Source organism: Vibrio sp. QJM3NY_26 (assembly GCF_057786005.1).
This window is the reverse complement of sequence record NZ_CM173515.1, coordinates 1,730,146-1,787,816: the sequence shown is the minus strand read 5'-3', so window position 1 is coordinate 1,787,816 and position 57,671 is coordinate 1,730,146. Positions and strand designations below refer to the sequence as shown.

52 protein-coding genes (2 of these 52 only partly in view) are annotated in these 57,671 nt (G+C 43.9%); 28 read left to right on the top strand and 24 right to left on the bottom strand.

The window, feature by feature from the left end:
• The 7 genes from ccoP to uspE form a co-directional block, all read left to right on the top strand.
• Positions 1 to 480 carry the end of a cytochrome-c oxidase, cbb3-type subunit III gene (gene ccoP, locus AC3CH4_RS08125; protein ID WP_004733681.1) on the top strand. It extends 495 nt beyond the left edge of the window, so 480 of the gene's 975 nt are visible here — the last part of the coding sequence; its start codon lies beyond the left edge, outside the window; its stop codon occupies positions 478 to 480.
• Positions 481 to 588: 108 nt separating this feature from the next.
• Positions 589 to 1,068 (top strand): FixH family protein, encoded by a 480-nt coding sequence (locus AC3CH4_RS08120; protein WP_488542785.1) that lies wholly within the window; start codon positions 589 to 591, stop codon positions 1,066 to 1,068.
• Between the two features lie 5 nt (positions 1,069 to 1,073).
• Positions 1,074 to 3,446, top strand: coding sequence for a heavy metal translocating P-type ATPase (locus AC3CH4_RS08115; RefSeq protein ID WP_488542784.1), 2,373 nt, complete (start codon positions 1,074 to 1,076; stop codon positions 3,444 to 3,446).
• Positions 3,446 to 3,682: a cbb3-type cytochrome oxidase assembly protein CcoS gene (gene ccoS / locus AC3CH4_RS08110; RefSeq protein ID WP_004733686.1), complete on the top strand. Its 237-nt coding sequence runs from the start codon at positions 3,446 to 3,448 to the stop codon at positions 3,680 to 3,682. The genes AC3CH4_RS08115 and ccoS overlap by 1 nt, the downstream gene beginning before the upstream one ends.
• Positions 3,672 to 4,346 carry a sulfite exporter TauE/SafE family protein gene (locus tag AC3CH4_RS08105; protein ID WP_488542783.1) on the top strand — a complete coding sequence of 225 codons (675 nt, stop codon included), beginning with the start codon at positions 3,672 to 3,674 and terminating at the stop codon, positions 4,344 to 4,346. The genes ccoS and AC3CH4_RS08105 overlap by 11 nt, the downstream gene beginning before the upstream one ends.
• 86 nt (positions 4,347 to 4,432) lie before the next feature.
• The gene (gene fnr, locus AC3CH4_RS08100) at positions 4,433 to 5,179 is read left to right on the top strand and encodes a fumarate/nitrate reduction transcriptional regulator Fnr (protein ID WP_004733691.1); all 747 of its coding nucleotides are present in this window, start codon (positions 4,433 to 4,435) and stop codon (positions 5,177 to 5,179) included.
• A 132-nt stretch (positions 5,180 to 5,311) separates the two neighbouring features.
• A complete protein-coding gene (gene uspE / locus AC3CH4_RS08095) occupies positions 5,312 to 6,259 on the top strand; it encodes a universal stress protein UspE (RefSeq protein ID WP_004733693.1) in 948 nt (315 codons plus the stop codon).
• A gap of 100 nt (positions 6,260 to 6,359) precedes the next feature.
• Here uspE and ttcA read toward each other — a convergent pair whose 3' ends face one another.
• The 4 genes from ttcA to AC3CH4_RS08075 form a co-directional block, all read right to left on the bottom strand.
• The gene (gene ttcA / locus AC3CH4_RS08090; RefSeq protein WP_004733695.1) at positions 6,360 to 7,253 is read right to left on the bottom strand and encodes a tRNA 2-thiocytidine(32) synthetase TtcA; all 894 of its coding nucleotides are present in this window, start codon (positions 7,251 to 7,253) and stop codon (positions 6,360 to 6,362) included.
• Positions 7,254 to 7,601: 348 nt separating this feature from the next.
• On the bottom strand, positions 7,602 to 8,252 hold the full coding sequence (locus tag AC3CH4_RS08085) for a DUF2987 domain-containing protein (protein ID WP_004733696.1): 651 nt from the start codon (positions 8,250 to 8,252) through the stop codon (positions 7,602 to 7,604).
• 123 nt (positions 8,253 to 8,375) lie between these two features.
• Entirely contained in the window at positions 8,376 to 9,224 is an 849-nt protein-coding gene (locus AC3CH4_RS08080; RefSeq protein WP_488542782.1) for a glucosaminidase domain-containing protein, read from the bottom strand.
• Complete coding sequence (locus AC3CH4_RS08075) at positions 9,217 to 10,053, bottom strand: DUF2189 domain-containing protein (protein ID WP_488542781.1); 837 nt, start codon at positions 10,051 to 10,053, stop codon at positions 9,217 to 9,219. The genes AC3CH4_RS08080 and AC3CH4_RS08075 overlap by 8 nt, the downstream gene beginning before the upstream one ends.
• A gap of 329 nt (positions 10,054 to 10,382) precedes the next feature.
• On the opposite strand from AC3CH4_RS08075, the gene potA reads away from it, so the two are divergent.
• The 6 genes from potA (at position 10,383) to AC3CH4_RS08045 (ending at position 16,429) form a co-directional block, all read left to right on the top strand.
• The gene (potA, locus tag AC3CH4_RS08070; RefSeq protein ID WP_017077234.1) at positions 10,383 to 11,498 is read left to right on the top strand and encodes a spermidine/putrescine ABC transporter ATP-binding protein PotA; all 1,116 of its coding nucleotides are present in this window, start codon (positions 10,383 to 10,385) and stop codon (positions 11,496 to 11,498) included.
• On the top strand, positions 11,482 to 12,339 hold the full coding sequence (gene potB / locus AC3CH4_RS08065; protein ID WP_017107109.1) for a spermidine/putrescine ABC transporter permease PotB: 858 nt from the start codon (positions 11,482 to 11,484) through the stop codon (positions 12,337 to 12,339). Before potA ends, potB begins: the two co-directional genes overlap by 17 nt.
• Positions 12,339 to 13,109 (top strand): spermidine/putrescine ABC transporter permease PotC, encoded by a 771-nt coding sequence (gene potC / locus AC3CH4_RS08060; RefSeq protein WP_009846722.1) that lies wholly within the window; start codon positions 12,339 to 12,341, stop codon positions 13,107 to 13,109. Before potB ends, potC begins: the two co-directional genes overlap by 1 nt.
• A gap of 137 nt (positions 13,110 to 13,246) precedes the next feature.
• Positions 13,247 to 14,281, top strand: coding sequence for an extracellular solute-binding protein (locus AC3CH4_RS08055; RefSeq protein WP_372244424.1), 1,035 nt, complete (start codon positions 13,247 to 13,249; stop codon positions 14,279 to 14,281).
• A gap of 228 nt (positions 14,282 to 14,509) precedes the next feature.
• Entirely contained in the window at positions 14,510 to 15,547 is a 1,038-nt protein-coding gene (locus AC3CH4_RS08050; protein ID WP_029223699.1) for an extracellular solute-binding protein, read from the top strand.
• A 96-nt stretch (positions 15,548 to 15,643) separates the two neighbouring features.
• Positions 15,644 to 16,429 carry a GGDEF domain-containing protein gene (locus AC3CH4_RS08045; protein WP_488542780.1) on the top strand — a complete coding sequence of 262 codons (786 nt, stop codon included), beginning with the start codon at positions 15,644 to 15,646 and terminating at the stop codon, positions 16,427 to 16,429.
• Positions 16,430 to 16,561: 132 nt separating this feature from the next.
• On the opposite strand, the gene cobB is transcribed toward AC3CH4_RS08045, so the two are convergent.
• The 11 genes from cobB to AC3CH4_RS07990 form a co-directional block, all read right to left on the bottom strand.
• The gene (gene cobB / locus AC3CH4_RS08040) at positions 16,562 to 17,296 is read right to left on the bottom strand and encodes a Sir2 family NAD+-dependent deacetylase (RefSeq protein ID WP_171316393.1); all 735 of its coding nucleotides are present in this window, start codon (positions 17,294 to 17,296) and stop codon (positions 16,562 to 16,564) included.
• Between the two features lie 273 nt (positions 17,297 to 17,569).
• Positions 17,570 to 18,790: an ammonium transporter gene (locus tag AC3CH4_RS08035; protein ID WP_171316391.1), complete on the bottom strand. Its 1,221-nt coding sequence runs from the start codon at positions 18,788 to 18,790 to the stop codon at positions 17,570 to 17,572.
• A gap of 412 nt (positions 18,791 to 19,202) precedes the next feature.
• Positions 19,203 to 19,619, bottom strand: coding sequence for a hypothetical protein (locus AC3CH4_RS08030; protein WP_017059624.1), 417 nt, complete (start codon positions 19,617 to 19,619; stop codon positions 19,203 to 19,205).
• Complete coding sequence (locus AC3CH4_RS08025; protein ID WP_488542779.1) at positions 19,603 to 20,676, bottom strand: formate dehydrogenase subunit gamma; 1,074 nt, start codon at positions 20,674 to 20,676, stop codon at positions 19,603 to 19,605. Before AC3CH4_RS08025 ends, AC3CH4_RS08030 begins: the two co-directional genes overlap by 17 nt.
• Before the next feature lie 13 nt (positions 20,677 to 20,689).
• On the bottom strand, positions 20,690 to 21,298 hold the full coding sequence (gene fdh3B / locus AC3CH4_RS08020; RefSeq protein WP_004733723.1) for a formate dehydrogenase FDH3 subunit beta: 609 nt from the start codon (positions 21,296 to 21,298) through the stop codon (positions 20,690 to 20,692).
• A gap of 11 nt (positions 21,299 to 21,309) precedes the next feature.
• A complete protein-coding gene (locus AC3CH4_RS08015) occupies positions 21,310 to 24,165 on the bottom strand; it encodes a formate dehydrogenase subunit alpha (protein ID WP_146454297.1) in 2,856 nt (951 codons plus the stop codon).
• 10 nt (positions 24,166 to 24,175) lie between these two features.
• Entirely contained in the window at positions 24,176 to 24,376 is a 201-nt protein-coding gene (locus AC3CH4_RS08010; protein WP_004733728.1) for a twin-arginine translocation signal domain-containing protein, read from the bottom strand.
• A 76-nt stretch (positions 24,377 to 24,452) separates the two neighbouring features.
• Positions 24,453 to 25,121 (bottom strand): TorD/DmsD family molecular chaperone, encoded by a 669-nt coding sequence (locus AC3CH4_RS08005; protein ID WP_428785676.1) that lies wholly within the window; start codon positions 25,119 to 25,121, stop codon positions 24,453 to 24,455.
• A gap of 9 nt (positions 25,122 to 25,130) precedes the next feature.
• Positions 25,131 to 26,792 (bottom strand): 4Fe-4S dicluster domain-containing protein, encoded by a 1,662-nt coding sequence (locus AC3CH4_RS08000; protein WP_171329806.1) that lies wholly within the window; start codon positions 26,790 to 26,792, stop codon positions 25,131 to 25,133.
• A gap of 299 nt (positions 26,793 to 27,091) precedes the next feature.
• Positions 27,092 to 27,781 (bottom strand): DUF3306 domain-containing protein, encoded by a 690-nt coding sequence (locus tag AC3CH4_RS07995; protein WP_016795574.1) that lies wholly within the window; start codon positions 27,779 to 27,781, stop codon positions 27,092 to 27,094.
• The gene (locus AC3CH4_RS07990) at positions 27,771 to 28,235 is read right to left on the bottom strand and encodes a DUF3305 domain-containing protein (protein ID WP_488542778.1); all 465 of its coding nucleotides are present in this window, start codon (positions 28,233 to 28,235) and stop codon (positions 27,771 to 27,773) included. Before AC3CH4_RS07990 ends, AC3CH4_RS07995 begins: the two co-directional genes overlap by 11 nt.
• A 354-nt stretch (positions 28,236 to 28,589) precedes the next feature.
• Between AC3CH4_RS07990 and fdhD the strand changes: the two genes are divergently transcribed.
• Positions 28,590 to 29,429 carry a formate dehydrogenase accessory sulfurtransferase FdhD gene (gene fdhD / locus AC3CH4_RS07985; protein ID WP_171313051.1) on the top strand — a complete coding sequence of 280 codons (840 nt, stop codon included), beginning with the start codon at positions 28,590 to 28,592 and terminating at the stop codon, positions 29,427 to 29,429.
• A gap of 336 nt (positions 29,430 to 29,765) precedes the next feature.
• Positions 29,766 to 31,655: a methyl-accepting chemotaxis protein gene (locus AC3CH4_RS07980; RefSeq protein WP_488542777.1), complete on the top strand. Its 1,890-nt coding sequence runs from the start codon at positions 29,766 to 29,768 to the stop codon at positions 31,653 to 31,655.
• Between the two features lie 186 nt (positions 31,656 to 31,841).
• Here AC3CH4_RS07980 and AC3CH4_RS07975 read toward each other — a convergent pair whose 3' ends face one another.
• Positions 31,842 to 33,425 carry an ABC-F family ATPase gene (locus AC3CH4_RS07975; RefSeq protein WP_017077249.1) on the bottom strand — a complete coding sequence of 528 codons (1,584 nt, stop codon included), beginning with the start codon at positions 33,423 to 33,425 and terminating at the stop codon, positions 31,842 to 31,844.
• A 451-nt stretch (positions 33,426 to 33,876) separates the two neighbouring features.
• Here AC3CH4_RS07975 and AC3CH4_RS07970 point away from each other — a divergent pair, with 451 nt between their 5' ends.
• On the top strand, positions 33,877 to 36,222 hold the full coding sequence (locus tag AC3CH4_RS07970) for an ATP-binding protein (RefSeq protein WP_488542776.1): 2,346 nt from the start codon (positions 33,877 to 33,879) through the stop codon (positions 36,220 to 36,222).
• Between the two features lies 1 nt (position 36,223).
• Positions 36,224 to 37,111, top strand: a complete 888-nt coding sequence (locus AC3CH4_RS07965; protein WP_146454281.1) for a mechanosensitive ion channel family protein — start codon at positions 36,224 to 36,226, stop codon at positions 37,109 to 37,111.
• 196 nt (positions 37,112 to 37,307) lie between these two features.
• On the opposite strand, the gene AC3CH4_RS07960 is transcribed toward AC3CH4_RS07965, so the two are convergent.
• From AC3CH4_RS07960 to AC3CH4_RS07950, 3 genes are all read right to left on the bottom strand, one after another.
• Entirely contained in the window at positions 37,308 to 38,927 is a 1,620-nt protein-coding gene (locus tag AC3CH4_RS07960) for a methyl-accepting chemotaxis protein (RefSeq protein ID WP_146454279.1), read from the bottom strand.
• 280 nt (positions 38,928 to 39,207) lie between these two features.
• Entirely contained in the window at positions 39,208 to 41,235 is a 2,028-nt protein-coding gene (locus tag AC3CH4_RS07955; RefSeq protein WP_488542775.1) for a sensor histidine kinase, read from the bottom strand.
• Complete coding sequence (locus AC3CH4_RS07950) at positions 41,225 to 42,688, bottom strand: sigma-54-dependent transcriptional regulator (RefSeq protein ID WP_237290425.1); 1,464 nt, start codon at positions 42,686 to 42,688, stop codon at positions 41,225 to 41,227. The genes AC3CH4_RS07955 and AC3CH4_RS07950 overlap by 11 nt, the downstream gene beginning before the upstream one ends.
• A gap of 303 nt (positions 42,689 to 42,991) precedes the next feature.
• Between AC3CH4_RS07950 and AC3CH4_RS07945 the strand changes: the two genes are divergently transcribed.
• The 6 genes from AC3CH4_RS07945 to AC3CH4_RS07920 all read left to right on the top strand — a co-directional run bounded on the left by AC3CH4_RS07945 (position 42,992) and on the right by AC3CH4_RS07920 (position 48,393).
• The gene (locus AC3CH4_RS07945; RefSeq protein ID WP_017077255.1) at positions 42,992 to 43,798 is read left to right on the top strand and encodes an ABC transporter substrate-binding protein; all 807 of its coding nucleotides are present in this window, start codon (positions 42,992 to 42,994) and stop codon (positions 43,796 to 43,798) included.
• A 231-nt stretch (positions 43,799 to 44,029) separates the two neighbouring features.
• On the top strand, positions 44,030 to 44,728 hold the full coding sequence (locus AC3CH4_RS07940; protein ID WP_004733772.1) for an ABC transporter permease: 699 nt from the start codon (positions 44,030 to 44,032) through the stop codon (positions 44,726 to 44,728).
• Between the two features lie 10 nt (positions 44,729 to 44,738).
• The gene (locus tag AC3CH4_RS07935) at positions 44,739 to 45,458 is read left to right on the top strand and encodes an energy-coupling factor ABC transporter ATP-binding protein (RefSeq protein WP_488542774.1); all 720 of its coding nucleotides are present in this window, start codon (positions 44,739 to 44,741) and stop codon (positions 45,456 to 45,458) included.
• The gene (gene mobA, locus AC3CH4_RS07930; protein WP_004733776.1) at positions 45,436 to 46,020 is read left to right on the top strand and encodes a molybdenum cofactor guanylyltransferase MobA; all 585 of its coding nucleotides are present in this window, start codon (positions 45,436 to 45,438) and stop codon (positions 46,018 to 46,020) included. The genes AC3CH4_RS07935 and mobA overlap by 23 nt, the downstream gene beginning before the upstream one ends.
• Positions 46,020 to 47,837, top strand: a complete 1,818-nt coding sequence (locus AC3CH4_RS07925; protein WP_488542773.1) for a bifunctional molybdopterin-guanine dinucleotide biosynthesis adaptor protein MobB/molybdopterin molybdotransferase MoeA — start codon at positions 46,020 to 46,022, stop codon at positions 47,835 to 47,837. The genes mobA and AC3CH4_RS07925 overlap by 1 nt, the downstream gene beginning before the upstream one ends.
• A 289-nt stretch (positions 47,838 to 48,126) precedes the next feature.
• Positions 48,127 to 48,393 (top strand): DUF2960 family protein, encoded by a 267-nt coding sequence (locus AC3CH4_RS07920; RefSeq protein WP_004733780.1) that lies wholly within the window; start codon positions 48,127 to 48,129, stop codon positions 48,391 to 48,393.
• 180 nt (positions 48,394 to 48,573) lie between these two features.
• Here AC3CH4_RS07920 and nagK read toward each other — a convergent pair whose 3' ends face one another.
• Together nagK and AC3CH4_RS07910 are read right to left on the bottom strand one after the other, a co-directional pair.
• The gene (gene nagK / locus AC3CH4_RS07915; protein WP_004733781.1) at positions 48,574 to 49,482 is read right to left on the bottom strand and encodes an N-acetylglucosamine kinase; all 909 of its coding nucleotides are present in this window, start codon (positions 49,480 to 49,482) and stop codon (positions 48,574 to 48,576) included.
• A 163-nt stretch (positions 49,483 to 49,645) separates the two neighbouring features.
• Entirely contained in the window at positions 49,646 to 50,392 is a 747-nt protein-coding gene (locus AC3CH4_RS07910) for a tRNA-uridine aminocarboxypropyltransferase (RefSeq protein ID WP_488542772.1), read from the bottom strand.
• A 68-nt stretch (positions 50,393 to 50,460) separates the two neighbouring features.
• Between AC3CH4_RS07910 and AC3CH4_RS07905 the strand changes: the two genes are divergently transcribed.
• Positions 50,461 to 51,264 carry a sterol desaturase family protein gene (locus AC3CH4_RS07905; RefSeq protein ID WP_488542771.1) on the top strand — a complete coding sequence of 268 codons (804 nt, stop codon included), beginning with the start codon at positions 50,461 to 50,463 and terminating at the stop codon, positions 51,262 to 51,264.
• Positions 51,265 to 51,460: 196 nt separating this feature from the next.
• Here the strand turns inward: AC3CH4_RS07905 and AC3CH4_RS07900 are convergent, their stop codons facing one another.
• A complete protein-coding gene (locus tag AC3CH4_RS07900) occupies positions 51,461 to 53,506 on the bottom strand; it encodes a methyl-accepting chemotaxis protein (RefSeq protein WP_488542770.1) in 2,046 nt (681 codons plus the stop codon).
• A 104-nt stretch (positions 53,507 to 53,610) separates the two neighbouring features.
• Between AC3CH4_RS07900 and AC3CH4_RS07895 the strand changes: the two genes are divergently transcribed.
• Complete coding sequence (locus tag AC3CH4_RS07895) at positions 53,611 to 54,096, top strand: C40 family peptidase (protein WP_488525457.1); 486 nt, start codon at positions 53,611 to 53,613, stop codon at positions 54,094 to 54,096.
• A gap of 114 nt (positions 54,097 to 54,210) precedes the next feature.
• Here the strand turns inward: AC3CH4_RS07895 and AC3CH4_RS07890 are convergent, their stop codons facing one another.
• On the bottom strand, positions 54,211 to 54,555 hold the full coding sequence (locus AC3CH4_RS07890) for a DUF3802 family protein (protein ID WP_004733787.1): 345 nt from the start codon (positions 54,553 to 54,555) through the stop codon (positions 54,211 to 54,213).
• Between the two features lie 616 nt (positions 54,556 to 55,171).
• Here AC3CH4_RS07890 and AC3CH4_RS07885 point away from each other — a divergent pair.
• Complete coding sequence (locus AC3CH4_RS07885; RefSeq protein ID WP_054547752.1) at positions 55,172 to 56,038, top strand: fructosamine kinase family protein; 867 nt, start codon at positions 55,172 to 55,174, stop codon at positions 56,036 to 56,038.
• A 111-nt stretch (positions 56,039 to 56,149) separates the two neighbouring features.
• Positions 56,150 to 56,353: a CPXCG motif-containing cysteine-rich protein gene (locus tag AC3CH4_RS07880; protein WP_004733789.1), complete on the top strand. Its 204-nt coding sequence runs from the start codon at positions 56,150 to 56,152 to the stop codon at positions 56,351 to 56,353.
• A 167-nt stretch (positions 56,354 to 56,520) separates the two neighbouring features.
• On the opposite strand, the gene AC3CH4_RS07875 is transcribed toward AC3CH4_RS07880, so the two are convergent.
• Positions 56,521 to 57,129, bottom strand: coding sequence for a riboflavin synthase subunit alpha (locus AC3CH4_RS07875; RefSeq protein ID WP_114633546.1), 609 nt, complete (start codon positions 57,127 to 57,129; stop codon positions 56,521 to 56,523).
• Positions 57,130 to 57,290: 161 nt separating this feature from the next.
• Between AC3CH4_RS07875 and AC3CH4_RS07870 the strand changes: the two genes are divergently transcribed.
• Positions 57,291 to 57,671, top strand: partial view of an MATE family efflux transporter gene (locus AC3CH4_RS07870; protein ID WP_488542769.1) — the start only. It continues 990 nt past the right edge of the window; 381 of the gene's 1,371 nt are visible here — the first part of the coding sequence; it begins with the start codon at positions 57,291 to 57,293; its stop codon lies beyond the right edge, outside the window.

Below are 57,671 nucleotides of genomic sequence, written 5' to 3'. Positions count from 1 at the left end.
TGTTCTCAGTGTCATGGTTCTGATGCTCGTGGTCAAAAGGGCTTCCCTAACTTGACTGACGATGCATGGCTATATGGCGGTGAACCACAAGCGATCGTTACTACCATCATGCATGGTCGTGTCGGTCAAATGCCAGCGTGGAAAGACGCACTTGGCGAAGAAGGCGTTAAAGAAGTGGTTAGCTACACTCTTAGCCTTTCTGGTCGTAGCGTGAACGTACGTGAAGCAGAAGCTGGTAAAGCACGTTTCGTAGTGTGTGCTGCGTGTCATGGTACAGATGGTAAGGGTAACCCTGCTGTTGGTGCACCTGACCTAACAGACCGCGATTGGTTGTTTGGCGATTCTCGTGCTGATGTAACTGAAACAGTCATGAACGGTCGTTCTGGTGTAATGCCGGCTTGGAAGGACATCCTCGGTGAGGATAAGGTACAGCTCGTCGCTGCCTACGTCTGGAGCCTCAGCAACTCAGATAAAGAGTAACATAATAATAACAGCCCCTTCTTAAGGGGCTGTCTTTCTTTTACAGTTATAACCTTAAGTGTTTGTAAAAATTAGTTTTATTTCATTGGATATATTGAGAATAATAATATGGTACAACCTTGGTATAAGCAGTTTTGGCCGTGGTTTTTGATCTTCCTAACCGTTGGCGTTTCTATGCTAACATTGGTTCGAGTCGCGATACTTACCAACCATTCAGTTAACGTTGTCACTGAAGATTACTATAAAAAAGGTAAAGGTATTAATGTCGACATTTCAAAAGTAAACGTTGCTAAAAAGCTTGGCCTATCAGCTTCAGTTAGCGAGAAAGGTAACTCAGTTATCATTACCCTAGACAAAGGCAAGCTAGACCACTTCCCTGCTATTAGCGCAATGTTCGTGCACCGAACGCTCCCTGACCGTGATTTTACTCAGCTACTGACCGCTGATGCGAGCGGCAACTACACGTTGACTCTGGACCATGAAATGCAAGGTCCATGGTTTATCGAGCTTTCTCCGCATGATTCTGAATGGTTAGTGCAAGGTCGCATGAACTTCCCAATTGATAATCCTACTCAACTAACGAACTAAAGCTTATGTGTGAATCCTGTTATCACTGCGGTGAAGATGTACCAGCGGAAACGGATTTTAAAGTAGAAATCTTAGGATCGGTTCGACCGATGTGTTGTCCAGGTTGCGAAACCGTAGCCCAGACAATCGTTGATAGCGGTTTGGTCTCTTATTACCAATATCGTACCGCTCCGGCTGAAAAAGCGGATCTAGTTCCAGAGCAACTTCTGGCACTCAGTCATTACGACAACGAAGATGTTCAATTGGAGTTCGTCCGTAACTCTGAAAATACATCTGAAGTGACATTGTCACTCGAAGGTGTCTCTTGTGCTGCTTGTGCATGGCTTATTGAAAAGCAAGTCTCTTCAAAGTTAGGGGTTGTTAGTATTCGTGTTAATACCACGACTAACCGTGCCCTGCTCAGCTGGGACAACACTCAGGCTAAACTGAGCGAGCTGTTGTCTGCAATCCATACCCTAGGCTACAAAGCAGCGCCATTCGAGGCTGATCAACAAGAAGCCGCCTATCATCGTTCGATGAAGAATTATCTCTATCGTCTCGGTATTGCTGGCTTAGCGACCATGCAAGTCATGATGTTAGCTGTAGCGCTCTACCTCGAAGTATTTGGCAGCCTTGAACCTGAATTCAAAAGTTACTTCCGTTGGGTAAGTTTGATCTTCGCAACACCTGTTCTCCTATACTCTGCGTTGCCTTTCTATATTAATGCGTGGCGCAGTATTAAAGGCCGAACATTGGGTATGGATGTACCCGTTTCGATCGCTCTGCTATTTGCTTACGTTGCGAGTTTAGTGGCAACAGTGACAGAGCAAGGTGAAGTGTTCTTTGAATCTATCTCGATGTTCACCTTCTTCTTGTTGCTTGGTCGTTTCCTTGAGATGCGCGCGCGTCGTAAAGCTGCAGCAGCTAGCGGTAACCTGCTTAAGCTCGTTCCTGCGATGGCGACAACGCTAGACGGTGAGCAAGTACCGGTAAAAACCTTAAAAGTTGGCGACCAGATTCGCGTTCTACCGGGTGAACATATTCCCGCAGATGGCAAAGTATTGTCTGGCAGAATTCATATCGATGAATCCATGCTGACTGGCGAATCTATCCATGTGGTTAAGAATGAAGGTGATACGGTCTTTGCTGGCACATTGAATGGTGACGAATCGTTTGAATTGGAAGTGATGACCTCTAAAGCGGATTCGGTTATTTCTAATATCGTTCGTCTTCAAGATGAAGCTCAATTGTCTAAACCCCGAATTGCTGAAATCGCCGATGTGGTGGCTCGATACTTTGTCGCGGTTATCTTAATCATTTCATTCGGGACTTGGTTCTACTGGCATCAAACACGACCAGAAGACGCTTTCTGGATCATGCTTTCAGTATTAGTAGCGACCTGCCCTTGCGCTCTGTCTCTTGCGACGCCGACGGCGATTACGTGTTCAACATCTCGTATGGGTAACTTTGGTATTTTGCTGCGCAAAGGTCACGTATTTGAAACCTTGTGCAAGGTAAACCACTTGATCATCGATAAAACGGGCACTCTGACTGAAGGTGATATTCGTATCAGTAACGTTGAGACGTTTGCTGACCTTGATAAAGACACTTGTTTGCAAGTTGCAGCAAGCCTAGAGCAACACGCTAACCACCCTATCGCTAAAGCGTTCAAAACTTATATTTCTGATGGTATCGAAGTAGAGTCGGTAAACAACGTGATTGGCTCGGGCATTACTGGCGAGTTGAATGGGCAAGAAGTGGCGATTGGTAGCAGCGAGTTCATTCTAGGTGAAGATCAGCCATCTGAAAGTAATGGTATTTACTTGTCGATGTCTGGTCGTCATATTGCAACATTCACTTATGAAGATCCGATTCGTAAAGAAAGTATCGAGTTCATTAAGCAATTCAAAGAAGCGGGAATCAAAACCACGCTGCTGACTGGCGACTCTTTGATTAATGCGAAGCCTGTTGCAGCAGAGATTGGTATTACTGACATTGTTGCTAACGCGAAGCCGGAAGACAAGCTGGCTTATTTAAACTCTAGAGACGCAAGTGACATCACCATGATGGTTGGTGACGGTATCAATGACGCCCCTATTCTGGCCGGTGCTCACCTGTCTGTTGCTATGGGCGGCGGTACTGATGTGGCGAAAGCCTCTGCGGATATGGTGCTATTGGGTGATAAGCTCGATAGATTACTTAAGTCCCGTACTTTGGCGCTAAAAACGCGTAGGATAATCCGTGAAAACCTAGCTTGGTCACTAGGATATAACTTACTTATTCTTCCATTGGCTGTCGCAGGTTTGGTTGCTCCATACATTGCCGTTGTTGGCATGTCTGCTAGCTCTATTATTGTAGTATCTAACTCGTTAAGGCTTTTAAAAGAGCAAGGTAAATAATGGAAAGTTTATACATACTCATTCCAATTGCGATCGTACTTGTATGTATTGCGGTTGGAATCTTTCTATGGGCAGTGAAGAGCGAGCAGTTTGAAGACCTTGAACGCCAAGGCCATAACATTCTGTTTGATGAAGATACTAATGTTCATCATCATTCTGATAGTAAACCTGTCAAGAATGAGAAAGCTAACGTAGAAAGCCAAACTAACTTAGACAAAAAGAACGATGACGCCTGATTGGATTGGCGCTTTTGTTGTTGGATTGATCGGCGCAGGCCATTGCATGGGAATGTGTGGTGGTATTGCGTCGCTTCTTTCGATTGGCAACAGTAAACCTTCCCCTGTCATTCCCCTGCTTTATAACTTAGGGCGCTTGTTAAGCTATGCTGTGATTGGCGGTGTTATTGGTGGTGCAATCTCTTCGATAGGTCAGCTGAGCGATTTTAATGCTCTGCTGGGCTGGCTGCGTTTGTTTGCTGCTGGTTTTATGATCGTCTTAGGTTTGTATATTGGTAAATGGTGGTTTGGCTTGTTGTTCTTTGAAAAAGTTGGACAGAAGCTATGGCGTTATATCTCTCCTTTAGGCAAATCATTTCTACCATTGAAGCACCCTAGTCATGCTTTACCTTTTGGTTTTATCTGGGGTTGGCTTCCATGTGGTCTTGTTTACTCAATGCTAACGTGGGCGGCCGTATCAGGAAGTTGGTATAACGGAGCGGGTATCATGCTTGCTTTCGGTTTAGGTACTCTTCCAGCGATGCTCACGGTTGGAATGGGTACCAATTTCCTCAAAAAACTGCAACAAGCTGACTTATTTCGCCAGTTTGGCGCAGTTTTAATCCTCATTTACGGCTTCTATACCGGTTATATGGCGCTACAGCTCATTATTTATACCGTATAGTGGTATCTTTAATCCGGTTTTTTTACTACCCTTTAGGATTAAGGAATGCTAAAATATTGACGTATATCAAATAGTGAAAGATTGTTATGATTTCTGAAAAGCCTGTGACGAAACGAGTTCAGTCTGGTGGCTGTGCGATCCACTGCCAAGATTGTAGTATTAGCCAACTCTGTATCCCATTTACTTTGAATGAATCTGAGCTAGATCAACTTGATCAGATCATTGAAAGAAAGAAACCTATTCAAAAAGGCCAAGAGCTATTTAAAGCGGGAGACGAACTTAAGTCTCTTTATGCTATTCGCTCTGGAACGATTAAAAGCTATACGATTACCGAGCAAGGTGATGAGCAGATTACTGCATTCCACTTAGCGGGCGATCTTGTTGGCTTTGACGCGATCACGGGTGACGAACACCCTAGTTTCGCTCAAGCTTTGGAAACTTCTATGGTATGTGAAATTCCATATGAGATTCTCGATGACTTATCAGGGAAAATGCCTAAATTGCGTCAGCAGATTATGCGTTTGATGAGTAATGAGATTAAAGGTGACCAGGAAATGATTCTGCTTCTTTCTAAAAAGAACGCGGAAGAGCGCCTTGCGGCATTCCTTTACAACCTTTCAACTCGCTTCTCTCAGCGTGGCTTCAGCCCTCGTGAGTTCCGCTTAACGATGACTCGTGGCGATATTGGTAACTACCTTGGTTTGACTGTTGAAACAATCAGCCGTCTGTTAGGTCGTTTCCAAAAAGCGGACATCTTGAGCGTTAAAGGCAAATACATCACTATCGAAGATCACGATGCGTTGATGGAACTTGCTGGCGTTTCAAAAGAATAGTCTAGATATCAATGATGTAGTTCAATAATGAGCTACATCATGTTTCTCTCTTAAAACCTCTTATATTTCTCTTATTCTCTCCATAACTACGCTACATTATTTATATGTTCGGTCTGAAAAGTAGGCTTAGTTATGAGTATCTATAACAAAATTTTAGTTGTCGCAGACATTAATCACGATGAGCAACCTGCTCTAGTTCGTGCTATCCAACTTGCCAAGAAAAGCACCTCAACAAGCCACATCACTTTCTTTTTGTCGATCTACGATTTCTCGTATGAAATGACATCTATGCTCTCTGTCGATGAGAGAGACGCAATGCGCAAAGGCGTAATTCATCAGCGTGAAATTTGGATGAATAAGGTTGCTGCTCCTTACCTTGATGATTCTATTGAATTTAACGTACAAGTGGTTTGGCATAATCGCCCGTATGAAGCGATCATTGCTGAGGTTTACAGTGGCGAGCATGACATTTTGATCAAAGGCACGCGTAAGCACGATACCTTAGAATCGGTCATCTTTACTCCAACCGACTGGCACCTATTAAGAAAGTGCCCTAGCCCAGTGCTGTTGGTTAAAAATGATTTCTGGCCAGAACACGCGAAGATCTACGCTTCCGTCCATGTTGGCTCTGAAACAGAAGCTCACTTAGAGCTCAATGATACGATGGTCGACAGATTACTTGAGATCACTGGTCGTTTGGATGCTGAACCGTTCTTGGTGAACGCCTACCCGGTGACACCTGCGAATATCACAATCGAATTGCCAGAGTTTGACCCAACCTCTTATACTGATGCGGTTCGTGGCCATCACTTAACCGCGATGAAAGCACTACGCCAGAAACACGGTATGTGTGAAGAGCAAACCGTGGTTGAGCAAGGCTTGCCTGAAGATGTTATTCCTCGTGTAGCGTCTGAACACAATGCGGCTATGGTTATCCTTGGTACAACTGGTCGTACTGGCTTGTCTGCCGTGTTTATCGGCAATACTGCGGAACATGTCATCGATAAGATTAACTGCGATGTACTGGCTCTTAAACCGTCAGGTTACGTTAGCCCGCTCGATCCGAACCTGTCTAAATAGTTGATTTTTTAATTATAAAAAAACGCCTCAAGCAATGCTTGAGGCGTTTTTGTTTATTTAAAGCTTACGCGATTCCAACAACAGAATCGTTTATATCGCGTTATACGTTAGTTACGTCGATGAACATTGACTCATCAATGTTTGAAGACGAGATTTCAGCTTCTTCGAATTCGTATGCTTTGCGATCTTCGCTACGATCCAGTGGAAGGTTAATGAAATCAAACAACTCACGGTCAGCCAATTGGCTTGGGCTCACGTTCTGAATTGACTTGAAGACCTTCTCAACACGGCCTGGAGTCTGTTTATCCCAATCAATTAGCATCGCTTTGATGTTTTGACGTTGCAGATTTTCTTGAGAACCACACAGGTTACACGGAATGATCGGAAACTCTTTATGCTCTGCGTATTTGATTAGGTCCGTTTCGCGACAGTAAGTCAGAGGACGGATTACAACGTTACGACCATCGTCAGAGCGAAGCTTAGGTGGCATAGCCTTAAGGCGAGCACCGTGGAACATGTTCAGGAACATAGTCTCAACAATGTCGTCTAGGTGGTGACCTAGAGCAATCTTCGTTGCGCCAATCTTCTCTGCAAACGAGTATAAAGTACCGCGACGCAGACGTGAACAAAGACCACAAGTCGTCTTACCTTCTGGCACTTTTTCTTTTACCACTGAGTACGTATCTTTATCTACGATGTAGTAAGGAATGTTCAGAGTTTCAAAGTACTCAGGAAGAATATGCTCAGGGAACCCCGGTTGTTTTTGGTCTAGGTTTACGGCAACAACATCAAATTTGATGGGTGCTGCTTCACGCAAACGTAGCAAAATGTCTAGCATCGCAAATGAATCTTTACCGCCACTAATGCACGCCATTACTACGTCATTCTCTTCGATCATGTTGTAGTCAACGATGGCATTCCCAACATTTCTTCTTAGAAGTTTCTGAAGTTTGTTGAATTCAAGTGTATCTTTTTTATTTTCGTTTTGGTTCATTGCGACTCTCACACCGTCGTATTACCGACTGTAGATTGCTAGTGGGACTGTTTTAGGGCGTGGATTATACGGATTTTTATTTCAGGTTGGAACAGCAACGACAGGATAAACAAGCCAAGCAGGAGAAAGATTCCGCCTTATCATACGATCTGTCCTCTAGCGGTGAGAAAAATATGTCGCAATAAGAGGTAAGAATCAAAGATGAAAGGCCGTCGAGATATGTGATTTGGCAAGATTTAAAGGTTTAGGTTTAGGTTTAAGACTTTAAACCTAAACAGCCTGTTCAAAGAAGAACAGGCTGTTTCGTCAAGATCTTAAGCTGAGCAAACAGCTTCTGGCTGGTCGCTATTATTGCGCTGGTATGTAAGGCAAAACGCGAACTGTAGTTTCTGGTAACGTGATGCTGTCACTTCCATTCAGTTCGTCCAGCGTGAATTTCGCACGCCCTTCTCTGATTGGGATTTGCTTACCATTAGACAGAGCAATATTGCCTTCAAGTTTACTATCAAATTCTAGCGTCAAACCTTGAATATCAGGAGTGAACCAACTAGAGAACATGCCGCTGACGTCTTCTAGCATCGCTTGCATCTGTGGTAAAAGGTTTTCTAACTGTGCAACCTCAACCGTTCCAGCCAAAGGCTTCTGAGTCATTACGACGAGCGAATACGCACATTCTTGTTCTTGGGTTTGTACAAAGATAAGAGGGTTTGCTGAGCGTAGGTTTTTATCTACCGGTAGAAGCAGCTCATTCGCAGGAGACACTTTTAACTCTTCGTAATGCTCTTCTTTCTCCATCCAAGCTTTGCTGATGTGACAGGTTTTCTGTGCTTGTTGGTCAACAAAGAAGACCGCAACTTTAACATCATCGTGCCCTTCTTTGGTGTTGTTTTTCAGCTGAGTATAGAGTTTAGAATACGTGAACATGTATTCTTGCGCCGAAGCAGGAAGAGAAACGCCAAGGCTTAAAGTGGCTAATAGAGCGAGTACTGTCTTTTTCATTATTATAATCTTGTCGAAGTTGAGCGTTTATAAATAGAAAGAGCAGCCAATGAGCTGCTCTTTTTGTGATGTTAATTGGTGTAAGCCGACTTTCGAAGGCAACCAAGTTGGTATCAAAATGAGTTACTTTTTCCAGTATACCTTGTTGTGACGGATCATAGCTTGTAAATCAGTCACATAGTCTGAACCTCGCTCAGAATATTTTAACAAGCCGTTAGTGAGCTCTGTCGCTGTTTCGGTTGTTAAAAGGTCGTCACCTTGTGCAGCAAGTTTTGCGCGAATGGCTCTTAAAACAGAGTAAGCACGGTTGCGGTTAAGGTTCATGAAGTAACGATGCACCGATTCTTGGCTTGAAGAGAATGTTGCTACTTCATGCGAGCTACCTTCGTTACGTTGTAGCGGAACAAGTCCACAACCTTTGGTGTAACACCAGTGTCCGAAATAGTTGTTGGCTTTGGTGGCGAAACGCGATGTCCCCCAAGCCGATTCATTAGCAGCCTGTGTCAGTACCAGCGCCTCTGGCAGTACGTTGACACGGCTCAGCATCTCTGTCAGCCATGCCTGATCTAAACCTTCACTAGGTACTGGTAAGCTGTACAACTTCCCTAGCCTTTTCGCATAAGACGCGTCTTCAGAGTCAATATTGCTCAAACCAGATTCAGATAGCTTAGTTAAAAACGCGCGCTCTTTGGTGATACGTTTGTTTTCAATATTGATGCTTGGGCGAAGGAATGAAAAGAATGTGTCTTTTTTCACGTTCACATCTTCGATAGCAGCAAAATTTGGTCGATCTGAAGCCACGGTCAAATCACCAAACTCACTTGATGTATTTGAACTTTGGTCTGCCGAACGTCGGCGCTCTTCTTCTTGGTAAATGTATGGACCAACCAGTGAGATAGACCCCACAATCGCTAGTGCAGTTACCTTTAGCGCAAGTGATTTACTTGTGCTGCCTTTGACATTATCACGCATCGAACACCTGAGGGTTTTTGTTTTTGTTACCATCGTTACTGTTGTTGCCGTTGCTGTTGTCGTCATCACTATTATGTCGATCTGACGCAATAACCTTCAGTTTGATACCAAACATTTCGCGGTAGATGATGCCTTTCACATGAAAGAAAAACGGAAGAACGAATATCAAGCCAATGCCGTACATCATTGCCGCCACAATGAACATCAGCATAACCATTAAGTAGATAGATGCGACGACGAAGATTTTCTTATTTACCGCTCTTAGAGAAAGCAGCAGCGATTGCATTGGTGGTACTTTCTTATCACAAATCAGCAGAATTGAATTGCTGAATGCTAGTGAGAAGTAGATAGACAAAAATGGCAAAAGCATACCTGCAATGCCTTGAAGCATGAGGCTGAACAAAGTAACGAGAATGACTGGAACCGTGAACTGTAAACCTTTTCCGATATGACGCACTTTGGTTTGTAAGCCTGCGGCGTGGCTCATTGCCATTAAACAGATGCCAGCATAGATAGGCGCGCTGATTACTTCGTAGCTGAAGTTAGCAATAAAAATGGATTCAACGACCTGTGGTGTAAATGCCTCTGGATCGATAACCGCATCTAAGATAATCGCGGGGTCACCAAGCTGCAGTTTTAGTGCGATATAAAAGATAGCCAATTGCACGAACATCAGCGCAACAATCGCAGGGGAAAACGAAAGAAAGTGACTTATCGTATGTTTCCAAGCTTCTTGGAATACAGCCGTTGCTTTGAGCTCATAATCGCCGGAAAGTGCACGGTCGATACTACCGCCCAAATTAAAATCTTTTTCGATGTCGTTGTTCATATTGATACCTAGGTGCGCCAACTAAACGAAGCCACCTAACTTATTGATAAAAAATTGCCTTCATTATACCCATATGTCGGCTGCAAACTAAAATATGAATCTGTAACAAGGCTTGCTTTTGCGTCTTAATGGTTAATAATTAGACACTTGTTAGGGTGTGAACCCAATAAATAACAGTATGGTAAAGGATGTTTACTTTTACCTGCGAATTTTTTTATCTATGAATGGTAAAAAATGCTTTGAATTCACGTTTTTGGTGATTATGATGCGCGCCTTAAAGGTGTATAGCAACAGGTCTCAAATAGAACCAAGGTGGAGAAAAACAGACGTTGAACGCTAAAAAATCAGTAGGAAAGCCAGTCGTACAGTTAACTGGCATTAGTAAAAGTTTCGATGGTAAGGAAGTCATCGGCAATCTTGATCTAAACGTAAATCATGGTGAGTTTCTCACGATATTAGGTCCGTCCGGTTGCGGTAAAACCACGGTACTAAGGATGATTGCAGGGTTTGAAACGGCAGATAGTGGTGAAATACTATTAGCTCAACAGAATGTAACCCAAGTTCCTGCTGAACAAAGGCATGTTAACACTGTATTCCAAAGCTATGCCCTATTCCCACATATGACCGTTTTCGACAATGTGGCATTTGGTTTACGCATGCAAAAAGTGCCAAACACCGAGATTGAACCTCGTGTCATGGATGCTTTAAAAATGGTGCGCCTAGAACAAATGGCACAACGAAAGCCACACCAGCTATCCGGTGGCCAACAGCAACGTATCGCAATCGCTCGTGCTGTCGTTAATAAGCCTAAAGTTCTTTTGTTGGATGAGTCTCTGTCTGCTCTAGATTACAAACTACGTAAACAGATGCAAATTGAGCTTAAACAACTGCAACGTCAACTTGGTATCACGTTCATTTTTGTAACGCATGACCAAGAAGAAGCATTGTCCATGTCTGATCGTATTATTGTTATGCGTGATGGCGTGATTGAACAAGACGGAACACCAAGAGAAATCTACGAAGAGCCTAAGAACTTATTTGTTGCTCGTTTCATTGGTGAAATTAACGTATTCGAAGCGACAGCGAAATCTCGTCAAGATGAAAAGCGCATTGTTGCGACAATCGAAGGTGAAGAGTCAATTATCTATCATGATAAAGACGTAGCACCGGGCCAAAAACTGCAAGTACTACTTCGCCCTGAAGATCTTCGTATCGAAGAAATTAAAGAGTCGGACCAAAGCGGTATTGTCGGCCACATTGTCGAGCGAACCTACAAAGGCATGACATTAGATTCAGTCGTAGAACTTGAATCAGGTATGCGTGTCATGGTTAGCGAATTCTTCAACGAAGATGACCCTGATGTTGATCACTCACTGGGCCAAAAAGTTGCAGTAACTTGGGTTGAGAGCTGGGAAGTGGTGTTAGAAGATGAGCAAGAAGTTTAATTTACAAAACGCGATTGTTGCTTTAATCACAGGTTGGTTAGTGCTGTTCGTGATGATTCCAAACATCATGATCATCGGCACTAGCTTTCTAACTCGTGACGAAGCGAACTTGATCGAGATGACCTTCACTCTCGACAACTACCTGCGTTTGGCTGATCCGCTGTATTTTAAAGTGCTGATGCACTCTTTCTATATGGCGATAGTCGCAACCCTACTTTGTTTAATTATTGGTTACCCATTTGCCTACATCGTGGCAAAAATGCCTGCGAAATGGCGTCCAATCATGTTGTTTTTAGTGATTGTGCCATTCTGGACAAATTCTTTAATTCGTACTTACGGATTAAAAGTGGTTCTGGGTACTCAAGGTGTGTTGAACAAAGGTTTGTTGGCGTTAGACATTATTGATAAGCCACTTCGTATCATGTATTCAGAAACGGCAGTAATGATCGGTTTAGTGTATATCCTACTCCCGTTCATGATTTTGCCGTTGTACTCAGCTATCGAAAAGCTAGACGATACTTATTTAGAAGCGGCTAAAGACTTAGGTGCAAACAAACTTCAAACGCTATTGAAGGTTGTTCTACCCCTAACGATGCCAGGTATTATCGGTGGTTGTTTACTTGTATTGCTCCCTGCGCTTGGAATGTTCTACATTTCAGACTTGTTGGGCGGTGCTAAGAACCTGTTGATCGGTAACGTCATTAAGAGCCAAGTGCTTAATGCCCGTGATTGGCCGTTTGGCGCCGCAACCAGTATTGCACTGACTACCGCTATGGCCGTGATGCTTTATGCCTACTACCGTGCAGGCAAGTTATTGAATAAGAAAGTGGAGCTAGACTAATGGGTCGCACAGTTAAGTTCAGCTTTATGGCGCTGGTATACGCTTTTCTATACCTACCTATTATCGTATTAATTGCCAACTCTTTTAATGCCAATAAGTTTGGTATGAAATGGGGTGGCTTTACCACCAAGTGGTATGACGCGCTGATTAACAACGATAGCCTAATGCAGGCTGCGTGGCACTCGATCAACGTCGCGGTGTTCTCAGCAACTGCCGCAACGATTGTTGGCAGCCTGACAGCAGTAGCCCTATTCCGTTACCAATTTAAAGGTAAAGGCATCGTCAATGGCATGTTGTTCATCGTGATGATGTCACCAGATATCGTAATGGCGATTTCGCTTCTTGCGCTATTCTTGGTAATGGGGGTACAACTTGGGTTCTTTACCCTACTTGCAGCGCACATTACTTTCTGTCTGCCGTTCGTTGTTGTCACGGTTTACAGTCGCTTGAATGGCTTTGATGTGAAGATGCTAGAAGCCGCAAAAGACTTAGGTGCAAGTGAATGGACGATTCTAAAACAGATCATCCTGCCTCTTGCTAAGCCAGCGGTTGCTGCGGGTTGGTTATTGAGCTTCACTCTGTCTTTGGACGATGTGATCATCAGCTCTTTTGTTACAGGGCCAACCTACGAAATATTACCACTGAAGATTTACTCGATGGTTAAAGTCGGTATATCTCCAGAGGTCAACGCCCTAGCAACAGTGATGTTAGTGGTGTCGTTAGTACTGGTGATTATTTCCCAGTTGTTAGCGAGAGAGAAAATCAAGTAAGTCTCCTACTCTTTACTGAGACTGACTTGATAAGATTCAAGTTTAACAAAAGTGTTATTCATAAACAGAATGGTAAATTGCCATTCTGTTTTTCTATCTAGTGCCTTCGGGCAACGTTTAGTTTGGAGCTAACGTCAATGAAAAAATGGGCTACTCTATTAGCTGGTAGTGCATGTGCGCTTTCAATGTTATCTGCACCATCGTTTGCAAAAGATAACAAAGAATTGGTATTCATGAACTGGGGACCTTACATCAACAGTGAGATCTTAGAACAGTTCACGGATGAAACTGGCATCAAAGTGATTTACTCGACTTACGAATCGAATGAAACTTTGTACGCAAAATTGAAAACGCACAATAAAGGTTACGACCTTGTGGTTCCTTCAACCTACTTCGTGTCTAAAATGCGCGACGAAGGCATGCTTCAAAAGATCGACAAAACCAAGCTAAACAATTTTGCGAATCTAGATACGAACTACCTAGATAAGCCATATGATCCGAACAACGACTACTCGATTCCACATGTTGTTGCTATTACGGGCCTAGCTGTTAACACAGACATGTACGATCCAGAAGATTTCCAAAGCTGGGCTGACCTATGGAGCCCTGAGCTTGAAGGTCAGCTGATGATGATGGATGACACGCGTGAAGTGTTCCACATCGCACTGCGTAAGTTAGGTTACTCAGGTAACACGACTAACGAAAAAGAAATCGACGAAGCCTACGCTGAACTGCGTAAGTTGATGCCGAACGTTCTTGTGTTTAACTCAGATAACCCTGGCGCGCCATACATGTCTGGTGAAGTGGGTCTTGGTATGCTTTGGAACGGTTCTGCTGCTGCAGCGCAAAATGAAGGTCTGCCGATCAAACTGGTTTTCCCTAAAGAAGGTGGCATCGGTTGGGTTGATAACTTTGCTATCAGTTCTGGCGCAGTAAACGTAGAAGCGGCTCATAAGATGATTGACTTCCTACTTCGCCCAGAAATCGCAGAGCAAATCTCTCGTGACACAGGCTACCTAACGGCAGTTAAAGCGTCTAACGAGAAGTTCAAAGACAGCCCTGCTTTGTTCCCATCACAAGAAGACCTTGACCGTGTGGAATGGCAAGCTGCGGTTGGCGATAAGACAGTGAAGTACGAAGATTACTTCATGAAGCTTAAAGCCGGTCAGTAAGCGAGTTCGTTATCTAATTGCTCTGGTCAACAGATGCTTATTAAGTAACTGGTTTACTTAACACCCCGAGTTAGGTAATCAACAAGTTAAAAATAAGAATATCAATGAATAGGTAGCTTAGGCTGCCTATTTTGTTATATCACTGCTATAATTTAGCGCGATTTTTAGAAATCCATTTACTTTGGGTTCAATACCCAGCTCCAAATCAAACAAATGAACGGAACAGTAATGAAAAAAACACTGTATACCGGCGCATTGTGTGCTGCTACTTTACTTTCTACACCCTCTTTCGCAGCTGACCAAGAACTGTATTTTTACAACTGGTCTGAATATATTCCAAATGAAGTACTAGAAGACTTCACAGAAGAGACTGGCATTAAAGTCTATTACTCAACTTATGAGTCTAACGAAAGCATGTACGCTAAGTTAAAAACTCAAGGTACGGGTTACGACTTAGTGGTTCCTTCTACTTACTTCGTTTCTAAGATGCGTAAAGAAGGCATGCTTCAAGAGCTTGATAAAACTAAGCTAAGCCACTTTGCAGATTTGGACCCAAATTACTTAGATAAGCCATTTGACCCAAACAACAACTACTCGATCCCATACATCTGGGGCGCAACGGGTATTGGTATCAACTCAGATATGCTAGACAAGTCTTCAATTAAAAACTGGGGCGATCTGTGGGATACACAGTGGGAAGGTCAACTGATGATGATGGATGACTCTCGTGAAGTTTTCCATATCGCATTGTCTAAACTGGGTTACTCTCCAAACACAACGAACCCTGAAGAAATCAAAGAAGCGTACGAAGAACTTCGTAAGCTGATGCCAAACGTATTGGTATTTAACTCAGATTTCCCTGCGAACCCTTACCTAGCGGGTGAAGTGTCTCTTGGTATGCTTTGGAATGGCTCTGCTTACATGGCACGCCAAGAAGGCGCAACAATTGACATCATCTGGCCAGAGAAAGGCGCTATCTTCTGGATGGATAGCCTAGCGATTCCAGCAGGTGCTAAGAACACTGAAGCGGCACATAAGATGATCGACTTCCTTCTTCGCCCTGAAAACGCAGCTAAGATTGCTTTAGAAATCGGTTACCCGACGCCAGTTAAAACGGCTTACCCTCTTCTTCCTAAAGAATTTGCTGAAGATAAGAACGTTTTCCCACCACAATCAGTGATGGATAACGGCGTTTGGCAAGATGAAGTTGGCGAAGCGAGCGTTATTTATGACGAGTACTTCCAAAAACTTAAAGTAAACAACTAGATTGTTACTGACAGGTTAATAAAGCGGCGTAAGCCGCTTTATTTTTATCTACACTTTATATAGGATTGCACCAAACAATATAGAGTTCGATTTAATATGCCAGCAAACCCTATTTTATTGGTTGTGACACTGATGCTTCTCGCGTCATTCTTGATGCTTGGGCTGAGTTCTTTTATTCACATAGATTCCAATTACGATCTGTTTTTTGAAACGAACACGCTCGTGATTATAATGTACATCTACTACGTTGCTCGTCATGCTATTCGCCCTCATAAAGCCCTTCGCTATGGTGCTTTACTACTTATTTTTAACTTGCTTTATGATGTGTTCACAGAGCTCAAACACCTCGATGAATGGGCCGACCGAAACGAGTTACTCGACACCTTTCTTGAAGATGGATTGTTGCAAATAGCCTTCCTACTTATTGCTTACGGTATAACTGAACTTACAACCAAATTGAAAGATCAAAGCAAGCAAGATGAGCTGACAGGCTTGTATAATCGTAAGAAGTTTGACGCAATCACGCTGCAAGAATTCGAACTCATATATTTCGATTTGGATGGGTTAAAGCGAGTCAATGACCGTAAAGGCCATAAAGTTGGCGATCTAATGATCGTTCGCTTCTCTCAAGCGCTCAACCAAGCCGCCTTAGAAGATGAAATGGTGTTTCGTGTTGGCGGTGATGAGTTTGTCGCGACTGCACAACTTGGCCGTGGTGGCGAGTTTGTAAGCCAAGTGACGAATCTATTACATGGAGAGAACATCGGCTTCTCTTACGGTATTGAAGTAACGAGTCGAGAGAACTTTAAACAGGCGCTTGATGAGTCAGATAAAGCGATGTACGAAATGAAAAAAGCGCAGCGAACAGATCAACGAGCTTAATTACTCCATTATTTAGTGGCTGATTTGGCCGTAAGGCAGGTAAAAAATAGAGACAAAAAAGCAAACATACATACGACTCTAATTCTCTTTAGGTCAATGTATATTTGCTTATATAGAGTGGATAAAGATTAGTTAAGCCGTTAAAGAGCCTTTCTCTAAAGACAACAGCTCACCGACTAATTTCGGCACTTCAATACTGGCTTTACCGTAACGTTTCTCTTCAAATTCGCTCTCAACCGCACTTGGCTCGAGGTTGATTTCAATGGTATGTGCGCCATGCATTCTTGCGTCATGTACAAAACCAGCCGCTGGATAAACCACACCTGATGTGCCGATCGAGATAAACAGATCAGCTTCTTCTAACGCTGAATAGATGTCGCCCATTCTTAATGGCATTTCGCCAAACCAAACAATATGAGGACGCATTTGCGCGGGAATCTGGCAACAATGGCACAATTCACCGGTATGGATATCGTCTTTGTGCTCTAGAACTTGGTTTGATTCGCTGCAACGTGCCTTAAGAAGTTCACCATGCATGTGAATAATATTGTTGCTACCGCCTCTCTCGTGCAGGTTGTCGATGTTTTGAGTGATGATCGTTACTTTGCCGTCTAGCTTCTCTTCGAGCTCACCTAGCGCCTTATGGGCAGAGTTTGGCAGAATACTTTCGTTCTGTAAGCCATGGCGACGCTTATTGTAGAACTCTTGCACCAAGTCTGGATCTTTTGCAAAACCCTCTGGTGTCGCGACATCTTCGATTTTATGGTTTTCCCATAATCCGTCTTGTGCTCGGAATGTTTGAATCCCCGACTCCGCAGAGATGCCGGCGCCAGTAAGAATTACGATATTTCGATATGGGAAATGCATATAACGTCCTTTTCAATATGTCACTTTGTAACAGCTTAGCACTGTTCAAATTCCAACAATAGTTTTAGGGATTAGACCATAGTCTTAGCCAACTGAATTCATTGATTATTTGTGACATAACTCGCTTGTTCTCCTTCGTTCTTTCTCAATCTCCTTTCTGACTGACTCGTATTGCTTTCTATTTTCCATAAACGCAAAAAAGCGGCCGAAGCCGCTTAGTTATAATTTAATTTGTGTCTAGCAAGGGCTTAACACTCATCAAGATTGATGACGTTAGTCTTCGTTAATCGAAGAGATCTTATGGATTGAAAGATCCGCACCGTTGAACTCGTCTTCTTCACTTAACCTTAGGCCAGTTACTTTGCTCAACACACCGTAGACAACCAATGCACCGATTAAAGCTACTGTAATGCCCGCTAGCGTACCAATCACCTGAGCACCAAAGCTCACGCCACCTAGTCCCCAGAGTGCTTGCTGGCCGAAGATGCCAGCTGCAATGCCACCCCAAGCGCCACACACGCCGTGCAATGGCCATACACCCAGCACATCATCAATCTGTGTTTTGTTCTGCATGTAAGTAAACAGGTAAACGAACAATGCGCCCGCTACACCACCTGTAACGAGAGCGCCAAGTGGGTGCATTAAGTCTGAACCTGCACAAATCGCTACGAGACCAGCCAAAGGACCATTGTGGATGAAGCCTGGGTCATTTTTACCTGCGACTAAAGCCGCTAGAATGCCGCCGACCATCGCCATAAGTGAGTTCATGGCTACTAGGCCGCTGATGCCATTGATAGCTTGAGCTGACATCACGTTGAAGCCAAACCAACCCACACATAGGATCCAAGAACCCAGTGCTAAGAATGGGATGTTAGATGGTGCGAAGTTCGTGTGTTTACCTGCACGAATACGACCTTTACGCATACCTAAGAAGTAAACCGCGACCAAAGCAATCCAACCGCCAACGCCGTGAACTACTACAGAGCCTGCGAAGTCATGGAAGCCATAACCGAATTGTGCTTCAAGCCAATCTTGGAAACCAAAATTACCATTCCAAATGATGCCTTCAAAGAATGGATAAACAAACCCAACGGTGAAAAGTGTTGCGATGAGTATTGGATAGAAACGTGCACGCTCAGCGATACCACCAGAAACGATCGCTGGAATCGCCGCTGCAAACGTCATCAAGAAGAAAAACTTCACCAGCTCGTAACCATTACCTTGCGATAAGGTTTCTGCATCTGCAAAGAAATGCGCACCGTAAGCCACCCAGTAACCGATAAAGAAATAGGCAATGGCAGAAACGCCGAAATCCGAGAGGATCTTAACCAGCGCGTTCACTTGGTTTTTCTTTCTTACTGTACCGACTTCCAAAAATGCAAAGCCTGCGTGCATTAAGAAGACCATGATGGCGCCTAATAATAGAAATAGAGTGTCTGAACTCTGCGTCAAGCTCTCTACTGCGCTATGAACTTGGGTAACCGTTTGACTCATTAAAGCTCTCTCCCTTAGCTTTGTCTCAATTGCACTAGAACCGTGCGAATTGATGTCGTAATTAATTAAAGACTCAACAGTAAACGCAAGATGCGTTCCAACTTGGTTACGCAAAAAGCGTGCAACAGATTTTGATTTTAAGTTATTGATTCTTTGTGGTTAATTTCTAAAGTGCACTTTGTTGGTTCTCAAGGAGAGAAAATGTTCGATAATTAATTGCACCAATTGAGGGAGTTGCACCATATTGATGCGGTTAATATAGAGCATTAGATCAGTTACCTAGCGACCAAGCGACAAAAAGCCCAGTGAAATGAATCACTAGGCTTTTAATGTCTTTCGCTGATTAGAGTTAACTCATCGACAAAGGAGCTATTATCGAGTTTGGTAACCCAAACGACTTACATATAAACGCTTAAAGGTTTGGTCCTGTTGTCGGGTTTTGCGGTAGGTTTTGACTTAAGCGCTGCATGCCTTGATACATACGAATAAACCACACCACAATCGCCACACCACCAAACAACATACCGACATAGGGAATGTAGTAAGCGATATCATCGATTATATGGTTTTGATACCAGTAATCGTTCACACCGATCAACACGCCATTAGAGGTCGCTACCGTTACGATAAGCACAACAAAGAACGTCAGGTTCAAGAAGAAAGAGCGAATTAAGCCGTAATAATGCGTATCCACGACTTCGCCGTCTTCCCCTTTATCTAAACGATAGCCTGCGTAGATAATCGCGACCACACCAGAGAGAAGACAAGTAAATGGTGTAAAGCAGCTTAGGATGTAAGCGACCCAAATACCTTTATGAGGTTTGTTCATTCTTATTCACCCCTTCCGTTTTCTCTGTTGCTACATTTGCGCTTTGTTCAGCGCCATTTTTCTCTTGTTCCATCACTTCTTTGTACCAAAGGTCATGGTGTTCTTTAGCCCAAGTTTCATCAACTTCGCCTGTTACCATACCCTCAAGTGCACCTTCCATACCGAACAAGCCGATGTAGATGTGGAACACAAAGCCGCAGATAAGGATCAGAGCAGCAAGCATGTGAACTAAGTTCGAAAGCTCCATATCACGTCGTGTTTGGCCAAAGATTGGGAAATCTAACACCAAGCCACTGATCGCAGCGACACTACCCATAACAATCAATAGCCAGAATAGCGCTTTCTCACCCGCGTTAGAAAACTCTGCAGATGGATGAGAACCTTTATGTTTCCCGACCATACCACCCAGTTTTATAAACCACTGGATATCGACCATCTTGAAGATCGACTTGCGCCACCACTTGATGAGAACAGCCATCAACAGCACATAGAAAATCGGGCCGATGTAGTTGTGGTATTGCTTCGCCAATAGAACGATGAAGCCCCATAAATCGGTTGGGATATAAGGTTTCAAGAAGTGTTTACCGTAAACCAACATCAAACCACTGAAAGCCAGTGTTAAGAAGGTAAACGCCATACTCCAGTGCAGTGCGCGGTCAAGTCGCGACCAACGTTTGATCTTACGACCCGTTCTTGGCGCACTCAGCATTAGTGGGCCAATCACAACGTACATTAAGGTAACGAAAGCAATACTGCCAAAGATAGCGACAGCACCGGCTGGTGACATCCACTTCTCCTTCAATATGTACCACGTTTGACCTGGAGTACTGATCAACACACCGTGCTCAGCAGATTGAGATGTGGTGTAACCTTCTTCACCGTTTCTTACTTGTCGCCAAAAATCGGCGCCAGCAAGTTGTGTGATTTCTCTTTCAGCAGAGCTCGATTGAGTTTGTGATGAGTTCGTCTCAGATGCATGACTCAAAGGAGACAGCATTGTTAGTGCTGCCAAAATCGGCAGCACAACAAGGAAGAGACGCTTAAACATTGTAAGCATATGTCTCTCCTAACTAGCTCTTCATCGCATCGTAAGAAAGGTCATTGCCGTCTGTCCAGCCTGCACCCTTCGCACCACGTTCAACAACACGCTGGCGGAATACATCAGAGACTTTCTCTGCATCACCCGCTAGTAGTGCTTTGGTCGAACATAAAGAAGCACACATTGGTAGCTTGCCCTCAGCAATACGGTTCGCCCCGTATTTCTGACGTTCTTCCACAGAACCTGGCTCTGTTTCTGGGCCGCCAGCACAGAAGGTACATTTGTCCATTTTACCGCGCTCACCAAAGGCTTCCTGTTTAGGAAATTGAGGTGCGCCAAACGGACAAGCAAACAAGCAGTAACCACAACCGATACATAGATCTTTATTGTGAAGTACGATGCCGTCTTCTGTATGTTCAAAACAGTCTGCTGGGCAAACCGCCATACAAGGGGCATCAGTACAGTGCATACATGCGACTGAGATAGAGTTTTCACCCGGTTCGCCATCGTTCAGTGTGACAACGCGGCGACGTTGAATACCCCATTCCAGAGCATCATCATTTTCATTCTTACATGCAGTGACACAACCGTTACATTCGATACAACGTTTGGTGTCACAAAGAAATTTCATTCTAGCCATTTTAATACTCCTTACGCTTTACGAATATTACAAAGGGTTACTTTCGTTTCCTGCATCAACGTGACAGGGTCGTAACCATATGTGGTTGCTGTATTGGCTGCTTCGCCAATAACGTAAGGATCAGTGCCTTCAGGGTATTTAGAACGCAAATCTTCGCCTTCAAACTTACCACCGAAGTGGAACGGCAAGAACGCTAAACCCGGTTTCACACGACGAGTGACCATCGCTTTCACCTTGATACGGCCTTTCTCTGCACCCTCAACCCAAACGTCATCACCATCTTTGAAGCCAATGTCGTTTGCATCTTTAGGGTTCACTTCAACAAACATCTCTTGTTGTAGCTCTGCTAGCCAAGGATTAGAACGTGTCTCTTCACCGCCGCCTTCGTACTCAACCAGACGACCAGACGTAAGAATAATCGGGTATTCACCAGACTTATCTTGGTCTTGAATGGATTTGTACAGCGTAGGAACACGGAAGATTGCTTCCTTGTCATCCCACGTTGGGTAGTCAGCGACTAGATCACGACGTGGTGTGTAAAGTGGCTCACGGTGCAGTGGTACGCGGTCTGGGAATGTCCAAACAATCGCACGCGCTTTCGCGTTACCAAAAGGAATACAACCATGCTTGATAGCAACACGTTGGATGCCACCAGAAACGTCGGTTTTCCAGTTTTTACCTTCAGCAGAGGCTTTTTCTTCTGCTGTTAGGTCGTCCCACCAACCCAGTTGTTTCAGCAGTTTGTCACTGAACTCTGGGTAACCATCTTTGATTTCGCTGCCTTTTGAGTAGCTGTCTTCCGCCAATAGGCTTTGACCTTCAAATTCGACACCGAAACGAGTACGGAAGTTACCGCCGCCCTCAGCAACAGGTTTAGACGTATCGTAAAGGATATGCGTACCTGGGTGTTTCATCTCTGGGTTGCCCCAACATGGCCAAGGCAGACCGTAAGTCTCGCCATTCGCTGGGCCACCTTCTGCAGCAAGCGTTGTTTTGTGGAACGTGTGCCAGTTTTGTTGGTGTTCTTTCAAACGCTCTGGGCTTTGACCTGTATAGCCGATCGTCCACATACCTTTGTTGAATTCACGTGTAATGTCTTCAATCAATGGTTGGTTGTTCTCAACACGGATGTTTTTGAACAGTTGATCAGAGAAACCAAGCTTCTTAGAAAGAAGGTACATGATTTCGTGGTCAGGCTTAGATTCGAACAGTGGATCAACAACCTTGTCACGCCACTGTAGAGAACGGTTTGACGCCGTTACACTGCCGTAGGTTTCAAATTGAGTGGTTGCTGGAAGCAAGTAAACGCCATCGGTGCGATCGTTCATTACTGCTGCTACTGTTGGGTATGGGTCAACGATAACCATCATATCCAGCTTCTGCATCGCCTTCTTCATCTCTGGACCACGAGTCTGAGAGTTCACCGCGTGACCCCAGTAGAACATGGCGCGGATGTTTTCGCGTTGGCGAATCTTGTCTTTGTCTTCAAGCACGCCATCAACCCAACGAGAGACAGGAATACCTGCACTGTTCATTGGCTTTTGACCACCGTATGCGTTGTCGTCAAAACGTCCTTTGACCCAGTCAAAGTCGATATCCCAAACTTTAGACCAATGGCGCCAAGAACCTTCAGACAAGCCGTAGTAACCCGGTAGCGTGTCTGATAGTACGCCAAGGTCAGTTGCGCCTTGTACGTTATCGTGACCACGGAAAATGTTTGCACCGCCACCTGATTTACCTATGTTACCTAGCGCAAGCTCAAGTACACAGTAAGCGCGTGTGTTGTTGTTACCCGTAGTATGTTGAGTACCACCCATACACCAAACGATACAACCCGGACGGTTCTCTGAAAGCAGTTTTGCTGTGTGGTAAACGTCTTCTTCGCTAACGCCTGTTACACGCTCAACTTCTGCTGGGTTCCACTTCGCAACTTCTTCACGGATCTCGTCCATGCCGAATACACGTTGGCGGATGAATTCTTGGTCTTCCCATTTGTTAGCAAAGACATGCCATAACAGACCCCAGATAAACGCAACATCTGAACCCGGGCGTAGAGAAACATAGTGATCAGATTTCGCAGCAGTACGCGTACGACGAGGATCCGCAACAACGATCTTACAGTTGTTCTTCTCTTTCGCGATTAGGATGTGTTGCATCGCAACCGGGTGAGCTTCTGCAGGGTTCGAACCAATGAACAGCATCGACTTACAGTTGTGCATGTCATTGAACGAGTTTGTCATCGCGCCGTAACCCCAAGTGTTTGCAACACCGGCTACTGTGGTTGAGTGACAAATACGCGCTTGGTGGTCAACGTTGTTGGTGCCCCAAAGCGACGCCATCTTACGGAATGCGTAAGCTTGCTCGTTACTGTGTTTTGCACTACCCAAGAAGTAAACGGAATCAGGACCAGACTCTTTACGAAGTTCTAGCGCTTTATTACCGATCTCTTCAATCGCTTGTTCCCAAGAAAGCTTCTTCCACTTACCGCCTTCCAATTTCATTGGGTACTTAAGGCGACGCTCACCGTGGCCGTGCTCACGCAGAGCTGCGCCTTTCGCACAATGTCCACCAGCGTTGAATGGGTGATCGAATGCAGGCTCTTGACCCGTCCAAACACCGTTTTGAACTTCAGCGTAAATGCCACAACCCACAGAACAGTGAGAACAGATAGTGCGTTTCACTTCTGTTTTCGCTTCAGGGTCGACTGACTTAGCTTCCGCCTTTTTCATCATACCCGGAGCGAATAGACCAGCGCCTACTACCGCACCACCAGCCGCTAGAGAGGTGTTTTTCATGAAGGCACGTCGAGACACACCCAGTTGATTGGTTTCTTTGCTCACACTATCGGAGCGTTTGACAAGTTTCATCCGTTATCTCCTAAAGCGTGTCGTAGTAATCGCGAATGTGTTGCGTTTCACGATAGCCCGTCTTCTTCATGTCTTCTTTCGGCATTTCAACCGTTTCTGAAGCAGTTGCCACCTTCGTTGTTCCAGCGACAACGGCACCAGCAACGGCTGCAGTTGTTAAGCCTTTGAGTAAGTCCCTACGGCTTGTGTTTATTTCTTTATTATCTTTCATCATTGCTTCCTTACCTTGCGGTAGATCTTTTTGGAGGCTTAATGCCCCTCTATCGATATAATCGCGTACTGCTCGATTACTCGTAATCAGTGACGTTTTTCACATCAATCTTTAATTTATGCTTACTGCTTTTTGTATTAACGCTAAAACGCACTTGCTCTAACGTTAGGAATGCTTCACACAGCTGAGCTGCCGATTTGTAGAAGTTCGCACTTTCTGCACTTTCAAGCTGACGAGTAAAAGAGTTAAACCAAGGACCAAGGTGCTTATTGAAAACAGCTTGTTGAAGCGCTTCTTCTTCACCGGTTAGCATTGCCATTACTTCACACAATGCCGCAATATGATCTTCTGGCTCTTTCACTTGATCATCACGTTCAATGCCTAAAAGCTCTAAATCATGACGAATCTCTGCTAATGGTTTTTCCATCATGGCGCCAGTTCTATGCCAAGAACCAAATGGAACAATCTCTCCACGGCCAATGCCAATGAACAGATCTTGATATTCGTCTTCTAACGCTTCGCGATTTGATTCCGTTGCCGCTTGTTGAATGGCAATCCAAGCTTTTTGCATTGCACTCTCAGACGCTTCAATGTCTAACGTCTTTAGGAAATCAATGACCTCTTCAGAAGGTGCACTACGGAACAATGCCGAAAGAACTAAATAGATTTCAGTTCTTAGTGTCTGTTCTTGCTTGAATTCTTTTGCGAGCTCAGGCTCTTGTGTCTGATCCAAATTAGTTTCCAATGCCAACTCCTAGTATTTCAATTGATTCAATGGGTCTTGAGCCATTGAATCGAACATGTCCACCACACGACAGTCTTCACACATCGCAATACGATTAATCGCAGTTTCATCTGAAAAATGAGAGTGACCGCGTAACTTGTTCTGTAACATGTCAATCATAGACTGTGGAGCGAATGGCTTATGGCAGCGTAAACATTCCGCCGCTTTCTCTTCATGAATCACAACTGCTTGTTGACGTTCTTCTTTCACCCAATTCATACGAGGTGTCAGAGTGAGAACATTCTCAGGACATGCCTTTTCACACAGACCACATTGAATACAGTCTTGTTCTACAAACTTAAGTGATGGAGAAGCACCGTCGGTATGCAGAGCACGTGTAGGACAAACCGCAACACAACTCATGCATAACGTACAATCTTTGCTTTCACACGAAACCGTGCCGTATGGTGCATTCGAAGGAAGTTCAACGATATTCTCTACAGGAATGCGAGATGAAGACATTGCATCAAGTGCAGTGAATAGACGTTGACGTTTGTTGCCTTGAAGATCGCCAAGTGCAAGGTCGAAAGAATCAACGCACAGTGTTGGAGGCCCTTCACGGAGAGATTCTAAATACAGGATATCGATGGTTTCTTTTGGAACACCGATTTGGTCTAGTAGCTCTTGTGCAATCCCTACTTCGTTATTCAGAACTCGAATGATCGTCTCTGGCATAAAACGAGAAGCAGCAAACAGAACCTGAGTCGCCCCATTTACCAGCGCGGCAAACCAAGTATCAATACCAATAGAAGGCAGTTCTTCAACAACGATTGGAATAATGTTATCTGGTAGTGCTTTTAGCGCCATTACATTGTAAGTCTCATGACGAGAGCTACAGATAAGTACGATTGGATCCAGACCGCCCGCATGTTCATAGTTAGCTAGCGTACGTTCAATGAACTTTTGAGTATCGTCAGGGTTTGGAAGCGCATAGGTAATCGCTTCTGTAGGACAGCTTGTTGCACAAGTTCCGACGCCTTGACATAGATAAGGGTTAATCTCGATCTTGTGACCTGTTTTGTCTGAGCCTTCACTTGATAGCGCGCCAGCAGGACAAGCATCAACACAACGTTCACACCCTTTTACGCCACGAGAACTGTGCGCACAAAGGTCAGTGTCTAAACGGAAGAACTTAGGCTTATCAAATGTACCCATTAGCGTTGGAATCTCTTCCAGTGCTTCGGCCAGTTTTGGATAGCCTCGGCCCACTGGGTAATAACCCGGTACAGGCACTTCTTCTGTCATGCAGCTATTCAGACATAGGTCTAGAACAACATCGAAACAATCGTGATTAATCGCGATTTTCGCTAAGTTGCTTGATGTGCCTTTACTCTCAATCACAACTTCAAACGTACCAAGGAAACCGGATACTTGAACCGAATTCGCGAAGTACAGTTCTGGGTTTTTGCCCTTTTCGCCGTCTGTCGACAATAAGGTTAAGCTCGTCAATTGAGGTAATTGAGCCGCAGCACTTTCAATGATCGCAGTTGGACCAATAACAAGAGTATTACCGCCGCTTTCGTAGCTAACAGTAGGTGGAATCAGATTTGTTAACTCAACTGTATTTTCAAATGCATACAGTCTTGCTTTAGCGTTATTTGAAGTTGCTTGTTCTAATAATTGTTTAAGCATTGCTCAGTTCCATCTTTGGACATGGATAATCTGTTCAACCTTCATTGTAGTAAGCGATAGAGAACTTGCTGAGTAATCCGTTAACAACTAACCCTTTAGCCAGTGTCTCGCTCGTCAGACTATGAATTCGTCTATCTACAAAAAAGTTGATAATAAACGTTATTTAGCAAATGCCATGCCAATTTAATAAACTTTATATATCAGTAATTTAATTCTTTATAGCGTTTATTGTGCGTATAAAAAAACCGCTTGGGACATTTTGTCGCAAGCGGTTCATTGAGTATTTAGTCAAAATGTACCTATTCTTTGTGTGGTATATTTTGTCCCATCTCTTTCAGGTCATCTTCGTCTGATGTGGTAGCGCTTTTATCTGATACTGTGTTTTTATACAGTTCTTTTTCTTGTTCGGTTATTTCGGCACTTTCTGAAGTTTCAAGTTCATTATCAGATGCCTCAAGATCGCTTTCAGAAGTTTCTAAAACTGAGCCTTCATCTTTATTATCAATGACTTGGTCTTCTTCTGGCGTAGTGTCTTCTTCCGTTTTATCTTTAACCCAATCACGCAGGGTTTCCGCAACCCCTTCAGAAAGAGACTTTAAATTACTGTAATCGTCGTCGTAATCATCTAAACCATCACGAACATTGAATTCTTCTGAGAGGAATAATTTACGCAATGCGGCTTTTTTTACGCTTTCTGAGGCTTCTGATACCAATAATTGAGCAACAGACAAGTCTTCAGTGGCTTCTGGTGCGGGATCTTGAACGTCCGCAGCATGAACTTCTTCATTGGTTTCTAAAGGATCACTATCTAAAGACTGAGGCGCTGCTGCTTCCATTTCAGAAGAAAGATCAGCAGACGAAATCTCAGAAGATGAAGAATCAGAGGAAGTGAGTTCCGGTGCTTCCAGTGTTTGCTCTACTTCCAAAGCTTCGTCAGTGGATTCGTCAAGCTTTCGTTGAGACCAACGGCTAAAGAAGTTAGTTGCCATTTGATCTACCCGCACCTTTACGTTTCTTACGTTTTGCTTCTAGCAACTCACCATGACGGCCGATGAAGGCTTCCATCCAAGCTTGCACAGGTAGCGGAATGTCGTATGAAAGGACTTGGTTGTCACCGTCCATGTATTGCCCTGCAACGGTTTGTGATGCTGTAAGTAACTGAATAACTGGTTTTACACCAGAATCGACATTATCCATCACTAAGAAAAGCTTAGGTTGCTGAGAGCTTAAGTTGAAACGATAGTCCGTACGCTCGTCTTTGTGTAACTGAAGTAAGCAAACGTCTTGGGCATCACCTTCTGGCGACAGTTCAAACCCCGTCAATTCCCATTGCGTCGTTACCCAGATACCTGTTTTGATCTCTTTCTCAATTCTTTGGACACCGATTGGCCAAGCTGCTTCTGTTTTTTCATATTGTTCTTTGAATTCTTTTATCTCAGACATACTTCACCCAATTGATTTTCTTTGGTCTGAATGCACTTAGGACATTTTGTACTGTGCGCAATCATATACACCCCATAAAGCAATAAACACGCCAATACGGATTAACTGCGAGAGCGTATCTATAGCGTTCGTTATCAAGTTGTCACTATAACGTTAGTCGATACTGGTTATTTCAGACAACTCCACTCGGTGAACTCTCATATTTTGCGCTATTTTAATCGAATGCTTCATGTTTTCCTGAATACCCGTTATTTTGGAATAAGATTTGCTTTAAGCATGAGTTAAAGAATCGATGAACAAGAACGGCGTTAGACCCTCTTGTTACAACCCTATCTCATTAAGTAGGAAGTGATTGTGGTAAAACCAAACATAATAAAAACTAGCGAAAACCCACTTCAAACAATCGAAGTTGAAGTGTTTGATGAATATGGTGAGAAGCTAACCAAACAGATCGCTTGTGAACGCCCTCTTACCGTTATGTTGAACTGGAAAGAGATCGTAACCCTGATGACGCTTGGCTCGCGCCCTGAATCTTTAGTCTTAGGTTATTTGAAGAACCAAAGCTTCCTTTCTGACCCTGAAGCGGTTGAATCTATCATCATCGATTGGGAAACCAGCTCTGCTGCGGTCATTACCAATGAAGATACGAGCCAGCTTGAGCAAGCGCTTAAGAAGAAGACGGTGACCTCTGGCTGTGGTCAGGGCACCATGTTTGGTAACGTGATGAAGCAGTTGGAAGATTACCAAGTGCCTCAAACCAAGATTAAGCAATCTGAAATTTACACGGCTTTAGAAGCACTGACTCATTACAACGACACCTACAAGAAAGCTGGCGCGGTACATGGTTGCGCAGTTTGCAAAGATGACAAGGTTCTATCGTTTGTTGAAGATGTTGGCCGTCACAATGCGGTAGATACGTTGGCTGGTGAGATGTGGCTTAACAAAGAGTCTGGTGAAGATAAGATTTTTTACACTACTGGCCGCCTGACTTCTGAAATGGTCATCAAAGTGGCGCAGATGGGTATTCCTGTTCTGTTATCACGTTCAGGCGTAACGCAAATGGGTTTAGATTTGGCTCAGCAATTTGGTATCACAACCATTGCTCGCGCTAAAGGCCTGCGTTTCCAAGTGTTCACTGGCGCAGAGAAGATCGACTTTGATGTGAAAGGCGAACAGGCTTCGTCTGAAAGCTAGATTCAAAAGCCCTGTTCATGCCTAATTAAAGTTGATTTTAGGCGAACGATATAGCTAAACAACAATGCCGCTCACAACCTTGATGAGCGGCATTTTTTATTTGTTCAAAGTTTATTTCAAGATATGCCTAGTTAGCTATATAGCTTGGAGGTTTCTATCAACGGTGCCCATTGATTTTTGCTTGTAGATAAATAACGGCTCCCTCGACCTTAGTCGTAAACGAATCTTGCTTTAACAACCTGATAAGCTATTAGTTACATATTCATCATTTAAATATTTCTGTTAATTACAAAATAAATATGAATATCAACGTCACTGGCTTAAAGGGAATTAACCATGAGTAATCCGTCGGAACCTCAGCGTCGTTCGCTGTCTCTTTCAATACGCAGTAAATTTATTCTAATCAACCTCACCTTGTTTGTTTCAGTTTTCATATACGCCATTTACGAACAGTTTAGCTTAGACAAGCTTGAATCCTTGGAGCGCGCTGCGACTGAAAACCTCAGGAGTTCAGTTGACTTGCTAACGCTCAGGAGACACGAGAAAGATTTCTTGTCTCGCCACGATCAAAAATACGCAGAACGTTTCGATAAAACCGCCGACACATTGAATCAAAGATTGGTGACGTTGAATCAAACTCTCACCTCGCATGAGCTGCACCTGTCAGATCAAATGACTAGGATCTCAGATACGCTCCATCAATATCAAAAGCAGTTTCATCGAATTGTCGAACAAGTAAATAACATTGAACGTACGACCGCGCCTTTAGGTTTTGTCGCTGCGTTAGATGGCAAAAGAACCGCGTTAAAATCAGCGATCGAATCTGAATCAAGTTTGGCTTTAGAGCTTGCGTTGTTGGAGTTGATTGAAAAAGACTTCCACTATCTCGCTCATATCAATGACCAAACACATATGGCGTTAGCTGATGCTCTTAAAGAGTTTGAACCCTACTCTCAAACGTCGGTTGCGACAGAGCAAGCCTATTCGGACTACAAAGCTGCGGTTGAAACGCTCCTGTTGGCCAACATCAATTTAGGCTTGTCGGCTGAACTCGGTCTTAGAGGCGCTTTACGTAGCAACGTCCACCAAACAGAACAAGCCATTGAAGCCGTACAAACCGAGATAAGCCAAGCCATCACCGCGGCAAGTACACATACCAAAAACACACTACACCTTTTTGGCGCGGCGATTGTTGCGCTGCTCTCTTTGCTATTGGTGTTTATTGGTCGCAACATACTTGCGCGAATCAAAGCGATAAACGTGATGATGGAATCAATTGCCAATGGAGATGGCGACTTAACTGTGCGCATGAACGCTAAAGGCAACGATGAACTTGCTCAGTTGGCGCATTCCTTCGATACCTTCATCAATAAACTGCATGGCAATATTAAAGAGTTGTCTGGCGTGATGACGGTGTTGACCGATAGTTCGTGTAGCTCTGAAGAAGCGGCAATCAAAAGTATGAGTAATGCTGAAAAGCAGAAGCAACAATCTGAATCAGTAGCGACGGCAGTTAATGAGCTGGTGATGACCAGTAATGAAGTGACGGCGAACATAGAAAACGCAGCGACGAACGCTGAGAAGATCAAAGACAACGCACATCAGGCGTTAAAAGAAACCCACTCAACCAATGACAGTATTAATGTCCTGGCCGAGAATATTGCAGAGTCTCAAAACCTAATTGTTCAGCTCGAAGACCAGAGTCGCGAAATCAACCAAGTCGTTACTACGATTCAAGGCATTGCGGAACAAACTAACCTACTTGCGCTAAATGCAGCGATAGAAGCTGCGCGTGCTGGCGATCACGGTCGTGGGTTTGCAGTCGTAGCTTCCGAAGTGCGAGAGCTTTCGCTAATGACTAACGATTCAACCCATCAAATTGAATCGACCATTCATGGCCTAACGTCGGGAATAGCAAAAACGGTCGCTAAGATGTCGGTAAGCTTAGAGCAAACGGGCTTAGTTAAGCACCAAACCAAAGACGTGGTAAATGCGATTGAAGGTATACACTTTCAGGTTGGCGAGATGTTCGATTTAAACAGCCAGATTGCGACGGCGTCTGAAGAACAATCCATGGTATCAGCGGAGATTGACCGCAGCATCACTGATATCGCGCACCTAGCGAGTGATACTCATACAGTGGTATCTGGGTCTGTTCGTTGCAGTGAACAAGTATCGAACGTGAGTGTGAAGCTTGAGAAGATTGTCGCGCAGTTTAAGTATTAATGAGCAGTTAAGCATTGATGAGCATAGGTATTTTCGATCAACCACTCGACGTTTTTTAATACAAAGAGATTGATATGAAAAATTGATATGAAAAACAAAAGGCCTCTATCTTATTCATAAAGATAGAGGCCTTTTTAATCAGGGATACGTACTAACGTTGTATTACGTATTCATGTTTAATGCGTACTAAGCGCGTGCTTTCAAGAACTCAGCGTAAGTACCGCGGAAGTCGTTGATCTTGCCGTCTTTGATTTCAAGAACACGAGTCGCTAGAGAGTCTACGAATACACGGTCGTGAGAAACGAAGAACAATGTGCCTTTGTAGTTCTCAAGAGCCAAGTTAAGCGCTTCGATAGATTCCATATCCATGTGGTTTGTTGGTTCATCCATTAGCAGGATGTTTGGTTTGTGCATCATGATCTTGCCAAGAAGCATACGACCTTGCTCACCACCAGAGATAACCTTTACCGACTTTTTGATGTCGTCTTGGCCAAACAGCATACGACCTAGGAAGCTACGAACAACTTGCTCGTCTTCGCCTTCTTGACGCCATTGGCTCATCCAATCAAACAGGTTTAGATCTTCTTCAAAATCATGTGCGTGATCTTGAGCGTAGTAACCGATGTTTGAGTTTTCAGACCACTTATATTCACCAGTACGCGCTTCTAGAGCACCCGCTAGTGTGTTAAGTAGTGTTGTTTTACCCACACCGTTCTCACCGATGATAGCAACACGCTCACCAACTTCGAAAATCGCATCGAACTTGTTGTATAGGTCTTCTTCAAAACCTTGAGATAGGTTTTCAACCACAAGTGCGTTACGGAATAGCTCTTTAGACTGTTCGAAACGGATGAATGGGTTTTGACGGCTAGACGCTTTTACTTCATCTAGTTGAATCTTGTCGATCTGTTTAGCACGAGATGTCGCTTGTTTCGCTTTAGATGCGTTAGCAGAGAAACGAGAAACGAACGTTTGAAGTTCAGCAATTTGTGCTTTCTTCTTCGCGTTATCAGAAAGTAGACGTTCACGAGCTTGTGTCGCTGCTGTCATGTACTCATCGTAGTTACCAGGGAACAGACGAAGTGCGCCGTAATCAAGGTCAGCCATGTGTGTACAAACTGAGTTTAGGAAGTGACGGTCATGCGAAATGATGATCATTGTGCAGTTACGTTGGTTTAGCGTATCTTCCAACCACTTGATGGTGTCCATGTCCAGGTTGTTCGTTGGTTCGTCAAGAAGCATGATATGCGGGTCTGCAAACAGTACTTGAGACAATAGAACACGAAGTTTCCAACCTGGTGCCACTTCGCTCATTAGACCGAAGTGCAGTGATTCTTCAATACCTACAGCAAGAAGAAGCTCACCTGCTTTCGCTTCTGCCATGTAACCGTCCATTTCAGCGAACTGAACTTCAAGATCAGCCACTTTCATGCCGTCTTCTTCGCTCATTTCAGGCAAAGAGTAAATACGGTCACGCTCTTGCTTAATCGCCCAAAGCTCTTTGTGACCCATGATAACCGTGTCGATTACCGTGAATTCTTCATAAGCAAACTGGTCTTGGTTTAGCTTAGCAACGCGCTCATTTGGATCGTAGCTTACGTTACCTGCACTTGGCTCAAGTTCACCAGATAGGATCTTCATGAACGTCGATTTACCACAGCCATTCGCGCCGATTAAACCGTAGCGGTTGCCTTCGCCGAACTTAACTGAAATATTTTCGAAAAGTGGCTTAGCGCCGAATTGTTGGGTGATATTTGCTGTGGAGATCAATGCCGTTACCTTTTTAATGTGAAAAACGCCGCAACGTTACTTCTTCGGGGCTTTAACTGCAAGTCTTGATTGCAATTACTCGCCATTAAGTGAGTGATAACCTAGCCAAATCATAGTTTGAGCTGACTCACATTTTTGATTTTCTATTTGTCGTTAAAAAACCATCTACTTTCAGGAAAAACAAAATATCGAACAGCACCCCATAATGGGCGGTATATAACGTCCCAAATCATGCCAACCATTGAATATATCGTATGCTGATTGGTCACAGTAAAACTAACCCGATCAAAGCAACAACAGACATAGGCAAGACTAGCCTAATCTCTGACAATTTCATGACAAAATCAGCCGAAACGGGAATAAAGTACTCGCCCCCGATACGGGGTTGGATTTCACAAAGTAAGATTAACTAACTATAGTAATCCTAACCTCATAATTCTAAGAGACTTTTATGCGTTCACTTTCGCGCTTCTTAATCTTCACTTTGGCCATTCTCTCTTGGCCGAGTCATGCCAACTTGGAATATGACTTACAATCTCAGCCTCAGGTATCTAATAGTGCTGTAGATCTGGATAAGCGTATTGATTCCCTACCTGATCCCCTCTTTATGGAGCAGTCGGACAGACGCCAAGTCAACATTTTACTTGCCGAAGTTCTGCGAGTTCAAAAGCTGGAAATCAAAACCTTCGAGCAACAGGTAAAAGCCTATAGAGATAACAACGACGCCGATCAATGGTTTGCCGTGCAAACGAGCTACGTCACATTGAATAGCTTGAACGTAAGTAAACAACATCTTTTAGAGCAGACAAACTCCGCGAATAAAGAGCGCTTAACCGGTTTTGGCCCATACGGCGTGACTCAATTTAAACAAGAGTGGAAATTAACCAAGCTCAATATTGAGTATCTTGTTTACTTCCAAATTCGTAGCTTTAAAGCATTAGTTAAAGACATTTTTATTTCTCCAGTACCTGTCATTTGGGCTTCTCTAAAGGTGCTGTTCATTTACTTCGGTTTAGTATGGTGGCTTGCCAACAGCACTCGCTTGATTGAGTTGTTTCGAGTTAACTTTCTCGAAGCGAAAACGAACCCTCCTTTTCTGGTTCGTGTGATTTGGTATATCAGCCGCGCTGAACGTGCGATTGCTTGGTTAATCGCCATCACACTTTCTTTGAGAGTGCTTTCTAGCATCCCTAGCCTGCAGCACCTGATTTTCCTAGAAATATTCACGTGGTGGATTCTAGGTGGTTCGATTGCTATCAGCTTTATTCTTGAATTTGCGTATCGCTTGGGTCGCACATCAAACCAAGAAGTCATCGCGCTGAGACTATCGACTATTCGTCGCTATGTTTGGAGTATTATTGTTGCAGGTCTGACTTTGCAGATATCGAGCATCACACTGGGTAAAGGTACCATTTATAGTTGGATCTACAGTGCGCTGTTTTTCTGGTTTGTGCTGGTCACGATATCGGTACTTAGATTATGGAGAGCGAAAGTCTTCGATACGCTGCAACACATCTCCGATCGTCCAGTGTGGGTTAACTGGGCGGTAAACCGCAAGGAAACCTTCTTACTTAATATACTGGCGACGGCAATTGGAATCGTCTGGTTGAGTGTTTACAACTTCCAACATCGAATCATGGCATTGCTTTCTAGTTACACGTTGTTTAGTCAGGCCTTAGCCTATCTCTTTCGAATCGAAGTGGCTAAGCAGTCTGATCTTGATAAAAACCAACAAAACTTGGTTCGAATCAAAGGAGACAAAACCTATGAGTACATTCTGCCGGGTAATATCGATAGCACCTTAATTGATTACGCGGGCGATGAGGTTAAGCAACTCTCTCGTTACTTAATGTCTGACAGCCCTGCTATTTGTATTGTTTCAGGCGAACGTGGTGTGGGTGCGACAACGTTGCTTTATACCTTGCTGCATAAAGTATCCAACGCAGAGCCTGTTTACGTGAGTTGCCCTTACGCAGGTTACCAAGAGCTCTTAGCGCATCTAGCCGTGAGTATCGGCTTGGAAGAAGAAGCGACTGAGATTCAGATCTTGGCGCACCTACGTAAAAGTAACACCACGTACCTAATTGCGATTGATAATGCCCAACGATTAGTTAAGCCAATGGTCGGTGGCCTGTCTGATTTGATTCGTTTAACCAACCTTCTCCGTCGTTCTAAAAAGAATCACCGTGTCGTGATATCGATTGCCAAATCAAGCTGGCGATTTGTTGATAGAGCGCGTGGCGAGCGTCTGCTGTTTGACTTGGTGTGTTTCCTACCACGTTGGACAGAGAAACAAGTTGGTGAGCTACTGACTAGCCGCATCAATACCGATCTTGAAAAGCCGTTATCGTTTGATGGTTTAGTGGTCCCTAAGCAGTGGGATCAAGATGACATGAGTGAAGAAGAACGTGCACGCCAAGGCTTCTATCGAATCTTGTGGCACTACTCTGATGGCAACCCTACCGTTGCGCTGCGATTCTTTAGGCTCTCTTTGAACCGCAATAAAGAGACAGATCAAGCCGTGGTGCGTCTGTTCCATGTTCCTGAAGCGCAGGAACTAGAGAATATGCCAAAACCTATGCTGGCTGTACTTCGCTCTATCGTGCAACTGGAAATAGCTTCTCCGGAAGTGTTGTCTGAATGTACTCAGCTGAGCATTGCAGAGATAACCGGGATTCTACGTTATTTTGAAAGCCGTGGTTATATTGGTTGGCATGAAGAAAAGGCTCGAATTTCTGAGCACTGGTTCCGCCACATTACAAACGTTCTCGACCGTCAACATCTACTGGTGAAGTAAAATGAATAAGTTATTTATCCTACTATTTGTTGGCTTGGCAAGTGCTGTCAGTTTCCCGACCTTCGCGACGGAAGAGTTAGCTAACGTAGAAAACATCTCAAAAATTGCGAGTTTGGTGCGTTGGAGCGGCGTGTTCTTCTCCATGATCGTTATTGCCGCAATGTGGTTGTTACTTAAGTTCATCAATTCGTTGGTGACCAGCTTTGGTAGTCAGTTCGTGCAATATCGAATGCTGCTACAGAAACTGCAGTCGTTTACTCAGTTCTTTATTTACGTGAGTACCGGTCTTATCGTGTTCATGATGAGCTTTCGAATCAACGATCAAATCTTAGCTTTGATTGGTGGTACCCTCGCCGTGTCGGTCGGCTTTGCGCTTAAAGACTTGGCTGCGTCATTCATCGCCGGTATCACGGTGATGATTGACAGACCTTTTCAAGTTGGTGACCGTGTCACGTTCGAAGGTAACTATGGCGACATCATTACCATTGGTTTGCGTTCTGTTCGAATGAGAACCCTGAACGACGACATTATCACGATCCCGAACAACAAGTTCTTAAACGAAGTAACGACCAGTGGTAACTATGGCGCGCTGGATATGCAGGTGGTAATTCCATTTTATGTCGGTATGAATGAAGACATCACCCTAGCTCGTGACTTGATTCAAGAAGCGGCGTCTTCAAGTCGTTACATCCATTTGCCGAAGCCTGTTACGGTTCTGGTCAAACAGACGATTACGGATAATTACTTGGCGATACAGCTAACTTGTAAGGCCTATGTGGTCGACACGGCGTATGAGAAGCTGTTTGAAACCGATATTACCTTGCGTGTGATGAAAGAGTTTAGAAAACACAATATCAACCCTCCGAAGATTTCAGTGACTGCACATTAACAAGATTGGCTTAATGCTCTTCTTTTTCTTAACGCTCTTTTTTTGTTGAGCGAGTTAGCAATCTAGTCATCTACAAACGAAAACACCTCCGAACTTATCTCAAGTACGGAGGTGTTTTGTTATGAGCTTCTTGGATTCATCTCTTGAAGATAAGAAACCTGTGACTGGCATAGTCCGTTATAAAAAAACTTAGCGGTTAAACCTTAAAGTACTTCAACTGATCAGTAAGGTGTTCTGTGGTGTTGGCCATTTTCTGGCTATCCTCAGCTAACGACTGTGAAGCTTGCAGTACTTCGTTAGCCGCCAGATGAATCCCAGTAACACTTTCGCTCATTTCAGTTGCTACCGTACTCTGTTGCTCCGAGGCGGCGGCGATCTGCGCGACCATGTCGTTAGCGTTGTTCAGCTCATTCACAATCACATCGAGTTGTTGGCGAGTTTCGTTAGAAGCGACAACACTATGATCGACTTTCTCATTGCTGCTTTGCATTGCTTTAAAAGTGCGCTCGGCTTGTTGAGTCAGTTTTTCAATCGTCGATTGCACTTCATTGGTTGAGTTTTGAGTGCGGCTTGCGAGATTACGTACTTCATCTGCGACTACCGCGAACCCTCTTCCTTGCTCACCCGCTCGCGCTGCTTCTATCGCGGCGTTAAGTGCTAACAAGTTAGTTTGTTCAGAGACATCACGTATCACGCTCACCACTTGGCTTATCTCTGTGACACCAGATTGCAAGTCTCTGACGAGATCGTTCGCGGTCGAAATATTTTCTGAAACCTGAGATATGGTTTTAGACGTTACTTGCATGTTTTGGTCGTTATGGTTTGCGTGCTCGACAACCTTATTGGTGCTTGCGGCAGTGTTTTCAGCATTCACAGCGACATCAGAAATGGTGGCACTCATTTCTGTCATCGCTGTCGATAGCAACTCAAGCTGTGCATGCTGTGAGTTAACACTGGTCGCAGCCTCTTCACTGGCTTGTGCAATGTGACTCGCCATGTTGCTGGATAAACCGGCTGATTCATTCGCTGTACGAAGCGTGCTTTGTAACTTGTTGAGCATGGTATCAATTTGATTACTCATATCGCCCAGTTCATCTTTGCGTGTCATGTTCATGCGTACACGAAGATCCCCATCTGCAATCTTATGGGTGTTGTCGATAAGCTTGTTAAGTGGCACAAGGATATTGTTAGAAATCGCGTAGCCCATAGCAAACAACAGGCCTGATAATACAACTGCGACCAGTCCCTCTTTGAGCGCTAGTGCATAGAAAGCGTCTTGAATATCCGCAACTAAGATTCCCGAGCCAACAATCCAATTCCACTCAGGGAATAGCTGTACATATGAGATCTTGTCTTTGAGTTCACCTTGCGGGCTCATCCATTGATAATCAAGAAACCCTTTCTCCTCTGGGGTACGTGAAATGGTGACCATCTCACGCCAGTGGTGTTTACCTGCACCATCTTTAAAGTTACCTGCGTTCTTGCCATTGAGTTCAGGTTTTAATGGATGGATAACAACGTTGAGTTGTTGGTTTAAGATCCAGAAATAATTGGTGGTGTCGTAACGAAGCGTTTCAATCGCTTGCAGCGCTTGTTTCTTTGCTACTTCTTCACCGAGTACGTTACGTTGGCTGTAATAGTAACTCGCTAAGCTGACCGCGGTTTCGACTTGAGCACTGAGTTTATCTTGGCGCTCTTGCATTGAGCTTTCACGTTGTTGCATTAGGTTGAAAGATGACGCCATTACCAATAGAACAACCGATAAAATGACGATGGAGATAAGTTTTGATTTAATAGAGAGATTACTTAATTTCATAGCTGACTGACTTTATTATATTTTTTGATTATGAATTTGGGGTCAATGTATCAAAAATCCGTACAGTTCAGATGATATGCATCAAGATCAAAAGATATACACTGTGTTACATATTCAAAAAGAGGTACTCGTCAAACGGTCAGAGGTTGAGATTTAGTTGGCGATAGTTTAGTAGTGCAGGATTTTCGTGCTTGGGCTGAAACGTTCATGTAACAGCCTAAGCGCAGTAGAGATATTATCGGGTGATAATATGGTTGGATTCGAGCTTAAAGCTAAAAAATTATAGGTTAGACACCAACAACTGCGGTGTGGCCTTTTGTTGAAGATAGATGCTAAAGCGACTTCCTTTGCCTACCTCAGATTCAACTCGGATCTCGCCACCCGTTTGGCTCAAGATACTTTGAGATACTGACAAGCCTAAACCTGTACCGTCACGTTTGGTGGTGTAGAAAGGTGAAAAGATGCGTTTCAATTGTTCTTCTTTGATACCACACCCTTCATCTTGAACATGAACGATTGCACCATGAGACACGCCATTCTCCACCCAGTCTTCACTTGAGATAGTCAATGTGCCCTGTCCGTCCATGGCATGAATCGCGTTCATCTGTAGGTTAACCAAAATCTGCAAAAGTTGGTTTCGATTAACTTCCACAGACGTTTTAGCATGCAGTTGTGATACGTAGACAATGCCTTTCTTTTTCGCGCCTGTTTTTACGAGCGTAATACTCTCATCCACGATTGGATTAATGTGTTGCCAAGTGATCTCATCTTGTACACCACCATGACGGCTATATTGAAGCAGGCTTCGTGTGATATTTCGAATTCGGTCGATCTGTTCCATGATGGCGTGGACTTCTTCGTCTACACGAGCGACTTCGTCACCGAGTTCAAACTTCATCAATTCGACGTTGCCAAGAATCACCGCTGTCGGGTTGTTAATCTCATGGGCGATGCCCGCGGTTAATTCGCCTAGCGCGGCTAATTTTTCATTGACCACCAGCTTGTCTCGAGCTTGGTTTAATAGTTTGATATGTAGTTCGAGTTCTTCGGTTTTCTCTTTCAAGCTAGCAGTACGAGAATGAACCTTACATTCGAGTTCTGAAGCGGCTTGTTGGATCTCTTGATTACGTTCGTGCAGCAAATCCAACATCTTATCGAATTGTTTAGCGAGCAAAGTCAGCTCGTGTTGATCGTTCAAACCAAGAGTACCAATTCGCTTGTCTTGCCCCATCTGAACTAGCTTCACCACTTTGTGAATGCGTTCAATTGGGTTGAAAAGATCACGCGCACCACGGTGAACGATCAAACCAGAAGCCAGTAACAACAACACAATCGTAATACTGATTTCACCAAGGTTGGTTAAGTATGTTTCCACCAATGGCCAAATCAAATAACCGGTATAAAGCATGCCGATGACGTTATCGAATTGGTCATGAATCGGTTGGTACGCAGTGATGTACCAAGCGTCGTAAACATACGCTCTATCTAGCCACTCTTTGCCTTCATTCAATACTTTAGAATGAACCTCGTGAGAAACACGAGTACCAATTGCGCGCCCTGCACTTTCTTCACTGCTCAGCGGTACATTCGTACTCACACGTAGGTCATCAAGAAACACAGTAACGGTGCCAATACGACGATTGAACCCCTCGCGTTGCGGATAAATGAGATTGCTGATCTGATCAACCAACTGTGTGCTGTTATTAAGGAGGATCCCCCCATCAAGAAAACCAATTACGTGATCATTCTTGTCACGAATCGACACAACGGTGCGGCTAACCAAACCCCGAGTTTCAACGTTTTGACTATTGAGCATTGGGACTTCGGCTTGCCTGGCAAGGTTTTGGTCTAAATCGTTGAGTTCGTTTTGGCTCAATACACTAAAGAACGACTCTTTGTGTGTCATGTTGAGGTATTCAAGTTTTTTTTCCATGCTCTCGACGCTACGCCAGCGCAGGAAATCGAGTTCATAGCGAGATTTGTTTTCAGAAACCCAACGTGTGAGCTCTTCTTTCGAAATATCGCTCGTGAGTTTGATTCGGAAGTTGTAAGACTCAGCAAATGCTTGAACGTTATAGGCCTGTTGGTTCTGAATTAGATGGATACTGTTGTCGGCAACATCCAAACGCTCATCGACATCAATCAGAGCACCCTGCCACGTGTAATGTACTGACCAATAAAGTGTTATAGCGACAAGCGCACACAAGGTAAGAATGATGGGGGCTGATGTTAGAAATAGCAGGCGATAACGCACCATGGTTTTGAACCGGAACGCCCACTTTGTCCACCAATGACGTCTAATCGGCATATTCTGAGCCTTCTGTGTTCCACTCTTTGTACTTACGCTCTAGTGTTTTACGCGCCACACCGAGATCTCTCGCAGCTGCAGACTTATTGCCATCATGGAAACTCACCAGTTGTTCTATGTGAGATTTTTCTACTTCTTTGAGTGTCCAAGTGTTCGGGTAACCCTCAGCAGCGTCTACATTATTCAAGTTTGGTATTTCTGCTCCATGTGACACCGTCACTGAAATGCTGGTTGGGGCTGGATCACCATTAATTTCGCGCCAATAGTGTGCTGGTGGCTTGTCTAAAAGAATGCATCTTTCGACTAGGTTCTTAAGTTCGCGAATATTTCCCGGCCATTCGTATTCATTCATTGCCAAGATATCTTCATGTGCCCAGTTTGGAACCGGCATACCCAGTTCACTTGATAAAAGACGAGTGAAGTATGGAACAAGCTCTATCAGATCAGACGGTCGTTCTCTCAATGGCACAACATCAATCTTAAGTACATTGAGTCGGTAGAACAGATCGCGACGGAAGTGGCCTTTATCGACCTCTTCTTGAAGGTTTCGGTTAGTCGCCGCCACCACACGTACGTCAACGGCAATTTCTTTCTCGCTACCGACAGGACGAATAGTACGTTGCTCTAACACACGTAACAGCGCTGCTTGCATTGGCAGTGGCATTTCACCGATCTCATCAAGGAACAAGGTGCCACCGCTTGCGACTCTGAATAGACCTTCACGGTTTTTCTTCGCGCCGGTAAATGCGCCAGAGGTATGCCCGAATAGCTCACTTTCTAGAAGTTCAGGCGCAATTGCACCACAGTTGATTGGCACAAATGGGCCACTACGCTTGCTGGCTTCATGTACACCACGAGCAACCAGCTCTTTACCCGTACCTGACTCACCTTCTATAAGAACTGATGCTCTCGACGGTGCAAATTGACTGATCAGCAATTTGAGCTGTTTAGTCTTGTCTGAATTGCCGATCAATTCGGTCTTGATATGACGGCTAACATCACGCTTCAACGCATACTGCATTCTTTGATCAAGGCGCTTGTCCATACAACGCAGAACCGCTTGTATCATTTGTTCGAGGTTGAACGGCTTAAGAATAAAATCTGAAGCACCAAGCTTAAGCGCAGATATCGTCATCTCTAAATCAGCATAACCTGTCATGAAAATCACATCGGCACGTTTGTCGTTGTCGTTAAACGCCTCTTCCCACTCAATACCAGACCGACCTGGCAGGTTGATATCAAGAACAATCAGATCAAAATGCTCGCTCGAACGCAGTATTTCGGCTTCTTCAACCGACCCCGCACTCGATACCTTGCCAAAGAACTTACCCAGTGCTTTCTTTAAAATAGCTTGCATACCTATTTCATCATCCACAACCAAGACGGAAAACGCTTGATATTGAGTCAATGTGTTCGGGTTGAGGTTGGGTGCAGATGAACTAGGTAAAGACATAATGATTAGCCGGTGGGGAAAGTTGGGACAGAGTGTACCAATTAACCTTTTGTGCAACAGGGACAATGTGCGACATTTTGTCCTAGCTCATGTTTTGATTCATTTTAGAGGGCTAAATGACGCAGTTTTGTCCGAAATAACAGCAATTTAATGAGATCTGATGCATTATTTATTGGCATTAAGATTGCTTATAAGGTGTAGATTTCTAATTACAACAATTAGCGTCTTATGCACATGCCCTTTTTTGAGCCCTTTAAAACTGAAGGCATGTCATTCATTTATAACAGAATGGACATAATAATAATGAAAGCAATTCCCCTAACTATTGCAGCTCTATCTATCGTCAGTTACACGGCTAGCAGCGCGGAAGACACCACCCATATCAAATTGGCAACAACCACAAGTACCTACCACTCAGGTCTACTTGACTACTTATTGCCTGAGTTCGAAAAAGATTCTGGTATCAAAGTTGATGTTTTAGCGGCGGGTACAGGTAAATCACTTCGCATGGGTGAGAATGGCGATGTAGACCTAGTGATGACTCACGCACCAAAGGCTGAAGCGAATTTCGTTGAACAAGGTTACGGGGTTCTACCTCGCAAGCTGATGTACAACGACTTTGTCATTGTTGGTCCTCAAAGCGATCCAGCGAAGATCGAATCTCAAAAAGCAGTGACTGATGTGTTCAAAGCAATCGCGAACAATAACGTGACCTTCGTTTCTCGTGGTGACGACTCTGGTACTCATAAGAAAGAGATGGGTATTTGGGCACAAACTAAAATGGAACCAAACTTCGGTGGTTATCGCAGTGTTGGTCAAGGCATGGGCCCTACTCTGAACATGGCGTCAGAGATGCAAGGCTACACCATGACAGACCGTGGTACTTGGTTGGCTTACCAAAACAAATTGGATCTTAAAATCCTTTTCCAAGGTGACAAGAACCTGTTTAACCCTTACCAAGTGATTCTTGTTAACCCAGAACGCTACCCGAGCATCAACTACCAAGCTGCGAAAGTATTCAGTGACTGGCTGGTTAACCCTAAAGGTCAGAAACTGATTAACGACTTTAAACTGCACGGCAAACAGCTGTTTGTTGCGAGCGCAGAATAGTTTGTTGCAAGCTTAGAATAGTTGATTGTAAGCAATGAGTCGTTAGTTGTAAGTAAAGCGTAGCGTTGAAGGTCTAGCCAAAACTAACAAGCACTACACTTAGCTAAACAGTTAACGAAACACTCTTAAAAACAATAGCTGGCCAATTCAAGCTCAAATAGTTTGTGTCAGCTATGATTAACATCAGTCATTACCGATAAAGACCTATTATCGATTCACACGAGATACTTCATGACCCTATGGCAAACAACGATTGATGCAATGAACCTACTAGTGAGTTTTGACCACGAATTGTGGAAAATCGTCGCGGTATCTTTCAGCGTATCTTTGTCCGCCATCTCATTAGTGATTGTTCCTGCAATCCTTATGGCTTTCTTATTGGCTTATACCGAGTTCCCCGGGAAGTGGGCATTGTTATCGGTGATCAACACCCTGCAAGCTATCCCAACCGTGGTTATCGGTTTGTTGATGTACATGATGCTCTCTCGTTCTGGCCCACTCGGTGATTGGCAACTGCTGTTTACGCAAAAGGCGATGATTCTGGGTCAGATGCTGATCTGTTTCCCTATTCTGGTTGCTATGATGCATGGCGCGCTGCAAGCCAGTGACCGCCGAGCGGTTGAAACGGCGCGCACGCTTGGCGTATCAACGACTCGTGTGGCGTGTACGTTAATTTGGGAAACGCGCTTCCCTCTTTTAGCTGCAACTATCGCTGCCTTCTCTCGTATCGTCACTGAGGTTGGTTGTTCAATGATGGTCGGTGGCAACATTATGGGGATGACAAGAAACATCCCAACAGCTATCGCTATGGAAAGCCACAAAGGCGCATTCGCTCAAGGCGTCGCCCTCGGTATGGTGTTATTAGCATTGGCATTAGCCCTTAACTTTTTCCTTTCCAGTGTGAGAGGAAAAGGCTACTTGAGAACTTAGGAACGCTGTCATGAGTATAAAAATAACAACGCAGCAAATTTCAATGCGCTACAAAGAGCGTGTTTTGTTCCACATCCCAGAACTGTCGATCGGCCCTAACGATGCTATTTATCTCAAAGGCGATAACGGTGTTGGCAAAACGACCCTACTTAAAATCTTGTCAGGATTGATCAAGCCGAGCTCTGGCCGTATTCAGTCCCCGACACAAAGCTGGCAGCAGATCTTATTCCCTAGGCTCAAGTTCAAAGACATTATATACCTGCATCAAACCCCCTATCTTTTTGATGGTTCGGTGTACCAAAATGTCGCTTATGGTATTCGCTTTAACAAAGAGAGCCAAAAAGATAAGCGAGCTCAAATAATTAATGCGCTGAGAATGGTAGGTTTAGAAACCTTGGCAGATGAACACATTTCTGTGTTGTCTGGTGGTGAGCGTCAACGCGTTGCAATGGCACGAGCCTGGATTCTTAAGCCGTCAATCTTGCTTATGGATGAACCAAGTGCCTCTTTAGACAAAGAATCTATTGAAAGATTGGTGATAATGGCCGAAGATCTTCTTCAAAGAGGCGCGAGTTTAGTCATCACTAGTCACCAAACTAACGCGTTAACCGACTTATGTAAGAAGCAATGGTGGATCAAAGACAATACTTTGACCGAATCGCCGCTTCTGCAAGTTATTCAGAAAGATAAAGCACAAGAGAATATTTATGCTGCTTCCAACGCAAACTAGTTGGGTTATTTTGGCTGGCGGACAGGCCAGCCGCATGGGCGGAAAAGATAAAGGACTTGTTGAGCTCAACGGTTCTCCGCTTATTCAATACGTTATAAACAAGCTGTCACAGCAAGATGTCAGCATCACTATCAATGCCAACCGTAACTTAGACAGTTACCAAGCATTTGCTCCGGTTGTTTCCGATTCCTTCCCTGACTATCCAGGTCCATTGGGCGGCATTCATGCTGGCCTTAAAAACGCGAGTACAGACTGGGTCGGCTTTGTCCCTTGCGACAGCCCACAAATCAGTGACGACCTTGTTGAGCGTTTTTGTTCTGCAGTTAAAGAAGACAGCGACATTCTTGTCGCGCATGATGGCGAATTTAAGCAACCTGTATTCACCCTATTCCACAAACGTGTTCTGCCAAAGCTAGAAGCGTTTTTGGAGCGTGGTGATCGTAAAATCATCTTGCTATACAAAGAATGTGTCACGGAATATGTCGATTTTAGCGATTCTCCTAACTGCTTTGTTAATCTGAACACGCCAGAAGAACTCACCCAATTTGGAACGCTTCAATAATGAAAGATTCAAAACAACGCCCTAACCTTCCTTTATTGGGCTTTGCTGCTTACAGCGGCACAGGCAAAACAACGGTGCTTGAAGCGTTGCTGCCTCTGCTGACTAATGCGGGTTTAAAAGTGGGTGTTCTTAAACACGCTCACCACGATTTCGATGTCGATAAGCCAGGTAAAGACAGCTACCGCCTACGTAAAGCGGGCGCAAATCAAATGCTGATCGCTTCGCGTAACCGTCACGTGATGATGACAGAAACGCCAGAAGCCGAAGCTGATTTTGATTACCTACTGACACGTTTCGATACCAACACGCTGGACTTGATTCTGGTTGAAGGCTGTAAGAACATCGCTTTCCCAAAAATTGAATTGCACAGAGACGAAGTTGGCAAACCTTGGTTGTATCCAAACGATGACAACATTATTGCGATCGCTGCAAACAGGCAAGTTGAATCAGACTTGCCACAAATGGCGATCAGCGACTTAGAGGCAATTCGTGATTTCATCATTGAATATGCTCAGTCATTCGACCCTTCATCGAAAACAAGCAAAACAGCGTCGTGTTCATCTTCAAAAGACGATTCACCTGTTGTGTGTTGTGACTCCTTCTCTCCTGCTGGCCTAAGCGTTACGCAAGGTCAACAAAAGATAGTCGATAGCATTGATGCGCTCGACCTCGCTGAGAGTGTTGAATTACTACAAGGCTACGGGCGTGTGCTGGCTGAAGATGTTATTTCACCAATCAACGTACCTCAGAATACTAACTCTGCAATGGACGGCTATGCGATCCGTAGCGAAGACCTAGAATTGGACAGCTACAACATCGTTGCTGAAGTCATGGCTGGTCACAGCTACGAGCAAACCGTTCAACAAGGTGAAGCCGTTAAGATCATGACGGGCGCTCCAATGCCTGAAGGCGTTGATGTGGTTGTGATGCGTGAACAAGCCGTTCAAGATGGCGACACAGTTAGCTTCCCTGACGCTAAAATCTCGGTTGGACAAAATGTCCGTATGGCGGGTGAAGATTTAGAAATCGGCCAACCTGTCTTTACTCGTGGTACACGCATCGAAGCACCTGAAATGGGCATGATGGCGTCGTTAGGTTTTGGTAGCTGCCCTGTTCTACGTAAGGTAAAAGTCGGTGTGTTCTCTACGGGTGATGAAGTTCAAGCACCGGGTAGCGAGCAGAAGCCGAACTCTATCTACGACTCGAACCGTTTTACGATCATCGGCATGCTCCAAAAGCTAGGTTGTGACATTGTTGACTACGGCATCATTGAAGATGACGAACAAAAGATGATGGATGTACTTCACGCTGCGTCGTTAGAGACCGATATGGTTCTGACTTCAGGTGGTGTGTCTGTCGGTGATGCTGACTACATCAAACTCGCATTAGATAAGCTGGGTGAGATTAACTTCTGGCGCATCAACATGCGTCCGGGTCGCCCTCTTGCTTACGGCAAAATTGAAGACAAACCTTTCTTCGGTTTACCGGGTAACCCAGTTGCTGTGATGGTGTCGTTCATTAACTTTGTAGAGCCAGCGATCCGTAAGCTACAAGGTCAAACCAACTGGACACCAGTTAAAGCGAACGCGGTAGCGACCGAACAGTTGCGTTCACGCCAAGGTCGTACTGAGTTCAGCCGTGGTGTGTTCTCGATGAATGAATCGGGTGTGCTTGAAGTGAAAACGACGGGTAAGCAAGGTTCAGGTATCCTGCGTTCAATGAGCGAAGCAAACTGTTTAATCGAAATCTCACCAGCGGTTGATACGGTGAAAGTTGGTGAGACAGTGACGATCATTCCTCTGCAGGGGCGCGTTTAATTCAAAGCTTAATCAGCTAAGTTGACTTACCAGATCTTTAATTAACTTAGAAGTTCTTCGCCAAGACATAGATGAAGCCCCTTCTATCGAGCTTTCGATGTTATGGGGCTTTCTTTTCTGTTCGTTTTGTAAAAGACAATCTGTTCGTTCCTTTAAATGCAAAAAGCTTAAAAAGCCTTAAGCGTGAGAGCGTGAGAGCGTTAATCTTAAGATTTTTTATCATAACCTTGAGCCACGTACTGTTTTTATGTAGAGTGCGCGCAAAGTAATAATTCTATTGGAGAGCATCATGGCTCGTACCATTCTGTACACTTACAAAGACGAAGACAAAGAGTTACTGTTTTCGAAACAAGAACACCGCACGATCCAAGAAGCTGTAGCTGCAGCTGAAGGTATCGACATCACTGAGTATCTAAAAACTGAGCAACAGCTTGAGTTTATTTCTGATACTAAAGCGGTTCGTAACTACCAAGACAACTATTTCCGTAAGCTAGGCTTTACTAAGCTTACGTTGAAGCAAAAAGACAACCTTGGCGTTGGCAAAAAGAAGAAGTAAGCCCTCTGGCTCTTTTTCTTGATATGTAGCTTCTTGCTTTTCGTTTTGGGGTTAGTAGTTAATAGCTAACGAAACGAAAACACTGAACAATAAAAAATGCCGCAACCTCTTTCGAGATTGCGGCATTTTTATTTATGCTTTTAACTATCTAACCTTAATTCGCTTAACGGTAAGTAACGATTACTTAATGTTAAGGAATGCTGCGCCACGAACGCCGCCTGAATCACCGTGCTTCGCTTTGATGATTTTTGGACATTTCGCTACAGACAATAGGTATTTAGGAACACGCTTTGGCATCTCTTCGTAGATAAGTTCGAAGTTTGAAAGTCCACCACCTAGAGCTACAACATGCGGGTCAAGTGCAGTAAATAGGTTTGCGAAACAGATAGCCAATAGCTCCATGAAACGGTCAACGTGCTCAGCTGCTTTAGCTTCGCCTTCGTTGTACGCTTGGATGATTTCAATCGCTTTCTTTTTCTCACCGAAGTAGTGTTCATAAATCAGTTCAAAGCCGCGACCAGATAGGTAGCTATCTAAACAACCTTTCTTGCCACAACCACAACCCAATAGCGGTGCGTTGTCGCCAAGGTGGAACCATGCATCAATAGGAAGACGCATATGGCCGAGCTCGCCAGCAACGTGGTTACGTCCTGAGAATACTTTGCCATCAAAAACCAAACCACCACCAAAACCAGTACCTAGAATTAGGCCAGCTACTGATGGTTCATCTTTCAATTCATCATCCCACGCTTCAGACAGCGCAAAACAGTTCGCATCGTTCTCGATTTTAACACTACGACCAATCAACGCTTCTAAGTCTTTGCGTAATGGCTTACCTGTTGAAGCCGGTACGTTAACAACAAGCATGGTGCCGTCGTCCGCATCTTCCATACCAGGAAGACCAAGGCCAATTTTGCCTTCGCAAGAGAATTCGCTATCGTATTTTTTTACCAAACCGGCAATAGTATCAAGTAGCAGTTGATAATCTTCAGTAGGCGTTGGTACGCGTTCGGTTGCTACTCGCTCAAGTTTTTCATTGAACGCACCAAACTCAATTTTTGTGCCGCCAACATCAAAGCCGTAATACATGAAATCTCTCCAATTTTTCCCTAAATTCGGGCAAATAAATTTTTTAAATTAAACAACTAGGAAGCATTATCCATAACACTCCCCCTACAAACCGTGATAGATAACAAACTTATCTCGTGTTCGAATCTGTTTGAACAACAAGTCAGCACAAAGCGGTTAAAGGTTAGAGTGACGTCTCATTTTTAGTATGCTCTATGAAAGCATTCAGGCTTGGTTTGGTTGGATCCGATTTATAACGTGTCTTACTCAACATGTAGCTTTCACGAAATGCTTCAAACCATAGCTGTAAAGTCTTAGCGCCCTGCTCTTCACCAGCTTGTTTCAAGACTAAGCTCGCTACTTCGGCCGTTGATAGATGTTGTTCGTTGTCTGACTTACGCATCATATATTGAGAAACCGATTCCGGTTCAATCGACAACACAGGTAAATCTTGCAAATACTCTGAGCGACGGAAGATACGTCGTGCTTCTCGCCAGCTGCCATCAATGAAAATCAGCAACAGTGTTTTGTTTGGGTCACGCATTTGTGGCAGATCTTGAACCACACGCTTTTTGTCGTCGGTATAGTCTTCAGGGAATACGATCACAGGTTGGTATTTGTCATCTTTGAGGACATCCAACATCTCTTGATTTGGCTCAGTACGATGCCAAAGGTAGGCGTAACTGTCCTTAACAGTATCAACAATCAAACGACCAGTGTTACTTGGCTTTAAGATTTCGTTGTCTGACAAGATCAACATAGTCGCGACGTTCGTATTTACGTCTGGTTGATGCTCACAGATACAGCTGTCTTGTTTGATTTTACAGAATTCACATCGCACGACTTTACACCCGCGCGCATTAAACGGTTTGGTAGCAATGGACAAACGATGTTGATATAAACGATGAAAAGCGTGGATTCTCATGAACAATAACGATAACTCTAGAAAAGTGGCACGATTGTACTTACAGTGTCCTTAGAATGATAGAAGGAATTCCCATGCAAGACCCATCACTGCTTCGCCTTGTTTGTTTTATTGTCGTTTTTGGATTGTGTGCGCTTTGGGAATGCCGTTTTCCGCGTAAAACACTGACTCAAAGCAAATGGTTTCGTTGGGGGAATAACTTTGCGCTGGTTGCTTTGAACAGCTTTCTATTAGCCACTCTAATTCCTATCGCAGCATTCCAAGCGGCGGTCATTGCACAAGAAAACCAATGGGGTCTGTTCAATACTCTGTCACTTCCTAAAGGACTCACCATTTTGATCTGCGTATTGCTGTTAGATTGCGCCATTTACCTGCAGCACTTGGTGTTTCACCGTGTTCCTTGGTTGTGGAAGCTACATCGAGTTCACCATGCGGACCTAGATATCGATGTCACAACCGGAACGCGCTTTCACCCTATTGAGATGATTCTTTCAATGCTCATCAAAGTGAGTTTGGTAATCGCACTTGGTGTCCCTGTCATTGCAGTCGTGATATTTGAAATTGTTCTTAATGCGAGTGCGATGTTTAACCACAGTAATGCACGTCTTCCGCTATGGATTGATAAGCGATTGAGAAAAGTGATTGTGACACCTGACATGCACCGCGTTCATCACTCGGTCATTGTGAAAGAAACCCATTCAAACTTTGGTTTCTTTTTATCTGTGTGGGACATCTGGTTTAAGACTTACCGCGCTCAGCCAAAGCTTGGCCACGATAACGTTCAGATTGGCGTTCCAGAGATTCAAGATGATAAAGAACAACGGTTAGATCTGATGCTACGTCAGCCATTTGCACGATTCCCTGCAACGAAAGACTAGGTTCTAATACACCTGAGTCTCAAGCTTGTATTGAGATCGAACTTACTTAATTCCCAAAAAACGCCCTTAAATTCTTACAAGAATCTAAGGGCGTTTCTGTATCAATAGAACTAAAAGCGGCGGTAGATTAGTGCTTCAACTATTGTACTGTTTGGCTAACTCGGCAGAATCGTTTACTTTATTTCAGCACGCTCGTTTACCTCAGCACGTACTTGTGAAGCATAGCTTGTTGGTGTCCTGCTATCTCACCAACTTGCTCTGAACTCTCGATCATAGATTCAAGTTGCAGCTTAGTATTCTCACCCTGCTCAGACACACGAGTGATTGAATGCGTTACATCGACAGTCGCACGGGCTTGTTGTTCGGTTGCCACCATGATTTGCTCAACACGTCCTTTGATCTGGCTAACCGCGAATTCGATTTTCTCGAAGGCTTGTTTTACATCGCCACTGGTTTCCAGTGCATTCGCCATTTCGCTTCTCGATTCTGTTACAGAAGCACGTGAGCGATCAGCCGCCGCCACCAATTCGTTCATCATATTACGAATATTAGTAGTTTGCTGGGAGGTACCACTCGCCAGTTTTCGTACTTCATCGGCAACCACTGCAAACCCGCGGCCTTGATCTCCTGCTCGCGCTGCTTCTATTGCGGCATTCAATGCGAGTAAATTGGTGTTTTCAGCAATACCACTGATCACGTCGACCATTTCACGAATCTGTTTAACGCGAATATCCAAGTCCGTCATCGATTCTTGATTCAGGCTAAGAGATTGCTCGAGTGCTTGTAATCGCTTCTGATTAAGGCCGACCACTTGGCTACCATTGACTGATTCGTTTTCTGCTATCTGCGCGTCGTCATTCGATGCGTTAGAGATACGAGCAATCTCACCAATGGACGCTTCAAGTTCTGTAATTGTGGTGATCATATTCTGTAGCGATTCGTTCTGCTCATTCAAGCTTGAATTGGTTTGCTCGGCAGCGTCATGGCTTACTTCAGCGGTTTGATAGAGCGTTTCACAATTACGCGTTACCAAACGAACCGAGTCAGCGGTGGAATCTACGACCGTATTGAGTTTCGAAGTAATAACCTGTAACTCTAGCGGCCCGAGTAGTTCACTTTGTTTAGAGAAATCATGATCTGCCAGCGAACTCAGTTGTTGAGTAATGTTTTTCAGCCCTTTATTCATCCAGCGACGTAATACAAACCATGAGAGCACGATGATTATGGCTATCACTAGCCCGCTGATAAACAATACACGATCAATGTTGGTAATGGTTTGATTTACAACGAGTTCACTTTCATCAATCAGTTTGGAGGCTGTAGAAGACAACTGATTCAGTGTGCTGATGACGGTATTCGCTAGGGTGATGACTTGCGTTAAGTTTTGCTCTTGCTGCTGAACCAGTTCGAGTTTCAAGAGGATTTGTTTGATTATCCCTTGCTCGGTGAAGCCTTCTTTCACCATTTCGTAAGGCGCCGTCAAGCTTGCGAATTCAGCGATGTCTGGGTGCCAATCGGCAAAATCGCTGTAAGCTAAGTTTAAGCCTGCGATTCGGTTTCTCAATTGACGGTATTCGTCTTGTGCTTTATCAATGTCAGATTGCATCATCAACATCAAGAAGGTGTTCGCCATAGCAGACGCACTGGATGTAAATCGGTTCGCTGCATCGCTCGCTTCTGGGTTGTCTTCAACCAAGAATGAGCTGATTCGGTTCATTTCAGGCCCGATCGAGCCAACACCATAACGAAACTCGCCCATTTTACTGTCGATTAGGTTTTGCTTACTTTGAATCTCAATCTGTGCCAGCAATACCGTATTAGTCATGGTTTGCAGTTGCGCCATATCATCAATAAGGTTTTGTTGTTGCTCTAAAGAGATCGCATCAGGAAAAGATTGGGAGATAAAAAGGAGTTCCTCAAGCGTGGTATTACTCTCTGTTGCGAGTTGGTCAATTGAAACCCTTGTCGAATTCAGCGTATCTAAGTCGGTTGACTGGGTGCTATAGGTGAGAAGTTTCACTTGCTCTAATACGCTTTGCGTTAATTCGGCGTTGTGTAAGGCAAGGGGTAATGCTTGTTCTGAAAGTGCATCAAAATGTCCCCCGACCCGTTCAACTCCCCGAATGCTAACCATTGACAAAAAACTAACGAGTAAAAGAATGGAAATAAATACAGCAGTGACGGTTTGAATGAGCGAAAATGTATAACGTGAGGGTTTTATTGATAAATTTGTGTCGGGCATGTGAAATCCAGTTTGACTACGAAAAGAGATATCCTTAAGTTAGTTCGTATACTAGAAGTCCTTGATGACGTTTTTATTTCAGTTTTTTGTCAGAAGAGTTACATATGAAATTCAGAAAAATGGCTGTAGTTACAATAACTTTAGCAACATTGGCTGCTTGTAGCTCGACGCCATCCCCTTCTCAGCTTAGTCAAACCGCACAGAAACCCCTATCAAAGTCAGAACAATTGACTACCAATGCGTATATGAGTGTGTATGAGCAGTGGAAAGGTGTGCCATACCATTTTGGTGGAACATCATTTCGAGGCGTAGATTGCTCCGCTTTTGTTCAAATTGCCGTGCAAAATGCAACTCAACAAGCCTTACCAAGAACCACAAAAGATCAGAGTAAAAAGGGAAAAGAAATAGCGTATGGGCAAGCAACAAGCGGAGATTTGGTATTTTTCAAAACGTCGATGACGGTAAGACACGTAGGTGTGTATTTAGGAAATAATCAATTCCTACATGCTTCGACATCGAAAGGTGTCATTATATCGAGGTTGGATAACCCTTATTGGGCTTCTAAGTTTTGGCACTTTAGGCGTTTATAGCGGTTTAAAGACTTAACCGCTAGACGAGGTCATTTTTAAAGCTACGACGTAAACGCCTATCATCGTGAACATAATCATCGTGAAAAAATGACTAACGAGGAAATGGACAAATAGTTAGTCGTATTTAGCGACAGCAGAATCAAATAGATTCTTCACTAGCGCGATGTATTCATCTAGAAATACAATTTGCTCGTTGGTCGCTTTCTTAGCCCATACACCCGCTAATACTTCGCCTAAATCCGCTACCACAGCATCGGCTTCTTTCAAAAGTTGAAAACGAACACTCGAATGCAACTCTGGATTTTGCTCAAAAATAGCCATGATGTTTGTTGAAATCATGTCTGTGATGATGTCTTCAACACTCTCATTTCCTGTATCGCCATTACTATTTGTAAAGACATCCAGATTAAACGATAAGTGCTCGATCAGAGCCAAATAGCCATCGGTTTCTACAACCACAATAAATCTCCGTTTTAAGCTCAAGAGCAGATTAATACGTACTTGCTTAATACTATGTAAATGAAGCGATTTGTCATCACTTTATTACCAAAAACCGTATTAAAATGATCCTAGTTAGTATTTCAGCTTAAATATTAAACCAATAGCTGAATATATACATGTCGCTAGATGTCTGTTGGTCAAGATACTTGTAGATTCAGCACGTCATCATTACTCGGCTATTAAAGAGTTAGTAAAGAGCTAGCAAGCTCAGGTGGTCACGTGCCCTATCGTTAACTATAGTCGTTTCAACCTACTCTAATAGCACATTTAAGTTGATGCGTAGACAATAACAAGCTCCAACTACTTTTCCAGTTTGTTTCGACCAAAACCGTTTCGATTGTGAGGCCAGTTCCAAACAATTCTATAACTTTGCCTTGCCAATTTCTGTTTGTATTTCAAAGAGCTTGAATCAGGCCGAGTTCACAAATCAGCCAATTGATTCTACATAAGATGAAGAACAGATAAGAACATTGACGAGTACGTCTATAAATTGCTCAAATTTATCCTAAACTATGGCTAACAAACAGTATTTCTAACCTTCAATTTTTTAACTTTCAGTCTTTGAGGATTTCCTATGTGGCAGGCCATTTCTCAACAACTTTCAGATACTCTTCTATTCAACTTTCAGATTACTGAACGTACAAAGGTTTCTGGTGGTGACATTAACGATTGCTATATGATTAGCGATGGTAATGAACGCTACTTCGTAAAAGTGAACCAGCGAGAATTTTTACCTAAGTTTGAAATCGAAGCTGAGAACTTACGCTTGTTAAGAGAAACTTCCACCGTTTATGTGCCTGAGTTGGTACTGATTGGTAAAACCAAAGAATGCTCATTCATTATTCTCAATTACTTGCCAACCAAGCCGCTTGATACGGGTAATAACAGCTTTGATTTCGGCGTGCAGCTTGCTCAGCTTCATAAATGGGGCGAGCAAAAAGAGTTTGGTTGTGACCAAGATAATTATATCGGTAGTACGCTTCAGCCTAACCCTTGGCATAAGAAATGGGGTCGCTTTTTCTCTGAACAACGCATCGGCTTCCAACTGCAATTGCTAAAAGAGAAAGGCATTGAATTCGGTGATATTGATGACATCGTTGATGTGGTGAATATGCGTCTTGCTGGCCACAATCCTCGCCCTTCTTTACTTCATGGTGACCTATGGAATGGCAACGTAGCGAATTCAGCCTTTGGGCCAATCTGTTACGACCCCGCTTGTTATTGGGGTGATCATGAATGTGACTTAGCGTTAACGGAATTGTTTGATGGGTTTCCAAAAGAGTTTTATGAAGGTTACCAGAGCGTCAATCCACTCGACGTTGGCTATACTGATCGGAAAGACATTTACAACTTGTACCATCTTCTTAACCACTGCAATCAATTTGGCGGCGAATATTTAGCACAAACTGAGGCGTGTATTCAGAAGATACAGGCCGTTTAATACCAATCACAGCTAGCTGTTGCGGTCTATACAAGCTACTGCGATCTTTAAAGCTAATACGATCTTTAAAGCTAATACGATTTGGACAAGATACAGTGAGGAGAATTAGCCATGCATAAATACACAGAGAAACATGTCTCGTGCCCCCACTGTGGGCATGCAATCAGCATAACGCTCGATGCTTCTAATGGGAGCCAAGATTTTTATGACGATTGTCCGGCGTGTTGCAATGCCATTCATCTCGATATGCAGGTAGATGAAGTCAGAGATAGAATTAACCTCTCAATTGATGCAGACGACGAACAAGTCTTCTAACACCTACTCTCTTGTCGAGTTGGAGCTACGCTTCGATTTTGAGGCTAGCCTAGAAAAACACAAATAGACAAAAATAGAAAAAGAGCACCTAATGTGCTCTTTTTTAATATCTTCGACTTTTACTTGGTGTCGCTTTGGGGGCAAATGCTATTGATAAACCGTCACTACTATTTCTGCTTTGCTAGTACGCGTTCAACAGTATCAACAATCGCTTGTGTTTGAGGATCAAACTCAATGTTTACTTGGTCGCCTACTTCACGGCCGCCAAACAGAGTGCGATTCAGCGTTTCTGGGATCAGGTGAACAGAGAAGCGGTTATCTTCCACTTCACCGATTGTCAATGAACAACCATCAACGCCGATGTAGCCCTTGCTCAACACATACTTCATTGATTCTTGCGGCAGCTCAAACCAAAGCGTACAGTTATTTTCTGTCTTAATCACATCAACGAGGTTAGCCATCAGAGTAATGTGGCCAGACATACTATGTCCGCCAATTTCGTCACCAAACTTTGCTGCACGCTCAACATTCACTTTGTCACCAACATTCAGTTGGCCCAAGTTCGTCAATCGCAATGTGGCTTGCATTAAATCAAAAGCAATCTGATTGCCCGAAATTTCCGTTACCGTTAAGCAACAACCGTTATGAGCTACTGAGGCACCAATTGCTAATCCCTCAACCATTTCATCTGTTAACTCAATGGTATGAGTCTGAAACAGCTCTTTTTTGTTTATTGCAACCAGTGTTGCCATGCCTTGAACGATACCTGTAAACATAAGATTCCTATTTAGCATTCTAATAACAGTTTTTCATAGCAGTTATTGTGACATTTCTTTATGATTCGTCCAGTGGAAGCTTAAGATCATTGCCTCTGATTCCTTCAGAATGTCCTTTCCTACACTATTATTCTAATTTTCCCTCTTATTTGGAGTTGTTTGTGCATCGTTACAAAGAAGAATCCTCGAATCTAATCAAACTTGCGACCCCAGTATTGATTGCATCTGTTGCACAAACCGGAATGGGTTTTGTTGATACCGTGATGGCCGGTGGCGTAAGTGCTATCGATATGGCAGCGGTTTCGATTGCAGCAAGTATCTGGCTACCATCAATATTATTTGGTGTAGGTCTTTTGATGGCGTTGGTTCCTGTTGTTGCACAACTGAACGGTTCAGGCCGCCAAGTCAAAATCCCATTTGAGATTCAGCAAGGTGCATTTTTGGCACTCGTCATCTCGTTACCTATCATTGGCGTGCTGTTCCAAACGCAGCTGATATTGGAATTGATGGACATTGAGCAACTCATGGCAGATAAGACCATC

Coding starts and splice junctions, on each gene's coding strand:
- AC3CH4_RS08120 (WP_488542785.1), top strand. CDS start 589: ATGGTACAACCTTGGTATAAGCAGTTTTGGCCGTGGTTTTTGATCTTC.
- AC3CH4_RS08115 (WP_488542784.1), top strand. CDS start 1,074: ATGTGTGAATCCTGTTATCACTGCGGTGAAGATGTACCAGCGGAAACG.
- ccoS (WP_004733686.1), top strand. CDS start 3,446: ATGGAAAGTTTATACATACTCATTCCAATTGCGATCGTACTTGTATGT.
- AC3CH4_RS08105 (WP_488542783.1), top strand. CDS start 3,672: ATGACGCCTGATTGGATTGGCGCTTTTGTTGTTGGATTGATCGGCGCA.
- fnr (WP_004733691.1), top strand. CDS start 4,433: ATGATTTCTGAAAAGCCTGTGACGAAACGAGTTCAGTCTGGTGGCTGT.
- uspE (WP_004733693.1), top strand. CDS start 5,312: ATGAGTATCTATAACAAAATTTTAGTTGTCGCAGACATTAATCACGAT.
- ttcA (WP_004733695.1), bottom strand. CDS start 7,253: ATGAACCAAAACGAAAATAAAAAAGATACACTTGAATTCAACAAACTT.
- AC3CH4_RS08085 (WP_004733696.1), bottom strand. CDS start 8,252: ATGAAAAAGACAGTACTCGCTCTATTAGCCACTTTAAGCCTTGGCGTT.
- AC3CH4_RS08080 (WP_488542782.1), bottom strand. CDS start 9,224: ATGCGTGATAATGTCAAAGGCAGCACAAGTAAATCACTTGCGCTAAAG.
- AC3CH4_RS08075 (WP_488542781.1), bottom strand. CDS start 10,053: ATGAACAACGACATCGAAAAAGATTTTAATTTGGGCGGTAGTATCGAC.
- potB (WP_017107109.1), top strand. CDS start 11,482: ATGAGCAAGAAGTTTAATTTACAAAACGCGATTGTTGCTTTAATCACA.
- potC (WP_009846722.1), top strand. CDS start 12,339: ATGGGTCGCACAGTTAAGTTCAGCTTTATGGCGCTGGTATACGCTTTT.
- AC3CH4_RS08055 (WP_372244424.1), top strand. CDS start 13,247: ATGAAAAAATGGGCTACTCTATTAGCTGGTAGTGCATGTGCGCTTTCA.
- AC3CH4_RS08050 (WP_029223699.1), top strand. CDS start 14,510: ATGAAAAAAACACTGTATACCGGCGCATTGTGTGCTGCTACTTTACTT.
- AC3CH4_RS08045 (WP_488542780.1), top strand. CDS start 15,644: ATGCCAGCAAACCCTATTTTATTGGTTGTGACACTGATGCTTCTCGCG.
- cobB (WP_171316393.1), bottom strand. CDS start 17,296: ATGCATTTCCCATATCGAAATATCGTAATTCTTACTGGCGCCGGCATC.
- AC3CH4_RS08035 (WP_171316391.1), bottom strand. CDS start 18,790: ATGAGTCAAACGGTTACCCAAGTTCATAGCGCAGTAGAGAGCTTGACG.
- AC3CH4_RS08030 (WP_017059624.1), bottom strand. CDS start 19,619: ATGAACAAACCTCATAAAGGTATTTGGGTCGCTTACATCCTAAGCTGC.
- AC3CH4_RS08025 (WP_488542779.1), bottom strand. CDS start 20,676: ATGCTTACAATGTTTAAGCGTCTCTTCCTTGTTGTGCTGCCGATTTTG.
- fdh3B (WP_004733723.1), bottom strand. CDS start 21,298: ATGGCTAGAATGAAATTTCTTTGTGACACCAAACGTTGTATCGAATGT.
- AC3CH4_RS08015 (WP_146454297.1), bottom strand. CDS start 24,165: ATGAAACTTGTCAAACGCTCCGATAGTGTGAGCAAAGAAACCAATCAA.
- AC3CH4_RS08010 (WP_004733728.1), bottom strand. CDS start 24,376: ATGAAAGATAATAAAGAAATAAACACAAGCCGTAGGGACTTACTCAAA.
- AC3CH4_RS08000 (WP_171329806.1), bottom strand. CDS start 26,792: ATGCTTAAACAATTATTAGAACAAGCAACTTCAAATAACGCTAAAGCA.
- AC3CH4_RS07995 (WP_016795574.1), bottom strand. CDS start 27,781: ATGGCAACTAACTTCTTTAGCCGTTGGTCTCAACGAAAGCTTGACGAA.
- AC3CH4_RS07990 (WP_488542778.1), bottom strand. CDS start 28,235: ATGTCTGAGATAAAAGAATTCAAAGAACAATATGAAAAAACAGAAGCA.
- AC3CH4_RS07980 (WP_488542777.1), top strand. CDS start 29,766: ATGAGTAATCCGTCGGAACCTCAGCGTCGTTCGCTGTCTCTTTCAATA.
- AC3CH4_RS07970 (WP_488542776.1), top strand. CDS start 33,877: ATGCGTTCACTTTCGCGCTTCTTAATCTTCACTTTGGCCATTCTCTCT.
- AC3CH4_RS07965 (WP_146454281.1), top strand. CDS start 36,224: ATGAATAAGTTATTTATCCTACTATTTGTTGGCTTGGCAAGTGCTGTC.
- AC3CH4_RS07960 (WP_146454279.1), bottom strand. CDS start 38,927: ATGAAATTAAGTAATCTCTCTATTAAATCAAAACTTATCTCCATCGTC.
- AC3CH4_RS07955 (WP_488542775.1), bottom strand. CDS start 41,235: ATGCCGATTAGACGTCATTGGTGGACAAAGTGGGCGTTCCGGTTCAAA.
- AC3CH4_RS07950 (WP_237290425.1), bottom strand. CDS start 42,688: ATGTCTTTACCTAGTTCATCTGCACCCAACCTCAACCCGAACACATTG.
- AC3CH4_RS07945 (WP_017077255.1), top strand. CDS start 42,992: ATGAAAGCAATTCCCCTAACTATTGCAGCTCTATCTATCGTCAGTTAC.
- AC3CH4_RS07940 (WP_004733772.1), top strand. CDS start 44,030: ATGACCCTATGGCAAACAACGATTGATGCAATGAACCTACTAGTGAGT.
- AC3CH4_RS07935 (WP_488542774.1), top strand. CDS start 44,739: ATGAGTATAAAAATAACAACGCAGCAAATTTCAATGCGCTACAAAGAG.
- mobA (WP_004733776.1), top strand. CDS start 45,436: ATGCTGCTTCCAACGCAAACTAGTTGGGTTATTTTGGCTGGCGGACAG.
- AC3CH4_RS07925 (WP_488542773.1), top strand. CDS start 46,020: ATGAAAGATTCAAAACAACGCCCTAACCTTCCTTTATTGGGCTTTGCT.
- AC3CH4_RS07920 (WP_004733780.1), top strand. CDS start 48,127: ATGGCTCGTACCATTCTGTACACTTACAAAGACGAAGACAAAGAGTTA.
- nagK (WP_004733781.1), bottom strand. CDS start 49,482: ATGTATTACGGCTTTGATGTTGGCGGCACAAAAATTGAGTTTGGTGCG.
- AC3CH4_RS07905 (WP_488542771.1), top strand. CDS start 50,461: ATGCAAGACCCATCACTGCTTCGCCTTGTTTGTTTTATTGTCGTTTTT.
- AC3CH4_RS07900 (WP_488542770.1), bottom strand. CDS start 53,506: ATGCCCGACACAAATTTATCAATAAAACCCTCACGTTATACATTTTCG.
- AC3CH4_RS07895 (WP_488525457.1), top strand. CDS start 53,611: ATGAAATTCAGAAAAATGGCTGTAGTTACAATAACTTTAGCAACATTG.
- AC3CH4_RS07885 (WP_054547752.1), top strand. CDS start 55,172: ATGTGGCAGGCCATTTCTCAACAACTTTCAGATACTCTTCTATTCAAC.
- AC3CH4_RS07880 (WP_004733789.1), top strand. CDS start 56,150: ATGCATAAATACACAGAGAAACATGTCTCGTGCCCCCACTGTGGGCAT.
- AC3CH4_RS07875 (WP_114633546.1), bottom strand. CDS start 57,129: ATGTTTACAGGTATCGTTCAAGGCATGGCAACACTGGTTGCAATAAAC.